Raw genomic sequence first — 56,044 nt, 5'->3', positions numbered from 1 at the left:
GGCATCGCCGTCATTCGGCCGCCTCCCGGCTCGGCAGGGACAGCTCCGCCTCGTAGGTGCGGGTCGGCTCCGGGAAGCCGCAGGACGTGCCGTCGGTGACCTGGACTTCGTGCTCCCAGGGCAGCCTGTACCGGCCCGCCGCCAGGTCGTGCATGTAGGTGTAGGGGCAATCCCCTGCGCCGCCCTTCACGGCCGTGTAGCCGCGATGGCCGAGCTGGTAGATGTTGTTCTCGACGCCCCAGTGGCGCCGCGCTTCGCGCACGAGGTCGGGGCGGACCTCGGCGGTGATGATCTCGTCCGGGCGCCCGGTGGTGCCGTGGGCGATGACCGCGCCGTCGAAGTTGACGATCATGCCTTCGCCCATGGAGTCGAAGGTGCCGTCGGAGCCGCACATGCAGACGTTGGCGGTCACCATCAGGTTGCAGAAGGCGTTGGACTGGTTGGTGAATCGCCAGGAATCCCGGATCGGAGCGGTGTAGCCGGCCGTGCGGATCATGATCTCGGCGCCCTTGTAGGCGCACTCCCGCGCCATCTCGGGGAACATGCCGTCGTGGCAGATGATGAGCGCGATCTTCGCGCCCTTCGGCCCCTCGATGACCGGGATGCCGAGGTTTCCCGGCTCCCAGGGCTCGACCGGCACCCAGGGATGCATCTTGCGATAGTAGAGCTTGAGGTCGCCCGCGTCGTCGATGATCAACCCGGAATTGTAGGGATTGCCGTGCGGGTTGAACTCCATGATCGAGAAACAACCCCAGATCTTGTTCTCGCGGCAGGCTGTCCGGAAGGCCGCGACCTCCTGTCCGTCGAGGCGGCAGAGGATGTCCGGGCTGGTGTCCATCGAGAGTCCGTGGAGCGCGTATTCGGGGAACACCACGAGATCCATGCCGGACAGGTTGGCGCGGGCCTTGGCGGTCATCGCCACGATGCGCGCGGTCTGGGCAGCCAAGTCGGCCGGGGTCTTCACGACCGGCAGCTGAAGCTGCACGAGGCCGATGACGACGCCGTTCGGCGCCTTGTTCAGTCCGCCCAGTCCGTTCATCGGCGGGGTACTCCTTAGCGCGAGAGGCCGAGCTCGCCCGGTGCGCCGGCCAGCGCCCGGTCGGGCGAGGAGGTGGCGACGAGGAGCGCGAGGGTGAGCACGTAGGGGGCGGCGTAGAACAGGTAGTAGCCCTGCGAGACACCGACCGACTGCAGGGCGGGCCCCAGCGCCCCGGCACCGCCGAACAGCAGGGCGGCGCCGAAGCAGGCGAGGGGGTTCCAGCGCGCGAAGATCACGAGCGCCACCGCCATCAGCCCCTGCCCGGAGGAGATGCCCTCGTTCCAGGAGCCCGGGTAGTAGAGCGACAGGTAGGCGCCGCCGATGCCGGCGAGCACGCCCCCCGCGGCAGTGGAGAGGATGCGCACGCGGTTCACGTCGTAGCCCATGGCGCGGGCGGCATCGGCGCTGTCGCCCGCAACCCGCACGATCAGGCCCGCCTTGGTGTTCCGGAACGCCCACCACAGGACGACGCTGAGGGCGGCGCCGGCGAGGAAGAGCACGTTCACCCGCAGGGCCGCCTGCACCTGCGGCAGGTCCGACCAGAAGCCGAAGGAGATCGCCGGCAGCGGCGGGGCGGAGGGCTGGATGAACGGCTTGCCGAAGAAGAAGGCGAGGCCGGTGCCGAACAGCATCAGGGCGATGCCGATGGCGATGTCGTTGACCCGCGGCAGCGAGCAGATCAGCCCGTGCAGGAGGCCGAACCCGCCGCCCGCGAGGGCCGCGGCGAGCACGCCCGCCCAGGGCGAGCCCGTCAGGACTGCCGTGGCGTAGGCCGACATCGCGCCGAACACCAACGTGCCCTCGAGCCCGAGGTTGATCCGCCCGGAGCGCTCGGTGATCGTCTCCCCGAGGCTCACGAACAGGAACGGGGTCGAGACCCGGATGGCGCCGCCGACCACGGCGAGGAGGACGCTCCAGAGGCCGAGGTCGCCGCTCATGCGCGGGCTCCCGCCGCCTGCTTGGCGGCCCAGAGGTGGGGGCTGAACACCTTGAAGCGGCCGTAGGCCGTCTCGCTCACCAGCACGCAGAGGAAGAGCAGGCCCTCCAGCACGAGCACGGTGGCGTCGGGCAGCTGCATCCGGCGCTGGATCAGCCCGCTCGATGCCTCGATCCCGCCGAGCAGGAGCGCGACCGGCGGGATGGCGAGCGGATTGTGGCGCGCCAGGAAGGCGATCAGGATGCCGGTGAAGCCGTAGCCGGCCGCGAGCGTCGCATTGGCGTTGCCCTGGACGGCCGCGACCTCGAAGAACCCGGCGAGCGCCGCGCAGGCGCCGCCGAGCGCCGTGAAGCCGACGATGAGGCGGCCGACCGCGAGACCCTGGATCTGCGCCGCGCGCACGTTGCCGCCGGCGATCCGCGCCGCGAAGCCGAGGGTGGTGCGGTCCATCAGCAGGTAGGCCGCGAGGCAGGCCAGCACGCCGGCCCCCAGCCCCCAATGCACGCCGATCCCCGGCATGGGGCCGAGCATGTTGGCCTCGCCCACCGGGAGGGTGGACGGCTTGTTGAGGCTCGCCGGATCGCGGAAGGCCCCCTCGATCAGGTGGTTCGCCACCGCGATGGCGATGTAGGAGAGGAGGAGGCTCGAAATGGTGGCGTTGACGCCCCGGTAGGCCTGCAGGAACCCGACCGCGCCGATCCAGGCCGCGCCGACGAGAGCGGCCGCCAGCGCCATGGCGACGAGGACGACGGCGGGCGGCAACCCGGCGAGCGGCGGTGCCACCACGGCCGCCGCGAGGCCGCCGAGCACGATGGCGCCCTCGCCGCCGATCACGATCAGCCCCAGCCGCGCGGGCAGGGCCACGCACAGAGCGGCGAACAGGAGCGGCGCGGCGCGCTGCAGGCTGTTCTGAAGCGCGAAGGACGATCCGAAGCCGCCCCGCCAGACGAGATCGACCAGGGAGGCCGGCGATTTGCCGAGCGCCAGCAGGAACAGGCTGAACAGGCCGAAGCCCATCAGCGCCGCGCAGATCGGGATCACCAGGCTCTCGGCCCGGCGGGCGAGCCAGGCGAGGACCTGCAGGAGGACGGAGGGCCGTGCGGCCGGGACCGTCAGGGTCGATGGGGCGGCATCCGCAACCATGGCGGGTCCTCCGGCGTCGGGGAGTTGTGCCGGCGCGGCAGAAACCGTGCCAGCCGGCTCTGAGGCGCCGCGCCGGAGCGGGCGCGGCCGTCCCGGATCAGACGGAGCCCCTGACGCCCGCGACGAGGTAGTTGGTGCTCTCGAGCTCGGCCGCCTTCTCGGGCAGGCCCTTGCCGGCGGCCATGATCTCCTTGCCGGTGTTGTCCTTGAGCGGGCCCTTGATGATCTCGTAGCCGCCCTTCAGCATCTCGGCCTTGACCGCATCGGCGTTGCGCCGGGCGGCCTCGCTCACGGCGGGTCCGTAGGGGCTCATCTTGACGAAGCCGTCCGCGAGGCCGCCGCGCAGGAAGTTCGGCGGGCTGCGGCCGGCCTGCACGTCTTCCACGAAGCCCTTGTAGATCGGCAGCCAGTTCCATTCGGCGCCGGTCAGGTACTTCTGCGGCGCGAGGGGCGACTGGTCGACGTGGTAGCCGCACACGAAGGCGCCGCGGCGGGCGGCGGTCTCCACCGTCACCTTCGGGCTGTCGACGTGGCAGGTGATGACGTCGGCCCCGCCGTCGATCAGCGCGTTGGTGGCCTCCGCCTCCTTGACGGCCAGCGACCACTCGCCGGTGAAGATCACCTGGCAGGTGATCGAGGGGTCGACGCTCTGCGCGCCGAGCAGGAACGCGTTGATGTTGTTGAGGACCTGCGGGATGGGCTTGGCCGCCACGAAGCCGAGCTTCTTCGACTTGCTGGTGTGGCCGGCGACGACGCCGTTCAGGTACTGACCCTGCGCGATGTAGCCGAAGTAGGAGCCTGCGTTCTTCGGGTCCTTCTCGGTCCAGAGGCCGCCGCAATGGCGGAACTGCACCTTCGGGTTCTTCTTCGCCTCGGCGACGAGGTAGGGCGTGAAGTAGCCGAACGAGGTCGGGAAGAGCAGGGTCGCCCCGTCGAGGTTGATCATGCTCTCCATGGTCTTCTCGACGGCGTTCGTCTCGGGGACGCGCTCCTCTTCGGTGACTTCGAGGCCCGGCATCGCCTTCAGGGCCTTCGCGGCGACGGCGTGGGCCTGGTTGTAGCCGTAATCGTCCTTGGGGCCGACGTAGATGAACCCGATCGTGAGCGGGCCGGCGGCCCGGGCAGGACCGGCGAGGCCCGCCAGGCCGAGAGCCGCGGCGCCGCCGAGGAGGTGTCTGCGCGTCAGGTCAGGGGGTGCCACCGGTCCGTGCTCCGCCGAAATGAAATCTCGTCACGGGCAGGAATTTTAGGCGCTCTGCCGGAACCGGCGAAGCAACGAATTGCGGCAACTCCGGAGAGGCGGCCGCGCTCTGCGCAGTCGGTGATTGAGGTTCGGGCGCCTAAAAGCGCGTCCGTGTATGCACGCTCACGCGGCAGGATTGTCGAGGGAATTCAGGCGCTCGCGAGCCAGGGCCGGGGAGCGATTCGCAGAGTTCGGGCGGCGTCCGTGTATGCACGGACGCCGGCTCTTTGGCGGCTTTCTCAGCGCTGCGGGTAGCCGCGCAGCGTGCGGGTGTGCCCGAGCGATCCTGTGGCGAGATCATCGCTCAGGCGCGGGTCGGCGTAGCGCGCCGGGGCATCGCGCGCGTCGAGGAAGTTCGCGATCGCGGCGCGCCCCTCCAGGCCGCCGGGTGCCAGGGCGGGGGGGATGCCCGCGGGGGCATTGTAGCTCTGCGCGAGGGCGGCGCTGCCGGAGAACGCCAGGAGGAGGGCTGCGGCGGTGAGGCGTGCGGACATGGCGGAATCCAGTTCTTTCGGCGAGCCGGATTGATCGGTGGCTCGCCCACTGGGAGCGATATGTTGTGCAGCGCTGGCGCATCAATCGCCACCCACTGCACAGAATGCGCGCACGAACCTAGGTTTCCTGTCTCCGGCAAGGCGAGAACTTCGGAAGCGCTTTCCGAAAATCCAGGGTAATCATCGGGTTAGCGGGCGATGCCCGAGATTTGGCCATTTTCGACGAGGCGATCGCTACGGGTGCGCTTTGTCACGCGGCCAGCCGACGGGGGCACAGAACAGCGCCCGCGCGGGGGATTTCGCAGGTGCCGGCTGATGCGGGGCCCTGTCAGGAACGCCCGATCGTCGCCTCGATCTGCCCGTGCGGCTCGTCGGTGGGCAGGAAGACCTGGCCCACATTCTCCAAGTCGAAGGGCGTCAGGTTGATCGGGATGTAGTGCTTGTTCGGCATCGCGAAGCTGATCTCCGCGATCTCCGGGATCGCTGCGAGCACCGCCTCGCCCATCCGGTACATGCTGTCCTGCACGCCCCGGCTGTAGGTGGTGCCGAACACGGCGATCAGCGTGTCGAGGACCTGCGCATTCGTGGCGGCGTAGTCGTCCGGCACGCCCTGCCAGGTCCAGGTGGCGTCCATGCTGGTCGCGGCGATGCGGTCCGTGGTGTCGGAGAGCGTCCGGTAGCCGTCATCCACGAAGTCCGACCAGCCCGACTGCGTGGTCTTCATGAAGGTGTAGCCGCGCAGGCCCGAGCGCAGGACCGTCCCGTCCCGCCCGGCGTCCAGCTCGACGAAGCCGCGGCCGTTCCCGTCCAGCGTGAAGGTGTGGCCGTGGGGGGCGCCCGCGATGGCGTGGCGACGCCAGCGCGTCTCCAGCGCCCGGATGGTCACGGCCTCGACCTGCGGATAGCTGTCGAGGAACACGGCGGCCACCGCCTGCACGAACGCCTCCGTGTCGGCCGAGACGTGGCGCGCCGCCGTGACGTTGACGATGTTCTTGACGCTGTCGGTCGCCACGCAGGCGCGGTTGTCGCCCTCGGTCCAGGCCGCGTCGAAGCTGCCGCGCATCAGCACCGTGAGATCGAGTTCCCGCGGGGTATGATGGTCGCCGTCGCGGGTCAGGCGCATGATCCGCACACGGGCCTTCCCGTACTGGGCCGCCTTCAGCATCGCCGCGAACTCCCGATCAATGGGCCTCGGCCGCCCGGGCCTGCCGGAGGGCGGCATCGCGCGCCTCCGCGTCGCCGCCGAGCCCGTTGAAGAACAGGTTGAGCAGGACCGCCGCGATCGCGGCGAGGAGAATGCCGGATTCGAGCAGCGGGTGCAGCGCGTGCGGCATCTGCTTGAAGAAGTTCGGCGCGACGAGGGGGATCATGCCGAAGCCGACCGAGATCGCCACCACGAAGAGGTTATCGCGGTTGCCGGCGAAGTCGACCGCCCCGAGGATCCGCGCGCCCGTGGCCGCCACCATGCCGAACATCACGAGGCCGGCGCCGCCGAGCACGCACTGGGGCACGGCCTCGACGAGGGCGGCGAGCTTCGGGATGAGGCCCAGCACCAGCATGATCGCGCCGCCCGCCACGGTGACGTAGCGCGAGCGGATGCCGGTGACGCCGACGAGCCCGACGTTCTGCGAGAACGACGTGTACGGGAAGGTGTTGAACACGCCGCCGATCAATGTGCCGAGCCCGTCGGCCCGCAGGCCCCGCGACAGGCGCTCCTCCGTCACCGGATCCTCGGTGATCTCCGAGAGCGCCAGGAACATGCCGGTCGACTCGATCATCACCACGATCATCACGATGCAGAGGGTGACGATCGAGACGGGGTCGAAGGTCGGCAGACCGAACGCGAAGGGGCGGACCACGTCGAGCCAGGGCGCGCGGGCGACGTTCGCGAAATCGACGAGGCCGAGGGGCAGGGCGATCAGCGTCCCGGCCACGATCCCGATGAGCACCGCCGCCGAGGCGACGAAGCCCGAGGCGAAGCGCGTGATGGCGAGGATGATCATCAGAACGACGGCCGCGATGGCGAGGTAGGTCGGGGCCCCGTAATTCGGGTTGCCGACGCCCCCGGCCGCCCAGTTGACGCCGACGCGCATGAGCGAGACGCCGATGACTAGGATGATGGTGCCGGTGACGACGGGCGGGAACAGCGGCAGCAGCCGGCCGACGAGCGGCGCGACGAGCATGCCGAACAGGCCCGCCGCGATGACGGCGCCGTAGATCCCCGTGAGCCCGATCGCCGGGTTCGTGCCCATCGCGATCATCGGCGTCACGGAGGCGAAGGTGACGCCCATCATCACCGGCATGCGGATGCCGATGCCGGGCACGCCCCAGCTCTGCACGAGCGTCGCGAGCCCGCAGGCGAACAGATCGGCGCTGACGAGGAGGGCGATCTGCTCGGGCGGCAGCTTCAGCGCGCGCCCGACGATGAGCGGCACCGCCACGGCGCCCGCGTACATCACCAGCACGTGCTGCAGGCCGAGGAGGCCGAGCATCGGCGGGGACACCCGCGCGGGCGGCGCCGGCCGGCCGGGTGCGGGCTCGGGTACTTGGGAGGCGGCAGGCCGGTCATCCATCGCTCAACCGTCGCTCCCGATCCCGCGGTCCATCCGGACGCATTCGCGCAAGCGACATGCCAGAGCGCCTCGGCCCCTGGAACCGGCTGCGGGCCGGCGCGCTTGTCCCGCGGCATTCACGAGGGGAAGGGATCTCGATGGCTTCGACGTCATGGTGGCTGCGGGCCGCCCCGCTCGCCCTGGTCCTTCTCTGCGCGGGTGCGCCCGTTCCTGCGGGGGCCGCGCCGGCCACCGCCTGGAGCCAGGGGACCCTGACCCCGCCCGCCGGGCAGCCGCGGGTGACGGCGCCGGGCGGCGCGCGCCGAGGCCTGCGGCGCGGCCATCGGGGCGGTCGCGGGCTCCTCCTCCGGAAGCCGCGCCACCGGCGCTGAGCCGGACTTCGGGTGATTGGACCGGGGATGTGCCGACGCCCTCGGCAGATTGCACAGAGTTCGGGCGGGACGGCGCCGGGCGGGCCGGAACCTTCGGGGCACCCTCCGTTTTGGCACGTCGATCGACCCGGGCGTCGCTGCCCCACGGGTCCGTGCCGGAGCCTGTCATGAGCCTGAAAGCCGTCCCCGCCCTCGCGGCCCTCGCCCTCATCGCCCCCTTCTGCGGCCCGGCGGCGGCGCAGTCGGTCGGCGCCCCGGCCGGGCGCGAACCCGCCACCGCCCCCGGCGGCACGGAGGGGCTCGCCGGCCCCCGCAACGAGTCCGAGGCCATCCGGGCCGGCGACGCCGTCCCGGTGACGCCGGGCCGCGGCATCCCCGTCGAGGCGCCGCCGGCCGAGCCCGTCGCGCCGCCCCCGCCGCGCAACTGAGGCGCTACTGCGGGAGCTTGTCGTCGATCCCCTTCACGTACCAGTTCATGCCGAGGATCATCGGATCGGGGGCGGTCTCGCCCTCCTTCACGGCGAGGCTGCCGTCCTGCTTCACCACGGGCCCCGCGAAGGGGTGGATCTTGCCCGAGACGATGCCGGCCTTGGTCTCCTCGGCGAGCGCCTTCACGTCGTCGGGCATGTTGGCGAAGGGCGCGAGCACGACCATGCCGTCCTTGATCCCGCCCCAGGTGTCGTGGCTCGTCCAGGTGCCGTCGAGGGCGGCGCGCGCCTCGGCGATGACGTAGCCCGACCAGTCGTCCACGATGGAGGTGAGCTGCGCCTTCGGGGCGAAGCGGGACTGGTCGGAGGACTGGCCGAAGGCGAGCTTGCCCTGCTTCTCGGCCTCCTGCAGCGGGGCCGCCGAGTCGGTGTGCTGCGAGAGGATGTCGGCGCCCTGGGCGAGCAGCGCCTTGGCGGCCTCCGCCTCCTTGCCGGGGTCGAACCAGGAGTTCACCCAGACGATCTTCACCTTGACGTTCGGGTTCACGGACTGCGCGCCGAGCATGAAGGCGTTGATGCCGCTCACCACCTCTGGGATCGGGAAGGAGGCGATGTAGCCGAGCGTGCCGGACTTCGTGAGCTTGCCGGCAATCTTCCCGCAGACGTAGCGGCCCTCGTAGAACCGCGCCGAGTAGGTCGCGACGTTGGCGCTGCGCTTGTAGCCCGTGGCGTGCTCGAAGCGGATCTTGGGGAATTTCTTGGCGACCTTCAGGGTCGGCTCCATGAAGCCGAACGAGGTCGTGAAGATCAGCCCCATGCCCGAGCGGGCGAGCTTCTCGATGGCGCGCTCGCTGTCGGCCTCGGGCACGTTCTCGATGAACGTGGTCTCGACCTTGTCGGGAAGCGCGGCGGCGAGCGCCTTGCGGCTCTCGTCGTGCTGGAACGAGTAGCCGTAATCCGCCACGGGCCCGACGTAGACGAAGCCGACCTTGAGCTTGTCCTCGGCGCGTGCCGGGGACAGACCGATGAGCGCGACCATCAGCGCGCCGACCATCATACGCATCGTGGAACGATCCCCTTGTTCGTTGCGGCGCGCCCGCCCGTCAGCGGTGCGGGGTGAAGTCCCGCCCGAGGGCGGCGGGGGCGGGTGAGCCGCCCCGGCGCCGGCCGAGCGAGAGCAAGACCAGGGCCAGGATGGTGGCGAGGTAGGGCAGCGCGGAGAGCGCCTGGCCCGGCAGGCCGAGGCCGGCGGCCTGCGCGTGCAATTGCAGCACGGTCGTGCCGCCGAACAGGAGCGCCCCCGCGGCGACCCGGAGGGGCTGCCAGGACGCGAAGACCACGAGGGCGAGGGCGATCCAGCCCCGGCCCGCCGTCATGGCGGGCGCCCAGAACGGCGTGTAGGCGAGCGACAGGTAGGCGCCCGCGAGCCCCGCGCAGCCGCCCCCGAACAGCACCGCCAGGAACCGCGTCCGGCGCACCGGCAGGCCGAGCGCGTGGGTCGCCGCATGGTCGTCGCCGATCGCCCGCAGGGTCAGCCCGGCGCGCGTGCGCCACAGGAACCAGGAGACTCCGCCGACCAGGGCGAGGGCGACGTACACGAAGGCGTCCTGGCCGAACAGCAGCGTCCCGACGCCCGGCAGCTCCGTGAGGCCGGGGACGTGCAGGTGCGGCGCCGGCTCGCGCTTGAGACCCACGTAGGAGGCACCGACGAGACCCGAGAGGCCGAGGCCGAGGATGGTCAGCGCGAGGCCGGCGGCGACCTGGTTCGCCGCGAGGCCGACGGTCAGCAGCCCGAACAGGGCGGCGAGCGCGAGGCCGGCCGCGATGCCGCCGAGCGCCCCGAGGGTGGTCGAGCCGGTTTCGATCGCCACCGCGAAGCCCGCGGCCGCCCCCAGCACCATCATCCCCTCGACGCCGAGGTTGAGGACGCCGGCGCGCTCGGCCACCAGCTCGCCGATGGCCGCGAGGATCAGCGGCGTCGCGGCGGTGAGCACCGTGACGAGGACCATCTGCACGAGGTCGAGGCTCATCGCGCGCCCCCGGCCACGAGGCGGACGCGGTAGCGGGCGAGCACGTCGGCGCCGAGCACCAGCGCGAGGAGCAGGCCCTGGAAGGCCCGCGTGAGGTCGAGGGGGAGCTTCAGGTCGATCTGCGCGGCCTCCCCGCCGATGCTCGTCAGCGCGATGACCGCGGAGGCGGCCAGGATCCCTGGCGGGGAGAGCCGTCCCAGGAAGGCGACGATGATCGCCGTGAACCCGTAGCCCGGCGAGATCGTCGGCTGCAGCTGCCCGATCCGGCCCGCCACCTCGGCGATGCCCGCGAGCCCCGCCGCGCCGCCCGAGATCGCGAAGGCCGCAAGGGTCAGGCGGGCGTCGCTGAAGCCGGCGAACCGCGCGGCCCGGGGGCTCGCCCCGACGACGCGCACCTCGAACCCGAACAGGGTGCGGGCGAGGACGAAGGTCGCGAGGACCACCGCCGCGAGCCCGATCAGGGTGCCGGCATGCAGGGTGTCGCCCTCCATCAGGTAGGGAAGCCGGGCGGCCTCGTCGAACGTGACGCTCTGCGGGAAGTTGTAGCCGGCGGGGTCCCGCAGCGGTCCGCGGGCCATGTAATCGAGCAGAAGCTCGGCCACGTAGACCAGCATGAGGCTCGTCAGGATCTCGGAGACGCCGAGGCGCACGCGCAGCAAGGCGGGGATCATCGCGTAGGCGAGGCCCGCGAGCGTTCCCGTCGCGAGCATGAGGGGCAGGACCCAGAACGTCGCCCCGGTGGCGCCGTGGGTCGCGACGCCGATCCAGCCGCCCGCGAGGCCGCCGACCACGAACTGGCCCTCGGCCCCGATGTTCCAGAGCCCCGCCCGGTAGCAGAAGGCGAGCCCGGTCGCGATCAGCGCCAGGGGCGCGGCCTTCTGCGCGATGTCGGCGAGCGACCACGCCTCGCTGAGGGGCGTCAGGAAATAGGTCGCGAAGGCGGCGGCCGGCGAGACCCCGTAGGCCGCCACCGCGACACCGCCCACCAGCACCGCCGCCCCGAAGGCGAGGAGCGGCGAGAGGGCTTCCATCACGGCCGAGCGCCGCGGCCGGGGCGTCAGGTCGAGGCGCATGTGATGGCGCCGATCGTCGAGGAAACGTCCGGATGGGCCTCGGCCCGCGGCTTGCGCTCAGCCATGGGCCGCCATCCGCGCGTCTGAGGCCGGCTCGGCCGTCCCGCCGCCCATCAGCAGCCCGATCGCCCCGCGATCGGTCTCGGCCGCGGGTACGGGCTCGGACAACCTGCCGTCATTCAGGACGGCGATGCGGTCTGCGATCTCGAAGAGCTCGTCGAGGTCCTGGCTGATCGCGACGATCGCGGCCCCGCGTCCGGCGAGGTCGATCAGGGCCTGACGGATGTGGGCGGCGGCGGCCGCGTCGACGCCCCAGGTCGGCTGGTTGACCACGAGGAGCGAGGGATCGGACAGGATCTCGCGCCCGACGACGAACTTCTGCAGGTTGCCGCCCGAGAGTGTGCCGGCGGCCGGGTCGGGCCCCGCCTTGCGCACGTCGAAGGCCTCGATCACGCGCCGGGACAGGGCGCGGGCCGCGCCGAGCCGCAGGACGCCGAGGCGTGTGAGCGACGCCGTGGCGTGGCGGGACAGAAGGGCGTTCTCGGACAGGCTCATGGCTGGCGCCGCGGCGTGGCCGTTGCGCTCCTCCGGGATGAAGGCCGCGCCGAGGCGTCGGCGCGCGTTGATGGGAAGCGCGCCCGCCGGGCGCCCATCGATGCGGATCGCCGCAGGGTCCGCGCGCACCTCGCCCGAGAGCGCCGCGAACAGCTCGGCCTGCCCGTTGCCGGCGATGCCGGCGATGCCCAGGATTTCGCCGCCCCGGACGGAAAGCCCGATGCCGCGCAGGCGCGTGCCGTGAAGGCCCGGCGCCGGCACGTCGAGATCGGCGAGGCGCAGCCGCTCCGGTCCGGGCGTCCGGGACTGCGGCGGCGTCAGCGCACGGACCTCCTGGCCGACCATGAGGGCCGCGAGCGATCGGGCGGATTCCAGGCGGGGGTCGCAGGTGCCGACGACCCGGCCCGCGCGCAGGACCGTGGCCCGGGCGCAGAGGCGGCGCACCTCCTCCAGCCGGTGCGAGATATAGAGGAGGGCGCGTCCCTCGTCGCGCAGGCGCTCCAGCACCCCGAACAGGGTCTCGGCCTCGCCCGGCGTCAGCACCGAGGTCGGCTCGTCGAGGATGAGCAGGCGGGGCTCCTGGAGGAGGCACCGGACGATCTCGATGCGCTGGCGCTCGCCCGCCGAGAGCGACCAGACCGGGCGGTCCGGTTCGAGGTGAAGGCCGTAGGCGTCGGCGAGCGCTGCGATCCGCCGCGCGAGGGCCCGGCCCTTCAGGCCGCGGGGCATGACGAGGGCGATGTTCTCCGCGACCGTCAGGTTCTCGCAGAGCGAGAAGTGCTGGAACACCATGCCGATGCCGATGCGCCGCGCGGCCTCGGGGCTCGCCAGCCGCACCCGCTCGCCGCGATGCGTGAGGGTGCCCTCGGTCGGCTGCAGCAGGCCGTAGAGCATCTTCATCAGGGTCGACTTGCCGGCGCCGTTCTCGCCCAGGAGGGCGTGGATCTCGCCGCCGCGGATCTCGAGGTCGATGCGGTCGTTCGCGGTGAAGTCGCCGAAGCGCTTGACGATGCCGTAGGCTCCGTAGAGCGGCATCGGGCCGGCCTGCCCGCCGGCTGGCGCCCGCATCTCCACCTCAGGCGCCGAACAGGTCGAGCGCGAGACGGGTGTGCGCCTCGCGCAGCGCCCGGGTGTCGACGCCGAGGGGCTCCCCGTCGATCACCCGCCAGCGGCCCGCCACCATCACCCGGTCGGCCCGGTGGGCGCCGCACAGCACCAGGGCCGCGAGCGGATCGTGGGCGCCCGAGAAGCGCAGCTCGTCCAGGGTAAACAGGGCGAGATCGGCCTCGCGGCCCGGCGCGATCCGGCCGATATCGGTGCGGCCGAGGCAGGCGGCCGAGCCTTCGGTGGCCCAGCGCAGGGCGTCGAGGTGGGTGACGCGCTCCGCCCCGTAGGTCAGCCGGTTGATCATCAGGGCGTGGCGCACGCCCTCCATCAGGTTCGAGCTGTCGTTCGAGGCGGAGCCGTCGACGCCGAGGCCGACCGGCGCGCCCGCCGCCTCGAGGTCGCAGGTGCGGCAGCAGCCCGAAGCCAGGGTCATGTTGGAGGTCGGGCAGTGGCAGACCCCGACGCCGGCCCGGCCGAGGCGGGCGACCTCGCCGTCGTCGAAGTGGATGCCGTGCGCGAGCCAGGTGCGCGGGCCCATCCAGCCGACTTCCTCCAGGTAGTCGACGGGGCGCTGGCCGAACATGTCCAGGCAGAAGGCGTTCTCGTCGAGCGTCTCGCCGAGGTGGGTGTGCAGCCGGCAATCGTGCGCCTCGGCAAGTTGCGCGCTCTCGCGCATCAGCCGCTTCGTGACGTTGAAGGGCGAGCAGGGCGCGAGCCCGATCTGCACCATCGCGCCGGGCGCCGGGTCGTGGAACAGGCGCAGCACGCGCTCGCTGTCGGCGAGCACCGTGTCGTCGTCCTGCACGAGGCTGTCCGGCGGCAGGCCGCCCTCGCGCTCCGACAGGCTCATCGAGCCGCGGGTGACGAAGGCGCGGATGCCGAGGGACCGGGCCTCCTCGACCTGCACGTCGACCGAATCCTCCAGGCCCTTCGGGAACAGGTAGTGGTGGTCCCCGGCCGTGGTGCAGCCGGAGAGGAGAAGCTCCGTGTAGGCGAGGCGGGTCGCGAGGCGGAATGCCTCCGGCGTGATCCGCGGCCAGACGGTGTACAGCGCCTTGAGCCAGGGGAAGAGCGGTTTGTTGATGGCGAGCGGATGCGCCCGGGTCAGCGACTGGAAGACGTGGTGGTGCGTGTTGATGAGCCCCGGAATGACGACGTGGCGGCGCGCGTCGAAGGTCTCGTCCACGGGCTCGGCGGGCGCGCCGCCCGCCGGCACGCATTCCACGATCCGGCTGCCTGCCACCACGACGCCGCCCGCCGCATCCTCGGCGAGGATGCCGAGCGGCTCGCGGATCCAGAGGCGGCGCGGTCCTGGGCTGTCGGTCATCCGAGCTCCGTGTGTCGGCCCCCGGACGGGTCCGGGGGCAGCCTCAGTCCGATCGGACGCCGCGGGATCAGAAGACGTGGAAGGCCACGCCGGCCAGGAAGCTCTTCTCTTCGGTGCCCTTGAAGGTCGCCGTCTCGACGTTGCCGAACTTGTTCAGCCAGTACTGGAAGCCGATGAACACGTCGACCCGGTTGGGCGAGTCGTAGACAAGCTTGCCGAGGTCGAGCACGAGGTTCGTGCGCGAGAGGAATTCCAGCCCGCGGGGCGGGTTGAAGGCGTAGGCGGCGAGGCTGCTGACGCCCCGGCCCTTCGGCAGGACGATGTTGTTGAACCCCGCGATGCTCAGCGGCAGGCCCGTGAAGGCGAGCGGGAAGTTGTAGACGAGCTCGAATTCCGGGACGGTGTTGAAGCTCTGATCCCGGTCGGGCTGGACGTTGAAGCCGTTGCGGTTCCACTCCTTGTAGGCGTGAACGCCGAGGTTCAGGAAGCCCGCCGGAACGTCGAAGGCGAAGTTGAGGCCGCCGACGATGTCGCGCTTCTTCGACCCGAACGCGTCGTTCTGCGAGTTCGCGTCGAAGCCGAAGGCGAGGGACACGTCCTTGATCAGTCCGGGGATCGTGAAGGCCTTGGTGTTGCTGAGCGCGTTCAGGCTCAGCGTCCCACGGTAGAGGCCGTAAGCTTCCGTGTTGCCGTAATCGGCGAAGAACGGGTTGCCGATGGTGCCGGGCGGGTTCGTGGTGCCGGCCGGGAACTGGGAGCCGGACTTCAGGATGTCGAGGGAGAAGAAGTTCGTGCCGTAGGCCCAGGCATCGGCGTGCGAGATGTTGAGGATGTGCTTGGGCGCCTCCCGGCTGCGGAAGGTCCCGTCCGCCTGAAGGACCTGCACGCCCGGCGACACAGTCGGGAACTGCCAGCGGTAGCTGACCTGCGTGTCGGCGAAGAGGAAGAAGGATGCCTCCTTCGCGGGCGCCTCGACGGGCGCCTTCTTGTCCTTCTCGCTGAGGTCGGCTGCAACGACCTGGCCCATGGTCGCGAGGCCGAGAGCGACCGCGGTGAGGGTCTTCGCGAGCATCGTGGTTCTCCTGTCACAAACTCCGTCGGCAGGGCAGCAACCGATATGCCAGCGCGACCGTAGCGACGCGGCCGCAGGTCCGAAGTCACAAATCCGCAACAGATGCCGCGTGTAGCAGCAGATTCACGGCGATTTGCACAGTCGTTCGCCAGGATTCCCGAAGACATCCCCGGCGATGAGCGTCGAACAGGGGTCTAAACCGGGCGCGAGTCGTGATCGCGCCAAATGCAGTGCCCAACCCGCGTGCGTCGCTGCCGCCCTTCGCAGCGGTCGCGGGTTGCTGGAAGGATGCATTGCGCCCGCCCGGCCCCGGTCGCATCCTGCGGCGCCCGGGCCGCGACCGCGCGCCATTCGCACTCTCCCCGATGAAAGACGATCGCCCCGTGCCAGCGTCCCAGACCCGCGCCGAGACCCTCTCCGAGCAGATCGCCAACGAGATCCTGTCGGGGGCCCTCCTGCCCGGGCAGCACCTCGACGAGCAGGTGCTCGCGCGCCGCTACGGGGTCTCGCGCACGCCGGTCCGGGACGCCCTGCGCCTCCTCAACGGGACGGGCCTCATCGACCTGCGTCCGCGCCTCGGCGCCACGGTCCGGGCGGTGACGGCCGACGAGCTCGACATGCTGTTCATCGCCATGGGCGAGGTGGAGGCGAGCTGCGCGCGGCTTGCCACGCTCAGCATGACCTCCGCCGAGCGCGGGCGCCTGCGCGCCCTGCACGACGACATGGGGCGCCTCGCCGCCGCGGACGACCGCGACGGCTACGTGGCCGCGAACCTCGACTTCCACAGCCTCCTCTACGCGGGCGCGCAGAACCGGGCCCTCGAGGAGATCGCGCGCGGCCTGCGCCGGCGCCTGCTGCCCTATCGCCGGGCGCAGTTCGGGGCCCCCGGCCGCCTCGCGCGCTCGCATGCGGAGCACGACGTCGTGGTGCGCGCGGTGCTCGCGCGGGACGCGGCCGGCGCGAACGCGGCCATGCTCGTTCACATGAGCGTGGTGGAGGACGCCTTCGAGAGCATCGATGCCGCGGGCGCGGCCACCCGGGCGGCCGAGCGCCTGCGCACGCCCCGACCGGCGCCCCGCAAGGCGGCTGCCGACGGCACCACGGGGGGCTGAGGCCTATCCTGCATGCGCAGGACGCGGCTTGCCCGGAGTTCGTGCATGTTCGTGCATGGAATAGGCAGGCGTTTGGCCTTCCATGCATACATGATGGCCCGGACCTCACCCCGGAGGGCCGCATGTCCAGCCACCGAACCATCGCCGCGGAACCCGGCGTCCTGCCGCTCGACCTCCGCAGCACCGCCCTCGTGATCATCGACATGCAGCGCGACTTCCTGGAGCCGGGCGGCTTCGGCGAGAGCCTCGGCAACGACGTCTCCCGGCTCGCCGCGGCGGTGCCGGCGTGCCGGGCGCTGCTGGCGGCGGCCCGCGCGGCCGGGCTCCTCGTCGTGCACACCCGCGAGGGCCATGCGCCGGACCTCTCGGACGCGCCGCCGGCCAAGGTCGAACGCGGGGCGCCCAGCGCCCGGATCGGCCAGCCGGGGCCGATGGGCCGCATCCTGATCCGCGGCGAGGCTGGGCACGACATCGTTCCGGATCTCGCGCCGGAACCGGGCGAGATCGTCATCGACAAGCCCGGCAAGGGCGCGTTCTACGCCACCGGCCTCGGCGGTCTCCTCGAAGAGCGCGGCATCGCCACGCTGATCGTCTGCGGCGTGACCACGGAGGTCTGCGTGCACACGACGGTGCGGGAAGCGAATGACCGCGGCTACCGCTGCCTCGTGGTCTCGGACGCCTGCGCCTCGTACATCCCGGCCTTCCACGACGCCGGCCTCGCGATGATCACGGCCCAGGGCGGCATCTTCGGCTGGGTCGCGCCGAGCGGCGCCGTCCTCGCCGCCCTCGGCAGCAGCGCGTGACCTTGCGCGGCGCACCGACCCTGGCGCAGCCTTTGCTGGTTGGCGCCGGTGCCGCTACCCTTCGCCGGCCCTCACCCGGAGCCTTTTCCCGTGCTCAGAACCGCCCTGACACTCCTTCTCCTCGCCGGACCGGCGGGCGCGGCCCTCGCGCAGTCCTACACCGCGCCGGCGCCGACCGCCGTGCCGAGCACCGGCACCAGGTTTTTGAACAAGGCCGACCGCAAGGCCGCCTGCACGGGCGTCGCCGACCGGCGCGGCATGCGGGGCCTGTCCCGGCAGCAATTCCGCGCCGCCTGCCGCGGCCGCCCGATCCCGCGCTCCGTCAACTGACCGCCGCCCGATCCCACCCAGTAGGACCCCCGATGAGCAGCACGCCCGCCGTCGCCTCCGAGCCCGACCTTTCGGCCTACGCGCAGGAGGCGGCCGGGCTCCTCGACCTGCCGCTCGATCCGGCCTGGCTCGAGAGCGTGGTCGCGAACCTCCGGGTGCTGCGCGCCGCCGGAATCCTCGTCGGCGGGTTCCCGCTGCCCGACGAGGCCGAGGCGGCTCCGGTCTTCACGGCCTGACGCGATGACCGACTTCAGCCGCGCCTCGGCCGCGGAGATCGCCGCGGCGGTCTCGGACGGGCGGACGACCGCGCGGGCGGTCGTCGAGGGCGCGCTGGCGCGAATCGCGGCCGTCGATCCCGCCGTCAACGCCTTCACGGACGTCACCGCCCGGCGCGCGCTGGAGCGCGCCGCGGCGATCGATGCGGGCACGGTGCCGAGGGGGCCGCTCGCCGGCGTGCCCTTCGCGGTCAAGAACCTCATCGACGTCGTGGGCCTGCCGACGCGGGCGGGCGCGCGCATCAACCGCGAGAGGCCCGCGGCTACCCGCGACGCGACGCTCGTCGAGCGCTTGGAGGCGGCCGGCGCGATCCTCGTCGGCGCGCTGAACATGGGCGAATACGCCTACGACTTCACCGGCGAGAATGTCCACGACGGCAATACCCGCAACCCCCACGCCACGGGACACATGTCCGGCGGCTCGTCCGGCGGGTCCGGCGGCGCGGTCGCGGCCGGCCTCGTGCCGCTGGCGCTCGGCTCGGACACCAACGGGTCAATCCGGGTGCCGAGCGCCTTCTGCGGCTGCTTCGGGCTGAAGCCCACCTACGGGCGCCTCAGCCGGGCCCGAAGCTTCCCGTTCGTCGCCAGCCTCGACCATCTCGGGCCGATGGCCCGCAGCGTCACGGACCTCGCCCTCGCCTACGACGCCGCGCAGGGGCCCGACGCCGACGATCCCGTCGCGAGCGACCGGGCGCCCGAGCCGGTGGGGCCCCTGCTCGAAGCCGGCATCGGCGACCTGCGCATCGCGGTGGCCGGGGGCTACTTCGCGCGCGGCGGCGACCCGGAGGCGTTCGCCGCCGTGGCGGACGTCGCGGCGAGCCTCGGGGCGAGCCGCATCGTCGAGATCCCGGAGGCCGCGCGGGCGCGGGCGGCCGCCTACCTGATCACCGCCGCGGAGGGCGCCGCGCTCCACCTCGACCGCTTGCGGACCCGCGCGGTGGAGTTCGACCCCGCCGTCCGCGACCGCCTGATCGCCGGCGCGATGATCCCGGCGCCGCTCGTTGAGCGCGCGCAACGCTTCCGCCGCTGGTACCGGGAGGCCGTGGGAGCACTGTTCCACGAGGTCGACGTGATTCTCGCCCCGACGACGCCCTGCCGGGCGCCACGCAGCGGGCAGACGACCTTCGTGCTCGACGGCGTGACCCTGCCGGTGCGGGCCAATATCGGCGTGTTCACGCAGCCGATCTCGTTCATCGGCCTGCCCGTGGTGAACGTCCCCGTCTGGCCCGATGCCGGCCTGCCGCTCGGCGTGCAGATCATCGCGGCACCCTGGCGCGAGGATGCGGCCTTCCGCGTCGCCCGCTACCTGGAGCGGGTCGGCACCGTGCGGGCGCCGTTCGCGGACCTCCTGTGAGCGCGCGAGGCGAAGCCATGATCATCGACGACCCCGACGCCAGGGCCGAGGTGGAGGCCGCCTTCGCGCGCTACGAGGCGGCGCTCGTCGGCAATGACGTGGCGACCCTCGAAGCCCTGTTCCACGACGATCCGCGGACGATCCGCTACGGCGGCGGCGAGAACCTCTACGGCATGGACGCGATCCGCGCCTTCCGCCGGGCCCGGTCGCCGGCCGGGCTCGCGCGCCGCCTGGAGGAGACCGTCATCACCACCTACGGCCGGGATTTCGCGGTGGCCATGACGCTGTTCGCCCGGGAGAACGCACCCGGCCGGATCGGGCGGCAGAGCCAGACCTGGGTGCGCTTCCCGGATGGATGGAAGGTCGTGGCGGCCCATGTCAGCGTCATCGACGTTCCCGAGCCCGTGAGATCCCCTGCCTGATCGGATCCGCCCGCCCGGTTCCGCGATTCTCCGTTGCGGCCCTTCGCCCGCCCGGCTGACGCAGGCCTTACGACGTCCGCGAGCCTGTGCGCCGGCAGCGCTCCGTCCGACGCCGAGGCATGAACGTGCCCGTACAAGCGCGGCCGTCCTTGCGGGCGAAGACCATTGAGAGCTGTGCGAGCGCCGGGACCGAACGATCAGCGTCCTGGCAGAATGTCGGGTGCATACAGGATCCTTGATTTGAATGGATTGAGTTTGTGCACGCACGCACAAACTTTGGTCTGGGTCCGCGACCTGGGCCATGCATCCTGTGGTGGGAGACCGCGCGGGACGACCGCGTCCGGGAGGACCCATGGCGCTCGACACCCGCACGCGCACCGACAGGCTCGTCCGCGACGTGTCCGAGGACATCCTCCGCGGCGCGTTTCCGCCCGGGTCCCGCCTCGATGAGCAATCCCTCGCCGAGCGGTACGGCGTGTCGCGCACTCCGGTCCGCGAGGCATTGCGCCAGCTTGCCGCCACGGGCCTCGTCGAGGCCCGCCCGCGCCGCGGGGCCGTGGTGGCCAGCGTCACGCCCGAGCAACTCGCGGAGCTGTTCGGCGCGATGGCCGAGCTCGAGGCGACCTGCGCCCGGCTCTGCGCCCTCCGGATGACGCCCCTGGAGCGGCGTCGCCTGCAGGACCACCACGCGGAAATGGCGCCCCTCGCGGAGGGGGAAGACCTCGACGGCTTCGCGGGCGCCAACCTGAGCTTTCATTCCCTCGTCTACGCGGGCGCCCACAACGGGCCGCTCGCCGAGATCGCGACCCAGATGCGGGCGCGCCTGCTGCCCTTCCGTCGCGTCCAGTTCCGCACGCCCGGACGCCTGATCCGCTCCCACGCCGAGCACGGGGCCGTGGTCGCGGCGATCCTCGCGGCGGACGCGGCCGAGGCCCATGCCCAGATGCTCCACCACGTGAGCCTCGTGGAGGACTCGTTCGAGCGCCTCGCCGCAGCCTGGCCCGCCGCCGCAGCGACGCTGCCGGACCCCATCATCAACCCAAGCGCTGCCTGAGAGCCCGGGACAACCACGATGACGGTCGACCTGCCACCGATCCTCAGCCTCGGCGCCTTGCGGGAGCGCTACACCGCCGGCGCCCTCACGCCGTCCGCCGTCGCGCAAGTGGTCGCCGAACGCATGGCGGCTTATTCCGACCCTGCGGTGTTCATCACGCCCGTGGCGCGCGAAAACCTCGTCGAGGCCGCCGAGAAGCTGATGCGCCGCCATCCGGAGCCGGGCAGCCTCCCGCTCTGGGGCGTCCCGTTCGCCGTGAAGGACAACATCGACGTGGCGGGCCTGCCCACCACGGCGGCCTGCCCGGCTTATGCCTATACGCCGGACCGGGATGCCGCGGTGGTCGCCCGCCTGCGGGCGGCCGGCGCCCTCGTCACGGGCAAGGTCAACCTCGACCAGTTCGCCACCGGGCTCAACGGGACGCGCTCGCCCTACGGCGCGCCGCGGAGCGTGTTCAGCAGCGCGCACATCTCCGGCGGATCGAGCTCCGGCTCGGCCGTGGCGGTGGCGGCGGGCCTTGCGAGCTTCGCCCTCGGCACCGACACGGCGGGGTCGGGGCGCGTTCCGGCCGCCCTGAACAACCTCGTCGGGATCAAGCCGACGCCCGGTCTCCTGTCCAACACCGGCCTCGTGCCCGCATGCCGGAGCCTCGACTGCATCACGGTCTTCGCCGGCTGCGTCGCGGACGGGCTCGCGGTGCGCCGGATCGCCGAGGGGTTCGACGCCGCCGATGCCTTTTCGCGATCGATCGCGCCCCATCCTCTGCCGGACAGGCCCCGCGTCGGCGTGCTGGCGGAGGCGGACCGGAGCTTCTTCGGAGATGCCGGGACCGCCGCGCTCTACGATGCGGCGGTGGCGCGCCTCGCCGCCAGTGGGGCGAGCGCGGTGCCGTTCGATTTCGGACCGTTCCGCGAGGTCGCGGCGCTGCTCTACGACGGACCCTGGGTGGCCGAGCGCCTGGCGGCGCTGGAGCCCTTCTACCCCGCGAATGCCGATGCCCTCGACCCGAGCGTGCGGGCGATCGTCGCCTCGGCCGGCCGCTACGCCGCGACCGACGCCTTCCGGGGCCGCTACGCGCTCGAAGCGCTCCGGCGCCGGACGGACGCGACGTGGCGGGACGTCGACCTGCTCCTCCTGCCGACCGCACCGACCACCTACACGGTGGCGGAGATGGAGGCCGAGCCCATCACGCTCAACGCGCGGCTCGGCACCTACACCAACTTCACAAACCTCCTCGGGCTCGCGGCGATCGCCGTGCCGGCTGGCTTCCGGACGGACGGGCTCCCGGCGGGCGTGACCCTGATCGGCCCCGGCGGCTCCGACGACGCGCTGGCGCCCCTGGCGGACGCGCTCCACCGCGTTGCGGCCTGCGGCATGGGTCGCGACCGGGACGCCGTGCCGCCGGCCCTCGCGCCCGCGCCGGACGAGCCCACGACGATCGCCGTCGCCGTGGTGGGGGCCCACCTCTCGGGCCTTCCGCTCAACGGGCAGCTCACCGAGGCCGGCGGGCGCCTGCTGCGCGCGGCGCGAACCGCGGGCGATTACCGACTCTACGCCCTGTCGGGCAGCCCACCGGCCCGCCCCGGCCTCGTGCGCGATCCGGGGTTCTCCGGTGCCGGCCTCGACGTCGAGGTGTGGAGCCTGCCTGCCGCCGCCTTCGGGCGCTTCGTCGCCGCGATCCCGGCGCCCCTGGGCATCGGCCGCGTCGTTCTGGCGGACGGGAGCGACGTCGCGGGCTTCCTGTGCGAGGCGCACGCGGTCGCGGAGGCGGTGGAAATTACCGAGTTCGGCGGCTGGCGACGATTTCTCGATGCCGGCGCGGCGTGAATCCTCCCGTGGGACCACAATCCATCCGAACTGTCAGTGGCGATAATTGCGTTGGCAACGAAATCACGCCGAGGTGAGATTCGGGGCGCCGAAGGTTTTCCGATCGTGCGCCAAACTACGCGGAGCGACTATTTTCCCGGCCGATCGGAACCGTCGATGCAACCGTGGATTTTTTCGGTGTACCAAATGCCTGCGCACGTCAGCGTCTACCAACCAATAGCTAAGCCCCTGTCGGATTAGGACTTGCCACCTGGGCGCGGGTCGCGGCGTCGCACACGGATTAAACACAGAAAGGGGGATGTACTAGCGGCCCGTCTCGTGTCTAGAAGGATGCAATGTCGGCCGTGCGGGGCTTCCAGGGAGCGCACGGACCCACGGAGGGGGCTCGCTCGGCCATGCGCTTTTTTTTCGATCTCGTCAGCCGGCACGAGACCTTGCGGGACGACACGGGCTCGGAGGCTCGCAGCCTCGACGATGCGATGGCGCAGGCCCGGTCCGTCATCGAGGAGATGGCCGAGGCCGGTGAACTGTCGGACATCGCCGAGGATTGGCGGCTGGTGATTCGTGACACGACCGGCGCGGTGCGCGCGTCCCTGCCGGTCGAAGAGGCCGTGCCGGACCTGCAGAGCTTCCGGCGCGCCAACGGCTGAGGCCGAACTGGGGACCCTCCATCCGAAGCGCTCTGCCGCCGCGCCTTCTCCGCACCGCCGTTCGCCGCTTACCGGCCCGGTGCGGCCGTGTCAGCCGTTCGCCTCGACGATCTCCTGCGCCGCCACGAGCATATCCTTCATCGCCGTGGTGGCCGCCCGATAGGCCGGGGTGCCGGCGTTCCAGTCCTGCGCGCTGATTGCCGCCACCATGCGCTCCGCCTCCGCGTGCGCGAGGGCTTCGGCCTCCAGGAAGCGGGCGACAGCCGGGTGGCCCGCGAGGGGACCCGTCCTCAGGCCCTCGGCGGCGTCGCGCGCGGCGCGGTCCCTCAGGATGGCGGCCTGCCGGTCGGCCGGCGCGGCACCGACGAGGATCGTCGCGAGGTTGCGCTTCCAGACCCCGACATCGGCAGCGAGGCGCACCAGCTCGTAGGTCGCGGCGGCGTCGTCGGGCGTTGCCAGCGCCATCTGGGCGAGGCCCTCGGCCTTCACGAGCCGCTTGGTGATGCTCTCGATCTCCGTGCGCGTCTTGCCGGCCTTCTCGGCGATGCCCTGCACATTGCTGGCGATCTCGTTGGTGGCGGTGCGCTGCTGGTCGAGCGTCGCGGCGAGCGCCTGGTTCATCTCGCTCGTCTGCGCGATGAGGGCGTTCGCCTCCTCGACGCGGCTGCCGAGCGCCTGCACGATGCTGCCACCGGCGGTCACCGCGCCGCGGCTCTCCTCGACGGCCTGGGCGATCTGGCCCATCTCGGTCTGCAGGGTGCTGAGCCAGGCGCGGATCTGCTCGGTGGACTTCGCGGTCTGCCCCGACAGGGACTTCACCTCTGCGGCGACGACCGAGAAGCCGCGCCCCGCTTCCCCCGCGCGCGCCGCCTCGATGGTGGCGTTGAGCGCCAGCAGATTCGTCTGGCTGGAGATCGTCGCGATGCTGCCGGCCATCGTGCCGATCTCGGCGATGGCGCTCTGCAGGACGCGCAGGCGCTCGTCGATCTGGTGGGTGCGAGACTCGATGGCCTGCATCGCGTCGCGGGCCTGGGCCACGTCGGCCGTGCAGGCTCGCATGGCCGTGCGGGCCGCATCCGCGCTGACCCCGGCGGCCTGGGACGTATGGCTGACCTCGGCGTTCGAGGCCACCATCTGCTCGATCGCGCTCGCGATGGTTTGGGTGGACTGGGCGACCTCGCCGACGTCGTAGGTGGTCCAGCCGATGTTGATCGCGGCCTCCGACGCCTCCTTGGAGATCGCGGCGATGTTCGCGCGCTCCCCGCGGAGATCCTGGCCACGGCGGGACTGCAGGTCGGCCAGCGCGCGGCCGAGGGGGCCGTCCGGAAGATCGCCCGGACTCATGCCCTGGCTGCGCGCCAGCCGCTCGACTGCCTGAAGCAGGCGCGCCTCTTCGAACGCGGCCGGGCCGGTCGGAGCCACGGTCTCGGCGGGGGCAGGCGTGCGGTTGGCGAACAGGTTGAACATGCAGAACACCGACGATCATTCGATGCCGCATGGTGTATCGAAATCCTTAAACATTCCCTTTCGCGGGACTGTTTTGCAGAGCAGCAAAAGCTCACCCCGGCCAATCCCGAGAGCGCGGCAAGGCCCTGGCGTGCAATAATGAGCGGATATCGTCCGCGGGCGAAGTCCTGGCCAGATCAATAGAAGCCGGAGCTTCGGCGCGCCACGACTTGGAACCGAGACCGGTCGCGGTTGCCGCGTGTCACGTGCCGCGCGCCGGGCCGACAAGGTCGCGGTGGGCGGCGGAGCGGCGGAGCCAGGCGGCGGCGTACCCGCACAGGGGCTCGATGCGGAGGCCATCGCCGCGCGCAAGCTCGGCCACGGCCTCCATCAGGCGGTCCGCCGCGCCCGTGCCGCGCAGGGCGGGCGGCGCATAGACGTAGGTGATCACCAGGGTGTCGGTGCGCCGCCGGTAGTTCGCGAACACCGTCATTCCGCCAACGTCGAGTTCGAAGCGGCTGCTCGCAGGATTGTCGCGCATGGCGTCGGGTCGTCCTCCCGTCGGCCGCTGCGGGTGTCCCGTCGGGTCGGCCGGGTCCACGTCCCAACGCTCGCGGCTCGACTTCCTTTCCAATCTCGAACAGGTCGGGATCGCCGGGGTCGCGACAGGCGAGGCCAGCCTGCGAGACAGCGCGCTGGGCCGTGAGAATCGTGAACGGGCCGCGTTGCGTTTTAATCCGGATTGCAGCCTGGGGATGTCAAAAACATTCCCGTTGCAATGAAAATGAAGATTTCGAATATTTAATACTGTCGTGGACAGCCCTGGCGAGCGCTTCTTGCGTCTTCGCCAGCCGCGACGCGCCACAACAGCGACCGGGCCGCCACGTGCACGACCCGGCGGAGGAAGAGCTCATGACGACCTACGCGGCGACCCGCGCGGAGGCGAAGCCCGCCGTCAACCGTTGGTTCCAGCTGGCCTTCGGCGTGGCCTGCATGGTGGCCGCCGCCAACATCCAGTACGCCTGGACCCTCTTCGTCCCCGAGATCCAGAAGACCTTCGGGTGGGACCGTGCGGCCATCCAGGTCGCCTTCACGATCTTCGTGGTGGTGCAGACCTGGCTGACGCCGGTGGAGGGCCACTTCATCGACCGGTACGGCCCGAGCCGGGTGGTGATGTTCGGCGGCCTGATGACCGGCCTCGCCTGGGTGATCAACTCCTACGCGGGCAGCCTCACGGGCTTCTATCTCGGCGCGGTGGTCGGCGGCATCGGCGTCGGCTGCGTCTACGCCACCTGCATCAACAACGCCCTGAAGTGGTTCCCCGACAAGCGCGGCCTCGCGGTGGGCCTCACGGCGGGCGGCTACGGCGCCGGCTCCGCGCTCACCATCCTGCCCATCGCCTCCATGATCGCGGACGGCAACTACGCGCAGGCGTTCTTCGTGTTCGGGCTGATCCAGGGTGCGGTGATCATCTTCGCGGCGGCCTTCATGCGCGCCCCGGCCCGCGACGAGGTGCGCTTCTCCAGCACCGTGCTGCAGAGCCGGCGCGACTTCACCCTCGGGGAGGCGCTGCGCACGCCGGTCTTCTGGGTGATGCTCCTGATGTTCACCTGCACGGTGACGGGCGGCCTGATGGCCGTGGCGCAGCTCGGCGTCATCGCCCAGGACCTCGGCGTCAAGAACTTCCAGGTGAACCTGTACTTCTTCGCGATGGCCGCGCTCCCGTTCGCGCTGATGCTCGACCGGATCATGAACGGCATCTCCCGCCCGCTGTTCGGCTTCATCTCGGACCGGATCGGGCGCGAGAAGACCATGTTCATCGCCTTCAGCCTGGAGGGCATCGGCATCGTCGCGCTCGGCACCTTCGGCTCGAACCCCTGGGCCTTCGTGCTGCTGAGCGGCGTCGTCTTCCTCGCCTGGGGCGAGGTCTACTCGCTCTTCAGCGCGACGGCGGCCGACGCCTTCGGCTCGAAGCACATCGGCAAGATCTACGGCGTGCTCTACTGCGCCAAGGGCCTCGCCGCCCTGCTCGTGCCGGTGGGGAATCTCATCATGCAGGCGACGGGCGGCTGGACGGCCGTGCTCTACACGGTGGCGATCATGGACCTGATCGCGGCGGCACTGGCGATCGCGGTGCTGCGGCCGATGCTGGTCCGCCACCACGCGGCCTCCGGCGCTGCGGTGCCGGCACCGAGCCACGCCTGAGGAAACCGCAGAAGCTCGCGGCCGCCGGAGGCAGCCGCGGGCCACGCAGGGCCTGCCCGCCGGTTTCCCGACCGGCGAGCAGGCCCTGACTTTTTTTGATGCGTGCCGGCCCAGACGGAGCACCGGTCGCCGCGTCTCCTGTACGGGCCCTAGGCGGCGCTCACGGCCGGGGCGGCGGCGTCGCGGATGCGCCAGGCGTAGCGGGCGAGGATCGACCGATAGGGCGCGAAGGCTTCGGCCACCGCGCGGGTATCGGTGCGGCCGGTGAGCCGCCGCAGGCTGCCCACCGCCGCCACGTCGCCCTCCGGCCAGATGTCCGGATCGAGATAGTGGAAGATGCCGACCATGTCGGCGGTCCAGGGGCCGACCCCCCGGATCCCGCAGAGGATCACCGCCCGCTCGGCGTGGGGCAGCGCCGCGAGGTGGGGGCCGAGGACGCCGGATGCCTCCGCGGCGCGGATTGCCTGCAGGGCGCGGATCTTGTTGCCCGAGACGCCGCAGGCGCGCAGGGCGGCCTCGTGCTCAGGCACGAACAGGTCGCGGGGCGTCTTCGCAAGGGCGCCGGCCGCCGCCTCCACGCGCGCCCAGATCGCCGCGGCCGCGCGGGTGGACAGCTGCTGGCTCACCACCTCCACGCACAGCCGGTCCGCCACGCTCGCATGCGGGCAGGGGTCGATCCGGATCGGGCCGACGCGCGCAATCGCGGCTTCGAGGGGGGGCGCGACCTGCGCGGCCGCCCGCAGGAGGTGGGCGTAGACGTCTTCGTGCAGCACGCCCCTAACCTAGGGGGCCGGGCGGCGGCTGTGTAGCCGCCGGCGCGCCGCAGCCGATCGGCGCGAATCCGTGCCGGGCGAGGACGGCCTGCCCCGCGGCCCCGCACAGGATGTCGGCGAGGGTCGCGGCGGCCGGCGGGGCGCCCCGCAGCAGCGCCAGCCCGTAGGTCGCGGCGACCGCGAGCGCCTCCGGCAGCGCGACGATCCGGGCGCCGGGCACCTCGCGGAGGGCGGCGGCGGCGTTCGTCGCGTAGGTGAGGAACAGGTCCGTGGCGCCCCGCTCGATGGCGAGCCCGTAGGCCGTGCGGCCGGCGGGCAGGCTCGGCGCCTCGCTCGCGCCCGTCAGGCGCAGGGCCTTGGCGGAGAGGGCCGCGAACGCGCCGGGACGGACGTCCTCCGCGCGGCGGAAGACCGCGAGGGCATAATCGCCGGACGGATCGGCCCCCGGCGTCGACGTGGCGAGCCGCAGCCCCGGGTCCAGCATGGCGTCGAGGGCGGTCCCGGATGCGACGTCGAGACCGGGCCGGACCAGCAGGCACAGCCGGTTACGCGCGAGTGGGCGCACGGGCCCGTCGCGGGCGAGCCCCTCGGGCTGCTCCATGTCGGCGGAGACGAACAGGTGTGCGGGGGCGCCGTCCGCGATCGCCTGCCGCAGGAGGCCCGACGGCCCGAACCGCGGGAGCACGCACCCGCCGCCGGCCTCGGTGAAGCCCGCGCACACCTCCGTCAGCGCGGCGCGCAGGCTGCCGGCCGCGAAGAGCAGGATGGGAACACCGGTCGCCATGGCCCGGGAGGGTGCCCCCGGATCACGGTGCCGTCCAGCGCCGGGATGATGGACGGCGACCCGTCGCCGGCCGCGGCAGCGGCCTCGCCGCACTCAGCGCAGGATCCCGGCCGCCGCCAGCCTCTCCCGCTCCGCGGCCGACAGGCCGAGGCGCTCGCCGGCGATCTCGGCGCTCGACCCACCGAGGGCCGGCGGCATGCGGCGCACCGGCAGCCGCGCGCCGTCCAGGCGATAGGGCGGCGCGAGGACGTGGGCGCCCGGCTCGGCGCCCTCGCCCTGCGGGACGACGAGGTCGGCCGAGCGGGCGCGCGGGGAGGTCAGGGCCTCGTGCAGGCCCAGCACCTCGCCGCAGGGGATGCCCGCCGCCGCGAGACTGGCGAGGAGGTCGGCCCGGGACCACCGGGCGAGCTCGGCCTCCATCAGGGGCACGAAGGCGCCCCGGTTGCGGGACCGGTCGAGGTTCGTCGCGAAGCGCGGGTCGCTGCAGAGGTCCGGCCGGCCGAGCACCTGCTCGCAGAAGCGCCGGTACTGCGCGTTGTTGCCGACCGTCAGGACGATCGGTCCGTCGCCGGCCTCGAACACGCCGTAGGGGACGATGGATGGATGGGCGTTGCCGTAGCGCAGGGGGTCGCGCCCCTGCACCATGGCCTCCAGGCCGTAATACGAGGTGAGGGCGACGCCGCAATCGAACAGCGCGAGCTCGACGTGGCGGCCGCGCCCGGTGCGCTCGCGCTGGAACAGGGCCGCGAGCACGGCCTGAGCGGCGTATTGCCCGGTGAACAGGTCGACGGCCGCGAGACCGAACTTCAGCGGCGGCCGCTCGGCCTCGCCGTTCAGCGCCATCAGCCCGGCTTCCCCCTGCACCACGAGGTCGTAGCCCGGACGCGTCGCCTCGGGGCCGTCCGAGGCGTAACCGGAGACCGAGCAGTAGATCAGCCGGGGGTTCTCGGCGGAGAGGTCCGCGTAGCCGAGGCCGAGCCGGTCGGCCCCACCGGTCTTGAAGTTCTGCACGACGATGTCGCTCTCGCGGGCGAGGTCGCGCACGAGGGCGCGCCCCTCCGGCGCGGCGAGATCGACCCCGATCGAGCGCTTGTTGCGGTTCACGCTGTCGAAGTACGAGGTGTTGCTCGGTCCCGTGCGAAGGCCCCAGTCGCGGGTGTCGTCGCCGCGCTCCGGGTGCTCGACCTTGATCACGTCGGCCCCGAGGTCCCCGAGGCACATCGCGCACCACGGCCCGGCCAGCACCCGCGACAGATCGAGCACGCGGATGCCGGCGAGCGGCAGGTCGGACTGGTCGTCTGCCAAGGCTGATCCTCCTCAGGCGCCCATCACGCCCTCGAGGCCGCGCACGGCCTCGATGAGCTTCGGGCGGGCCACCTCCATCAGGAAGCGGCCGTCGGTGATGACGGTCGGGGCCCCGCAGTTGACCGACATCGGCGGCAGGCCCCCGCCGGGGTGGAACCCGACCGCGATGGCCGAAACGGTCTCCTGCCACTCGCCGAAGGAGGTGCAGCAGCCGATCTCCCTGTGCTGGGCGACCGCGCGGTCGAGGCCGTCGCGCAGGGGCGGCCAGGCGAGCGGGTCGAGGGCGTGGAGCTCGTCGTAGATCGCGGCCCGCTCGCGCTCGGAGCAGACCGCGATGTAGGCGCGGCCCATGGCGGAGCGGGCGAGCGAGATGCGCGAGCCGGTGTCGAGGTTCAGCGAGATCGCGACGGGGCCGCGCTGGCAGTCGATGTAGCGCATGCTCAGCCGGTCGCGCACCCCGAGGCCCACCGAGGCGTTGGCGGCCTGGGCCACCGCGCGGAGCGTCGGGCGGGCGATCTGGCGCACGTCGAGGCCGCCGAGGGTCATCGAGCTGAGGGCGATGAGGGCGGTCCCGAGGCGATAACGCCCGGTCTCCTCGACGAAGTGCAGGTAGCCGAGCTTCGTCAGCGTGTAGGTCAGGCGCGAGACCGTGGAGCGGGGCAGGCCGCAGGCCTCCGCGATCTCGTGGTTGGCGAGCATCCGGCGGTCGCGCCCGAAGCAGGCGAGCACGCCGAGGCCGCGGGCGAGCGCCGTGACGAAGTGGCGATCCTCCTTCGGCCCGCCCTCGTCCGGCTCGAGGTCGTCCACGCGCTCGCTCATCGGGCGAAGAAGGCCGCGAAGGCCGCCTGCGCGGCGGGGCCGCGCCGCAGGGCGTGGAAGGTCTCGGCCTCGGTCTCCAGGGTGCTGGCGATCGCGGCCGCGTGGCCGGCGCGGAGCATCCGCTTCGTGGCGGCGACCGATTCCGGCGCCAGCGCGGCGAGCACCCGCGCCTTCTCCAGGGCGGCTTCGAGCGCCGCGCCCTCGTCCACCACGGCGTTGACGAGCCCCGCCTCCAGCGCGGCCTCCGGCCCGAAGACCTCGCCGAGCATCAGCAGGGCGGCGGCCCGCTTCGGACCGCCCGCGAGGGGCAGCAGGTAGCTCGACGCGCCCTCCGGACTGAGGCCGAGGTTGACGAAGGGCAGCCGGAACCGCGCCCCGCGTCCCGCGAAGGCGAGGTCGCAGTGGAGGAGGAGCGTCGTGCCGATGCCGACCGCGTGGCCCTCCACCGCGGCCAGGACCGGCTTCGGACAGGCGATGAGCGCCTTGAGGAACGACAGGCCGGCGCTCTCCTCGCCGGTCTCCGCCGTGTCGCGGAAATCCGAGAGGTCGTTGCCGGCGGTGAAGCACCCGCCTGCGCCGGTCAGCACGACGGCGCGCACGGCGGCCTCGTCCCCCGCCGCGCGCAGCGCCCGGCCAAGCGCCGCGTAGGTCGCCCGGTCGAGGGCGTTGCGCCGGGCCGGTCGGTCGAGGGTCAGGAGCCGCACGCCGTCCGCGGGTTCGGTGACGCGAAGGGTCTCGGTCATGTCGGGCAACTCCCTCACGCGGCGTCCGCGAGGCGCCTGCGCGCCGCCGCGTAGTCCCGGGCGAGCTCCGCCACGAGGTCGGCGGTGCGGGGCACGTCGCGGATCGTGCCGACGCCCTGGCCGGCGCCCCAGACGTCGCGCCACGGCTTCACCCGGTCGCTCGCGAAGCTCATCGCGCTCTTGTCGGCCACCGGCAGGGCATCGGGGTCGAGGCCCGCCGCGCGGATGCTCGGGGTCAGGTAGTTGCCCGGTACGCCCGTGAAGAACGGGGTGTAGAGGATATCGGCGGCGGCGCTCGCCGAGATCATGTCCTTGTAGGCCGGGGCGGCGTTCGCCTCCTCGGTCGCGATGAAGCGCGTGCCCATGTAGGCGAGGTCGGCGCCCATGGCCTGGGCGGCGAGGATCGAGGCGCCGGTGGTGATCGCCCCCGACAGGATCAGCGGCCCGTCGTAGAAGCGCCGCACCTCGCCCACGAGGGCGAAGGGGCTCAGCGTCCCGGCATGGCCCCCGGCGCCCGCGCAGACCAGGATCAGCCCGTCGACGCCCGCCTCCAGGGCCTTCTCGGCATGGCGGACGTTGGTGACGTCGTGGAACACCAGGCCCCGGTAGGCGTGGACCGGCCGCACCACGGCATCGGGCGCCCGGAGCGAGGTGATGACGATCGGCACGGCGTGCCGGACGCAGGCCTCCACGTCCTCCGCCAGCCGGTCGTTCGAGGCATGGACGATCTGGTTCACCGCGAAGGGCGCCACCGCCCTCGCCGGGTCCGCGGCGCGGGCCTCGGCGAGGGCGGCGGTGATGCGCGTCAGCCAGGTGTCGAGCATCCCCGCCGGCCGGGCGTTCAGGGCCGGGAACGAGCCGACGATGCCGGACAGGCATTGGGCGATCACGAGGTCCGGGCCGGACACGATGAACATCGGCGCGGCGACCACCGGAAGCTTGAGGTTGTCGCGAAGGATGGGGGGCAGACGGCTCACGCGCTCAGCGCCTCCCGCGCGAAGTAGAGATCGTGGAGGTGGTCGAGGTCGACGCCGGCCGCCGGCGCGCTGAGGCGCACCTGCCCGCCGCGCAGGAGATGCACGTCGTCCGCCACCGCGAGGGCGACCCGGGTGTTCTGCTCGACGAGCAGGATCGTGGTCCCGGCCTCCTTGAGGCGCGCGATGATGTCGAACACCTCGCTGACGATCACCGGCGCGAGGCCGAGGGACGGCTCGTCGATGAGGAGGATCCGGGGCTCCGACATCAGGCCCCGGCCCATCGCGAGCATCTGCGCCTCGCCCCCCGAGAGGGACCCGGCCGCCTGCCCGCGCCGCTCGCGCAGCCGCGGGAACAGGCCGTAGACGCGGTCGAGCCCCGCCGAGAGGTTGCCGCGGCAGCGCTTCGGATAGGCGCCGAGGCAGAGATTCTCCTCGACGCTCATGTCGCGGAACACGAGGCGGCCTTCCGGCACCATCACGAGGCCGCGGGCGGCGAGGTCCCAGGTGCGGCCGGCCAGGCGCTCGCCGCCGAGGCGGATCTCGCCGCCGTGCGGCACGAGGCCGGTCAGCGCGCGCAGGAGCGTGGTCTTGCCCGCCCCGTTCGGGCCGACGATGGCGGTGAGCGCGCCCTCGCGGAACTGCAGCGAGAGGTCCCACAGGACGGTGATGTGGCCGTAGCCGGCCCGCAGGTTTCGCGTCTCAAGCATGGACGGTCCCCGTGTAGCTCTCGACGACCCGCGGATCGCGGAACACCGCGGCGGGCGTGCCGTCGGCGATGACCTCGCCGAAGTTGAGGACGACGGCCCGGGAGCAGAGGCCCGAGATCGTCTCGATGTCGTGTTCCACGATCACGATGGTCAGCCCGAACCGGGCGTGCAGCTCCTTGAGCTTGGCGCCGAACTGGCGCTTCGCCTGGCTCTCCAGCCCCGCCAGCACCTCATCGAGGAGGAGGAGCTTCGGCTCGGTGGCGAGCGCCTTGGCGATCTCCAGCCGCTTCAGCTCCTGCAGGGCCAGGGCGCCCTCGGCGGGGCGATCGCCCTGCGCCGAGAGGTCCATCACCTCCAGGATCTCCTCGATCCGCTCCGGGTCGTGCCGGCCGGCGCCGAAGACCTGTGCGACGGCGAGGTTCTCGCGCACGCTCAGGTGCTTCATCGGCTGCGGGATCTGGAAGGTGCGGCCGATGCCGAGGCGCGCCCGCCGGTGCAGGGGGAGGCGCGTGACGTCGCGCCCCTCGAACAGCACGCGCCCCCGCAGCCGCGTGAGCCCCGAGATGCCGTTGAACAGCGTGGTCTTGCCCGCGCCGTTGGGGCCGACGAGACCGAGGATCTCCCCCTTCTCCACCGTGAAGGAGACGTCGCGCAACGCGACGAGCCCGCCGAAGCGGACGGTGACGGCCTCAAGCGCCAGCATCGCGCGCCTCCCTGGAGCGGACGAGGCCGAGCAGGCCGTTCGGCGCGGCGAGTACCATGACGACGAGCACCACGCCGAGGATGATCTGGTGGCCCACCGCGATCAGCCCCTTCGCGACGACCTGATCGAACAGGTAGATCACCACCGCTCCGCCGATCGGTCCGAGGACGGTGCGGTAGCCGCCGAAGATCGCGGCAATGATCGGCATCAGGCTCCAGAGGCCGGAGAACGCGTAGTCGGGCTCGAGGAAGCCGATGATGTGGGCGTTGAGCGCCCCGAACAGCCCGGTCATGAAGGCCGAGAGCAGCAGCATCAGCGACTTCAGGAGGACGCTGTTGACGCCGACCACCCGGGTCGCGTCCTCGCTCTCGGCGATCGCCCGGAGCGCGAGGCCGACATGGCTGCGGCGCACCGCGACGTAGGCGAGGGCGCAGAGCGCGACGACGGCGACGAGGAGGAGGTAGCTCCCGGTGCGCCCGCCGAGATCGACGCCGAGGACGGTCGGAAGGCCCGGGTAGCGCTGCAGGCCGGCGCCGCCGCCGGTGAGCCAGCTGGCCTCGGTGGCGAGGATCCGGAAGATCTGCGCGTAGGCCAGGATCGCGAGGGCGAAGTAGGCGCCGGAGAGGCGCAGCGCCGGCAGCATCGCCAGGGAGGCGAGCGCAGCGCAGAGCCCGGCCAGCGGCACGCTGAGCAGCACCGGCAGGCCGAGGCGCGCCGACAGCAGGGCCGAGGCGTAGGCGCCTACCCCGAAGAACGCGGCGTGCCCGAAGGACACCATGCCGCCGAGGTTGCCGAGCAGCGCCCAGGCGAGCGACACGCCCGCGAGGATCAGCGCGGAGATGAGCAGGCCGAGGAGGTAGTTGCTGGCCCCGAGGAGCACCGGCAGCAGCGCCAGGGCGAAGAGGCCGGCGCCGAGGACGGCACCGCGGGGCAGCCGCCCGGCGGTAGCGGCCTTCACGGGGAGGGCGGTCGAAGAGTCTGCGGATCTCATGGCGCGCTCCTCAGCCGCGCCGGGCGCGGGCGCCGAACAGGCCGTTCGGCAGGAGGAAGAGGACGAGGAGGAACAGCACCATCCCGGCGAGCTCCTGCAGGGCCGAGCTCGCCAGGGTGACGGTGAGCGCCTCGGTGATCCCGAGGAGGATCGCGGCGAGGAACACGCCGGGAATCGAGCCGACGCCTGCCAGAACGGTGACGATGAAGGCCTTCACGGTCAGCGCGTGGCCCAGCGCCGGCTGCACGACGCTCATCGTGTAGAGGGCAACGCCCGCGCAGGCCGCCAGTGCCCCCGAGACCAGGAAGGCGACGATCTCGGTGCGGCGGGGGCTGATGCCCATCAGCATCGCCGCCGAGCGGTTGGAGGAGACGGCCCGCACCGCCCGGCCGTACCAGCTCCGCCTCAGCCACCACCACAGGGCGACCATCAGGACGAGGCTGAGCGCGAAGGCGACGAGTTCGCCGTTCATCGCGTAGACGCTGCCGATCGAGGTCGCGTCCTGCAGCCGCGGCGAGTTGGTGGTGCGGACGTCGCTCGCGAAGGCGAGGAGCGTCGCGTTGGTGAGGATGATGCCGACCCCGAAGGTCAGGATCAGCGAGTTCAGCTCCCGGTGGTCCCATAGGCGGTCGATCATCAGGTACAGGGCCGCGCAGACCGGAAGCACCACGGCCAGCGCCAGGGGGATCGCCAGGTAGGGGTCGAGACCGGCACGGGCCTCGACCACGTAGGCGGCGTAGGCCGCGAGCAGCACCAGCTCGCCGTGGGCGAGGTTGATGATGCGCATCGCGCCGAAGGAGAGGGCGAGGCCGAGCGCGACGAGGGCGTAGACGCTGCCGACGAGGAGCCCGGAGAACAGCGCCTGCAGGACGAGATCCAGCACGTGCGTCACCAGGGCAGCGCGGGGAACACGATCTCGCCCGTCGCGGCCGAGGCCGGGGAGACGAGGACGATCCGGCCCGACCGGTGCTGGCCCATCGCCACGGAGAAGCGCGGGTTGTCGCCGGTGGCGTCGAACTGCACGGGCCCGAGCAGCGTCTCGCGCTGCGTCGCGCGCATCGCCTCGGGAAGGCCACCGCTCTTCAGCGTGCCGGCCTCGGCCGCGCGGGCGATGGCCTCGGCGAGGATCGTGGTCTCGACGAAGCTCAGGGTCGAGAGGTACTCGACATCCTTGCCGTAGGTCTTGCGGTAGGCCTCGGCGAAGCGCTTGCCCTCCTCGTCCTTCATCTCCACCGGGAAGGGCAGGAAGGAGGTTCCGACCACGTTGTTCATCAGGTCGGGGAATTCCTGGTACATCTTCGGGGTGGCGAGCGACCAGGCACCGACGACGAGCTTGACCGGCGGCTTCAGCACTTTGGCGGCCCGGATGATGCCGACGTAGTCGTTCTCGTAGGCCGACATCACGAGGATGTCGGAGCGGTCCTGAAGCTTCACCTTGTTGATGATCGGCTTGAAGTCGGTAATCGCGGGGTCGAACTCGTGCACCGTGACCTTCACGCCCTTGGCCGAGAGGTCCTTCTGCAGGCCCTTGGCGAGCAGCATCGGGGCCTCCTTGGTGGAGGCGAGGATCGACACAGAGGCCGGCTTAAGGGTGTCCAGCAGCGTGCCCATGCCGCGCTGGTAGCCGGCATTGTTGTTGATGCGGAAGAAGGTCTTCAGGCCCCGCGCGGTCAGCTCGTCGCTCACGGCCCCGGCGGTAATGTAGACCGTGTTGAGCTTGTTCGAGGCGTCGGAAGCCGGCCCGATGATGTTCGAACCGTAGCCGCCGATCACCGCTACGGCGCCGTCGGAGACGAGCTTCTCCACCGCCGACACCGCCTTGGCGGGCGCGCTCTCGTCATCGATCACTTGCAGGCGGATGCGGTGCTTCGGCGAGCGCTCGTTGAACATCTGCACGGCCACCCGCATGCCCTCGTCGAAGGCTTGGCCCGAGCGCGCCAGCGAGCCGGTGAGCGGCATGTGGGCGCCGACCAGGATCTCGTCGGCCCGGGCCGGGCCGAGGGCACTCCCGCACAGGCTGACCAGCGCCAACGACGCAACCGCGACGGCTCTGCGAAGCATGGATTCTCCTCCCGCGCACCCGGCATCCGTCGGCCGGCGCGACCACATGATTCTCGGCCCCCGCGGATCTTGTCGTCCGCATCGGATTTGACGGCGCGAGGCCGCTTCCGGGGCGGCGCCTGATCGCATGCAGCCCCGCAGCCTGTCAATTTGTTGCAGAACGCGATGCTGCACAGCAGAATGAATTTGTCATTTGGGCAGGATTGTTCCTACTGGATGTTGACGAGATCGGCATTTTTGGTGAAACCGCAGTCAGAAATCAGAACACAATTCTGCATTGCAGAATTTATGGGAGTCAGCGCTCGCGTGGTTCGGCACGAGATCAGCGACGGCATCGCCGTCCTCACCATCGACAACCCGCCGGTGAACGCGCTCGGCGGAGATCTGCGCGAGGCGCTCGACGGCGCCGTCGCGGGCGCCCTCGGGGATACGACGGTCCGCGCCCTCGTGATCGCCGCCGCGGGCCGCGTCTTCGTCGGCGGCGCGGACATCTCGGAATTCGGGAAGCCGCCGCGGTCGCCGATCCTCCCGGACCTGCTCGAACGCCTCGACGCGAGCCCGAAGCCTGTTGTGGCGGCGATCCACGGCGCTGCCCTCGGGGGCGGGCTGGAGCTCGCGCTGGCCTGCCACGGCCGCGTCGTCGGACCCGCGGCGAAGCTCGGCCTGCCGGAGATCCGCCTCGGCCTGATTCCCGGCGCGGGCGGCACGCAGCGACTGCCCCGGCTCATCGGTGCCGACACGGCCTTCCCGATGATGCTCGACGGCGACCCCGTGGATGCGGAGGCGGCCCTGCGCCTCGGCATCGCGGACGTCCTGGAGCCCGACGACGTGGTGGGTGCCGCGCGGGTCCTGGCGCTGCGCCTCGCCGAGGCCGGCGCGCTGCCCCGCGCGCGGGACCGCGCCGACCGCATGGATGCGGCGGACCGCTCAGCCTTCGAGGCGCGGGCGGCCGAGGCGCTGAAGCGGGCCGGCGGCATGCCGAACGTCGCGGCCCTGATCGATTCCGTCCGGGCGGGCTTCGAGCGGCCGTTCGCGGAGGCGCTCGCGGTCGAGCGCGCGCGATTCCTCGCCCTCGTGGACGATCCACGCTCCCGGGCGCTGCGTTACGCGTTCTTCGCGGAGCGGGAGACGGCGCGGGTCCCCGGGCTCGCCAAGGACACGCCCCGCCGCACAATTCGTACGGCGGCCGTCATCGGGGCCGGCACGATGGGCGGCGGCATCGCGCTGTGCTTCGCCAATGCGGGCATCCCGGTCACGGTGATCGAGACCGAGGCGGCGGCGCTCGACCGCGGGCTCGACCGGATGCGCGCGACCTATGCGGCCTCCGTCAAGCGCGGCTCGCTCACGCAGAGCGCCATGGACGAGCGCCTCGGCCGCATCGCGGGCGTGGTCGGTCTGGAGAATGCCGGCGCGGCCGACATCGTGGTGGAGGCGGTGTTCGAGGAGATGGACGTCAAGACGGCGATCTTCCGCGACCTCGACCGGATCGCGAAGCCCGGCGCGATCCTCGCCACCAACACCTCCTACCTCGACGTGAACCGGATCGCCGCGGCGACGACCCGCCCGCAGGACGTGCTCGGCCTGCACTTCTTCAGCCCCGCGAACGTGATGCGCCTCGTCGAGGTGGTGCGCGGCGAGGCAACGGCGCCGGACGCCCTCGCCACCGCGAACGACCTCGCCCGGCGGCTGGGAAAGCTGCCCGTGACGGTGGGCGTCTGCTTCGGCTTCGTCGGCAACCGCATGCTCGCGCGCCGCAGCGCGGCCGCCGAGCGGCTTCTGCTGGAGGGCGCGCTGCCCCACGAGATCGACTCTGCCGTGACGGCGTTCGGGTTCCGCATGGGCCCGTTCGCGATGTCGGACCTCGCCGGGCTCGACATCGGATGGCGCACCCGCAAGGCGACCGGCGGCTCGGCGCCCGTGGCAGACGCCCTGTGCGAGCAGGGCCGCTTCGGCCAGAAGAGCGGCCGCGGATTCTACCTGTACCCGGAGGGTGCCCGCACCGGCACCCGCGACCCGGAGGTGGAGGCCCTGATCGCCCGGGAGGCCGAGCGTCGCGGCATCGCCCGGCGCAGCTTCAGCTCCGACGAAATCGTCGCCCGCCTCATGCTGCCGATGGTCAACGAGGGTGCGCGCATCCTCGAAGAGGGGATCGCGGCCCGACCCGGCGACGTCGATACGATCTGGATCAACGGCTACAACTGGCCGGCCTGGCGCGGCGGCCCGATGCACTGGGCGGACGGGCTCGGCCTCGCCCACGTGGCGGGCGAGCTCGAAGCCTTCGCAGAGGCGACGGGCGACGCGACGCTGAGGCCTGCGCCGCTGCTCGCCCGCCTCGCCGGCGAGGACGGCCGCTTCGCCGACCTCGCTGCCCGATGAGACTCCGATTCCCGACCTCCGTCCGTTCCGAGAGCGCCCGATGACCGAAGCCGTGATCGTCGCCACCGCCCGCACCCCGATCGGCCGCGCGCACCGCGGAGCGCTGAACCTGACCCGCGGCGCGGACCTCGCCGCGCATGCGATCCGCCACGCGGTGGACCGGGCCGGCATCGAGCCGGCGGAGGTCGAGGAGGTGGTGCTCGGCTGCGGCTATCCGGAGGCCGCCACGGGCGGCAACGTGGCCCGGCACGCGAGCCTCGTCGCCGGCATCCCGGTGCAGGCCTCCGGCGCCACGGTGAGCCGCTTCTGCGCCTCCGGCCTTGAGGCGATCGCCGCAGCGGCCCGGCGCGTCATCCTCGACGGGGTGCCGGTGGCCGTCGCGGGCGGCGTCGAGTCGATCTCCCTCGTCCAGCCGCAGGTGCGGCGGGAGCTGACGCAGAACGACTGGCTGCTGGCCCACAAGCCCGCGATCTACATGCCGATGATCGAGACCGCCGACATCGTGGCGGAGCGCTACGGCGTCAGCCGCGAGGCGCAGGACCGGTTCGCCCTGGAGAGCCAGCGCCGCACCGCCGCCGCGCAGGCGGCCGGCCTGTTCGACGCGGAGATCGTCCCGATCACGGCCATGCAGGCGGTGACCGACAAGGCGAGCGGCGAGACCCGCACGGTCGAGACGCGCTTGGCGAAGGACGAGGGCAACCGCCCGGAGACCACGCTCGACGCGCTCGCGGCCCTGAAGCCCGTGCGGGGGCCGGACGCCTACATCACCGCCGGCAATGCCAGCCAGCTCTCGGACGGCGCCTCGGCCTGCGTCGTGATGTCGGCCGCGGAGGCCGCGCGACGCGGGCTGTCGCCGCTCGGGACCTTCCGGGGCTTCGCGGCGGCCGGCTGCGAGCCGGAGGAGATGGGCATCGGCCCGGTCTTCGCGGTGCCGCGGCTCCTCGAACGCAATGGGCTCACGGTCGCCGACATCGGCCTCTGGGAGCTGAACGAGGCCTTCGCCTCGCAGTCCGTCTACTGCCGCGATCGCCTCGGGATCGACCCCGCGATCGTGAACGTCAACGGCGGCGCCATCAGCGTCGGCCATCCGTTCGGCATGTCGGGCGCGCGCCTCGTGGGCCATGCCCTGCTGGAGGGCCGCCGGCGGGGCGTGCGATACGCCGTCGTCACGATGTGCGTTGCCGGCGGCCAGGGCTGCGCCGGCCTGTTCGAGATCGGGGGTTAGCATGGACCTGCGTTTCACGCCCGAGGAGACGGCCTTCCGCGCCGAGGTGCGGAGCTTCTTCCGCAGCGAGATCCCGGCGGAGATCCGCCAGAAGGTCTCCGAGGGCCGCTCGCTCGCGCGCGCCGACATCGTGACCTCGCAGCGCATCCTCAACGCCCGCGGCTGGGCGGTGCCGCACTGGCCGCGCGAATGGGGCGGGCAGGACTGGGACCCGATCCACCGCTACATCTTCATGGAGGAGCTGATGCAGGCGGCGGTGCCGCTGCCGCTGCAGTTCAACTGCTTCATGGTCGGCCCGGTGATCGCCGCCTTCGGCAGCGAGGCGCAGAAGCGGCGCTTCCTGCCGCGCATCGCCAACCTCGACGACTGGTGGTGCCAGGGCTTCTCCGAGCCCGGCGCGGGCTCGGACCTCGCCTCGCTGAAGACGAAGGCCGTCCGGCACGGCGACCACTACGTCGTGGACGGACAGAAGACCTGGACGACGCTCGGACAATACGCGGACTGGATCTTCTGCCTCGTCCGCACCGACCCGGCGGCCAAGAAGCAGGCCGGCATCTCGTTCCTGCTCATCGACATGCGCAGCCCGGGCATCACCCTGCGGCCGATCGTGACGATCGACGGGCGCCACGAGGTGAACGAGGTGTTCTTCGACGCGGTGCGCGTGCCCGTCGAGAACCTCGTCGGCGAGGAGAACCGGGGCTGGGACTACGCCAAGTTCCTGCTCGCCAACGAGCGCACCGGCATCGCCCGCATCGGCCTCACCAAGGAGCGCATCGCCCGGGTCAAGCGCCTCGCGCGGGAAGCGCCGGCCGGAGACGGCAGCATGTGGGACGATGCCGAGTTCCGCGGCCGTGTGGCGAGCCTCGAGATCGAGGTGAAGGCCCTGGAGATCACCCAGATGCGGGTGGTGGCCGCGCAGGCGCGGCGCGACGCCAACACGCCGGACCCGGCCTCCTCGATCCTCAAGATCAAGGGCTCGGAGCTGCAGCAGGCCGCGACCGAGCTCCTGCTCGAACTCGCCGGCCCCCTCGGGCTGCCGGCCCCCCAGAACGCGCTGCCGAACGACCCCGAGGCCCTGAGCTGGGAGTCTTTCGCGGCGCCGGCCTACCTCAACGCCCGCAAGGTCACGATCTACGGCGGCTCGAACGAGATCCAGCGCAACGTCATCGCCAAGGCGATCCTGGGGCTCTGAGGAGAACACGCGATGGATTTCGACCTCTCCGAGGAGCAGAGCCTCCTGAAGGACAGCGTGAGCCGCTGGGCCGCCGACCGCTACGGCGCCCTGGAGCGGGTGGAGGCCGCCCGCCGGCAGCCCCTCGGATTCGATCCGGACGCCTGGGCGCAGCTCGCCGAGCTCGGCCTCCTCGGCCTGCCCTTCGCGGAGGAGGACGGTGGCTTCGGCGGCGGCGCGGTCGAGACCATGGTGGCGGCCGAGGCGCTCGGCCGCCACCTCGCGCCGGAGCCCTACCTCGGCGCCATCGTGCTGGGCGGCGGCGCCCTGCGGCTGGCCGGTAGCGCCGCGCAGCGCGCCGAGCTCGTCCCGGCCATCGCGGAGGGCCGCCATCGCCTCGCCTTCGCGCACGGCGAACGGCAGGCCCGCTACGACCGCGCGGACGTCGCCGCGACCGCCCGCCGCGAGGGCGGCGGCTACCGGCTCGACGGGGAGAAGTGCGTCGTCCTCAACGCCGACGCCGCGCAGACCCTGGTGGTCAGCGCCCGCACGGGCGGCAGCCGGCGGGAGCGCGAGGGCATCAGCCTTTTCCTGGTGCCGGCGGATGCCCCCGGGGTGAGCGTGCGCGCCTACCCCACCCACGACGGCGGCCGGGCCGCGGACGTCGTGCTCGCCAACATCGCCGTGCCCGCCGATGCGGTGCTCGGGCCGGCCGACGCGGCGCTGCCGGTGATCGAGCGGGTGCTCGATGCGGGTATCGCGGCGCTGGCCTCCGAGGCGGTCGGGCTGATGGATGCGCTCCACGGGCTCACCCTCGACTACCTGAAGACCCGCCGGCAGTTCGGCACCGCCATCGGCGCGTTCCAGGTGCTGCAGCACCGGGCCGTCGACATGCTGATGGCCCTGGAGCAGGCCCGCTCGATGGCCCTCTACGCCACCATGATGGCGGAGAGCGCGGATCCGGCGGAGCGCGGGCCGGCGGTCTCGGCCGCGAAGGTGCAGATCAACCGCTCCGCCCGCTACGTGGGCCAGGAGGCGGTGCAGCTGCACGGCGGCATCGGCATGACCCTCGAATACCTCGGCGCCCACCAGTTCCGGCGCCTCACCGCCATCGAGCACATGCTCGGCGACACGCCCTACCATCTGCGTCGCGTGAGCGCCGCCGGCGGCCTGCCGGACGCGGCCTGAGGCCGTACCCGTGAGCGAGACCGCGCAGATTCCGAACCCGGAGGATCCGACCATGAACGCTCCGCAGCGCCCGCCCGGCTCGGCCGCGCCGACCGCCCCCGCCTCGGCGTCCTTCGCCTGGGACGACCCCTTCCTGCTGGACGATCAGCTCAGCGAGGACGAGCGGGCGATCCGCGACACCGCGCAGGCCTTCGCCCGCGAGCGCCTCCTGCCCGGCGTCGTCGAGGCCTACGCCCAGGAGCGCACCCACCCCGAGCTGTTCCGGGCCATGGGCGAGCTCGGCCTCCTCGGCGTGACGCTGCCCGAGGAGTACGGCTGCGCGGGCGCGTCCTACGTCGCCTACGGCCTCGTGGCCCGGGAGGTCGAGCGCATCGATTCGGGCTACCGCTCGATGATGAGCGTGCAATCCTCCCTCGTGATGTACCCGATCCACGCCTACGGGTCCGAGGCGCAGCGCCGGAAGTTCCTGCCGAAGCTCGCGTCGGGCGAGTGGATCGGCTGCTTCGGCCTGACCGAGCCGGATGCCGGCTCCGACCCGGCCGGCATGAAGACCAAGGCCGTGCCGATCGACGGCGGCTACCGACTCAGCGGCGCCAAGACCTGGATCTCGAACGCGCCGATCGCCGACGTCTTCGTGGTCTGGGCGAAATCGGCGGCCCACGACGGCGCGATCCGCGGCTTCGTGCTGGAGAAGGGCATGAAGGGCCTGTCGGCCCCGAAGATCGAGGGCAAGCTCTCCCTGCGCGCCTCGGTGACCGGCGAGATCGTCATGGAGGATGTGGAGGTGCCCGAGGACGCCCTCCTGCCGAACGTCTCGGGGCTGAAGGGTCCGTTCGGCTGCCTCAACCGGGCGCGCTACGGCATCTCCTGGGGCGCGATGGGCGCGGCCGAGGATTGCTGGCACCGGGCGCGGGCCTACACCCTCGACCGCACGCAGTTCGGGCGGCCCCTGGCCCAGACGCAGCTCGTCCAGAAGAAGCTCGCCGACATGCAGACCGAGATCGCCCTCGGCCTGCAGGCGTCCCTGCGCGTCGGACGGCTCCTCGAAGCCGGCCGGATGGCGCCGGAGATGATCAGCCTGGTCAAGCGCAACAATTGCGGCAAGGCGCTGGACATCGCCCGGACAGCCCGGGACATGCACGGCGGCAACGGCATCATGGGCGAGTACCATGTGATGCGCCACGCCCAGAACCTCGAGACGGTGAACACCTACGAGGGCACCCACGACGTCCACGCCCTCATCCTCGGGCGCGCCCAGACGGGGTTGCAGGCGTTCTTCTGACCCTGCGGGGGCCGCGACGGGGCGCATTTCGGGAAGGACGACACGTTCCCGTGGTGCTCGTGATGCGGGATGGCGCGGAAGGATGATCCGCGCGGCGTTCCGGTTGCGCCGGGCGCCGTTTCGGCTGGGCCGGCCCCGGCGCCTGCTTCCACAGACCGCACAGGTTTTTCCCCGAAGCCAGCGAACATCTTCGAATGGAAGGGGTTTCCACCAAACCCAGCCGGATTTGGCCGGCAAGGAACTCCCCCATGAAGATTCTGACCGCAGGCGCCGCCCTGGCGCTGCTCACGGCCGGCTCGGCCCTTGCCCAGGGCCTGCCGCCCGGACGCGGCCCCGCCGCGACGGGCACCGTCATCCAGCGCGAACCCAACACCACCGGTAACGACCGCAACATCGTGATCGCCCCCGGCGCCACGGGCGCCGAGACCGCCACGACCGACTCGGCCGCCGGCGGCAATGCCGGCCAACCCGCGCGCGCCGTCCCGCAGGGCAGCGCAAGCGGCAGCGGCACGGGCGGCGGCGGCTGATCCACGCCGCGCGCCCGGCCTCCGGCAGGCCGGCCCGCACCGGATTTTTCCATCAACCAGGGATTGCCAACCGGCGGTGATGCGTCTGCCTCAAGCGGGCTCAGCTTCACCCCCGACAGCTGCGGGCGCGTGTCAGGCCCGCCGCGGTGCTTACGCCCGCGGCGGGTCTTTCCTCAGGTCGGCGCGCGATGCGGCTTCTTGGGCATGTAGAGATCGGTGATCGTGCCCTCGAAGGCTTCGGCCGCCATGCCGACCGTCTCCGACAGGGTCGGGTGCGGGTGGATGGTGAGGCCGATATCCTCGGCGTCGGCCCCCATCTCGATGGCGAGCGCGGCCTCAGCGATCAGGTCGCCGGCCGAGGGACCGACGATGCCGCAGCCGACGATGCGGTCGGTGGCCTCGTCGAACAGCACCTTGGTCAGGCCCTCGTCGCGGCCGAGCGACAGCGAACGCCCCGAGGCTGCCCAGGGAAAGACCCCCTTGCCGACCTTGATGCCCTTGCCCTTGGCCTCGTTCTCGGTGAGTCCGACCCAGGCCACCTCCGGATCGGTGTAGGCCACAGACGGGATCACCTTCGCGTCGAAAAAGCTGTTCTTGCCCGATGCGGTCTCGGCCGCGACCTTGCCCTCGTGCACCGCCTTGTGGGCGAGCATCGGCTGACCCACCACGTCGCCGATGGCGAAGATGTGCGGCACGTTGGTGCGCATCTGCTTGTCCACCGGGACGAAGCCGCGTTCGTCGACGATGACGCCGGCCTTGTCGGCGCCGATCAGCTTGCCGTTCGGCCGCCGGCCCACCGCCACGAGGATCTTGTCGAACGTGTCGGTGGCGGGTGCCGAGCCGCCTTCGAAGGTGACCTTCAGCCCCTCGGTCGTCGCCTCGACGTTCGTCACCTTGGTCTTGAGGTGGATCGCCTCGTACTGCTTGCCGATGCGCTTGGCGAGCGGCGTGACGATGTCCTTATCGGCGCCCGGGATGATCTGATCCATCAGCTCCACGATCGTCACCTTCGACCCGAGGGCGTGATACACGGTCGCCATCTCGAGGCCGATGATGCCGCCGCCGATGACGAGCAGGCGCTTGGGCACCCCGTCGAGCTCGAGGGCGCCGGTGGAATCGATCACCCGCGGATCGTCGTGCGGGATGAACGGCATTCGGACCGGCTCGGAGCCCGCGGCGATGATCGCCTGCTCGAAGCCGATCACCTGCCGCTTGCCCTCGTGCTCCACCGCCACCTGGTTCGGGCTCACGAACGCCGCGACGCCGGTCACCACCGTGACCTTGCGCTGCTTGGCGAGGCCGCCCAGGCCTCCGGTCAGACGCTTGACCACCCCGTCCTTCCAGTCGCGCAGCTTGTCGATGTCGATCTGCGGTGCCGTGAAGCTGATGCCGTGGGCCGCCATGGCGTGGGTCTCGTCGATCACCTTGGCGGCGTGCAGCAGCGCCTTCGAGGGGATGCAGCCGACGTTGAGGCAGACGCCGCCGAGCTGGGGCCAGCGCTCGATGAGCACGACCTTCTTGCCGAGGTCGGCCGCCCGGAAGGCGGCCGTGTAACCGCCAGGACCCGCGCCGAGCACCAGCACCTCGGCGCGCATGTCCTCGCCGGAGACCGGGGCCGAGGCTTGCGGGGCTGCCTTGGTCGGCGAGCCGTCTAGGGTCGCCCCGGCCGCGGACGAGCCGTAACCGGCCTGGCCCTCGCCCGGCTTGTGCGCGCCGTTGCTGAGCCCTGGGGCCGCCTGCACCGCCTTGCCGACCTTGTCCGTGGTCGAGGGCTTCGGGTTGCCGGTCTCGGCAGCCGCCTCCATGACGAGGAGCAGGTCGCCCTGCGTGACCCTGTCGCCGACCTTCACCTTCACCTCGCCGACCTTGCCGGCGACCGGCGAGGGGATGTCCATCGTGGCCTTGTCGGATTCGAGCACGATCAGCACGTCGTCGACCGAGATCTGGTCGCCCGCGCTGACGCTCACCTCGATCACCGGCACATCCTTGAAGTCGCCGATATCGGGCAGTTTGACGTCGTTGCTCATCGCTTCGCTCCTGCTGGTCCCTGGCCTGCCGGCCCCTCGGATCGGACGGCCCGCCGCGTCAGACGACGAGGCGGCGGACGTCCTCCAGGGTGTGGGCGAGATGCCGGGTGAAGCGCGCGGCGAGCGCGCCGTCGATGACGCGGTGGTCGTAGGAGACGCAGAGCGGCAGCATCATCCGGGGCTTGAACTCGGTGCCGTTCCAGACCGGCGCCATCCGCGAGCGCACGACCCCGAGGATCGCCACCTCCGGGGCGTTCACGAGCGGCGTGAAGTGCGTGCCGCCGATGCCCCCGAGCGACGAGATCGTGAAGGTCGAGCCCTGCATGTCGGCGCCGCTCAGCTTGCCGTCGCGGGCCTTCTTGGAGACCGAGCCGAGATCCTGGCTGATCTCGACGAGGCCCTTCCGGTCGGCGTCCTTGATGACGGGCACGACGAGCCCGTCCGGCGTGTCCACCGCGACGCCGACGTTGTAATACTTCTTGAGGATCAGGGCGTCCTTCTCGGGTGAGAGCGAGGCGTTGAACTCGGGGTGGGCGCGCAGGGCCGACACCGCCGCCTTGATCAGGAAGGCGAGGAGCGTGACGCGGTAGCCCTTCTCCTTGCCCGCCGCGTCGAGCTCCTTGCGGTACTGGTCGGTCTCGGTGATGTCCGCCTCGTCGGTGTGCGTGACGAGGGGAACGTTGAGCCAGGCCCGGTGCAGGTGCGGGCCGGAGATCTTCTTGATCCGCGGCAGCGGCCGGTTCTCGACGGGGCCGAACTTCGAGAAGTCGACTGCCGGGATCTCCGGGATGCCCATGCCGCCGGACGCCATCACGGCCCCCCCGGCCGCCGCGGCGGGTGCCGCCGAACGGGTGAGGTGACCCCTCACGTCCTCCTTGGTGATGCGGCCCTTGTCGCCGGTGCCCTTGACCGCATTGAGATCGACGCCGAGCTCGCGGGCGATGCGGCGCACGGCCGGGCTCGCATGCACGTTCGAGAAGTCGGGAAGGTTCGCGGCCGGCGCCGTGGGTGCGGCCTTCGGCGGCGCGGCCGCCGTCGTCGTCGTCGCTGCGGGCTCCGGCTCCTGCTTGGCGGCGACCGCCACGGCGTCGGCGGGCGCCGCCGCGTCGCCGGTCCGCGCGTCGCTCTCGCCCTTCAGGACCAGGATCGGCGAGCCCTCGCTGACCCGGTCGCCGATCTTGATCAGCAGCTTCTCGACGACGCCCGCGCTCGGCGACGGCACGTCCATCGTCGCCTTGTCGGATTCGAGGGACAGGAGCGGGTCCTCCGGCCCGATCGTGTCGCCTTCCTTCACGAAGACCTCGATGATCGGAATATCCGTGAAATCGCCGATGTCGGGGACCTTGACCTCGATGCCCATGGGGGACCTCCCTTGCGTTTGTCACGGGCCGCTGGCGGGCCCTGCCGTCGTGATGGTGTCTTGGCTCGGTGAGCCCGCCGGCCGCCCCGGGGCGGCCGACGGCGGGCGTGGCGTCACAGCGTCCAGGGCGCGGCCCTGTCGGGGTCGATGCCGTACCGGGCGATGGCGTCCGAGACCTTGGTCATCGGCACCGCCCCGTCCTCCGCGAGGCTGTGCAGCGCCGCGAGCACGACCCAGTGACGGTCGACCTCGAAGAAGTCGCGCAGTCGCCGCCGGTAGTCCGAGCGCCCGAATCCGTCGGTGCCGAGGACGCGGTAGCGGCCCGGCACCCAGGTCCGGATCTGGTCGGCGAACAGGCGCATGTAGTCGGTCGCCGCGATGACCGGGCCGCCGCGACCCGCAAGGCAGGTCTCGACGTAGGAGGTGCGCTTCTGCTCCCCCGGATGCAGCAGGTTCCAGCGCTCGGTCGCCATGGCCTCGCGGCGCAGCTCCGTGAAGCTCGGGCAGCTCCAGATGTCGGCGGCGATGCCGTGCTCCGCCTCCAGCATCTCTGCGCCCGCGATCACCTCCCGCAGGATGGTGCCGCTGCCGAGGAGCTGCACCCGGGGGGCGCCGGCCTTCCCCTTGCCCTCGCGGAACAGGTACATGCCCTTGATGATGCCCGCCTCGGCACCCTCGGGCATGCCGGGGTGCTCGTAGTTCTCGTTCATCACCGTCAGGTAGTAGAACACGTCCTCCTGCTCGGCATACATCCGGCGCAGGCCGTCCTGCACGATCACCGCCACCTCGTAGGAGAAGGTCGGATCGTAGGAGACGCAGTTCGGGATCGTGGACGACAGGATGTGGCTGTGCCCGTCCTCGTGCTGGAGGCCCTCGCCGTTGAGCGTCGTGCGCCCGGCCGTGCCGCCGATCAGGAAGCCGCGGGCGCGCATGTCGCCCGCCGCCCAGGCGAGGTCGCCCGTGCGCTGGAAGCCGAACATCGAGTAGTAGATGTAGAACGGGATCGTCGGCGCGTTCGAGTGTGAGTAGGAGGTCGCCGCCGCGATCCAGGACGACATCGCGCCGGGCTCGTTGATGCCCTCCTGGAGCATCTGACCCTTCTCGTCCTCCTTGTAGTACATCAGCTGGTTGGCATCCTCCGGCCGGTAGAGCTGGCCGACCTGGCTGAAGATGCCGAACTGGCGGAACATGCCCTCCATGCCGAAGGTGCGGCTCTCGTCGGGCACGATCGGCACGATGCGCGAGCCGAGGTTCTTGTCGCGCAGGAGCGTGTTCAAGATGCGCACGAAGGCCATGGTGGTGGAGATCTCGCGCCCCGCGGTCTCCTTCAGCTGCGCGCCGAAGGCCGAGAGCGGGGGCACCGTGAGGGCCTCCGACTTGCGCCGCCGGGCCGGCAGCGAGCCGCCGAGCGCCTGGCGCCGGGCCATCAGGTAGCGGTGCTCTGGGCTGCCCTCGGGGAAGCGGATGAACGGGATCTCCTTCACCTGCTCGTCGGAGAGCTCGATGCCGAAGCGGTCGCGGAACTGGCGCAGAACCGCCTCGCCCATCTTCTTCTGCTGGTGGGTGATGTTCTGGGCCTCGCCCGCCTCACCCATGCCGTAGCCCTTGACGGTCTTGGCGAGGATCAGCGTCGGCTGCCCCTTGTGCTTCACCGCCGCCGAGTAGGCTGCGTAGACCTTCGAGGGGTCGTGGCCGCCGCGGGTGAGGCGGAAGATGTCCTCGTCGGACCAGTCCGCCACGAGCGCCGCGGTCTCGGGGTACTTCCCGAAGAAGTGCTCGCGGATGTAGGCGCCGTTCTTCGACTTGAAGTCCTGGTACTCGCCGTCGACGCACTCCTCCATGAGGCGGATGAGCATGCCGGTGGTGTCGCGCGCGAGCAGGGCGTCCCAGCCGGTGCCCCAGAGGCACTTGATGACGTTCCAGCCGGCACCGCGGAAGTCCGCCTCCAGCTCCTGGACGATCTTGCCGTTGCCGCGCACCGGGCCGTCGAGGCGCTGCAGGTTGCAGTTGATCACGAAGATCAGGTTGTCGAGCTTCTCCCGGGCGGCCATCGAGATGGCGCCGAGGGATTCCGGCTCGTCCATCTCGCCGTCGCCCATGAAGGCCCAAACTTTGCGGCCGTCTGTGTTGGCGTGGCCCCGGTGATGCAGGTAGCGCAGGTAGCGCGCCTGATAGATCGCCATCAGCGGCCCGAGGCCCATCGAGACCGTGGGGAACTGCCAGAAGTCCGGCATCAGCCAGGGATGGGGGTAGGAGGACAGGCCCTTGCCGCCGACCTCCTGCCGGAAGCCGAGCAGCTGCTCCTCGGTGAGCCGTCCCTCCAGGAAGGCGCGGGCGTAGACGCCGGGGGCCGAGTGGCCCTGGACGTAGATCAGGTCGCCGCCGCGCCCGTCCTGGTCGCCCTTCCAGAAGTGCATGAAGCCGGTGTCGTAGAGCGTCGCGGAGGACTGGAAGCTCGCGATGTGGCCGCCGAGCTCGGACGAGTCCCTGTTGGCCCGCAGGATGATCGCGATGGCGTTCCAGCGGATCGCCGACCGGATGCGGTGCTCGATCTGCCGGTCGCCCGGGTGCGGGTCCTGCTTGTCCACCGGGACGGTGTTCAGGTAGGCGGTGTTCGCCGAGAACGGCACCGGCGCGCCGCGCTTGCGCGCCTCCTCGATCACCTGGTTGATCAGGTAGTGCGCCCGGTCGGGCCCCTCGACCTCCAGGACACCGTCGAGCGAATCGAGCCACTCCTGCGTCTCGACCGGATCGAGATCGTGCGTGCGTTCCATCGTGTCCTCCCGTCTGGCTCGCCCGACCTCCGGTGGAATCGCGGGCGCTTCGGCGTTTCGGTTCGCCTGTTTAAACGGGATCTAGGACCGATCCGCCCCGCGGCATCGGCGATCCGTGACAATAGTCTCCCTCTTGAGACCTCATTTCGGAATGATGCGGCGCACTGGAGCTGCGGGCCCGGCCAACGCGGGCGAGGTCACGAGGGCGGGCGTCTCAAGGCGCGCCGCTCGGTTCCGGGCCTTGAGGCAGCACGGGGAGGCGGAGTGGTGCTGCGCGCCGACAGCAGCGTCCGGCCCTCCGCGAGCCAGCCGACCGTCAGCTGCAGGACGCCCGCCTGCTCACACAGGGCCAAGCCGCGGTCGATCGCCGGGGCGGGCCCGCTGACAGGCCGGCCGCGTCGGCGGCCTGGTTCACGTCGACCGGGCTCACGATCCCGTCTGCCGCCAAGCCCGCCATCAGGGTCTCGACGGAGAGCTCGAAGGCGCGCCCGTCGCTGGTCTCGACGCGGCCGAGCCGCGGGAACACCGTCATCCACTCGGGGGCGCTGGCCTCCTCGGGCCGCGGCACGGCGGTAGCCAACAGCGTGACGCCGGCGGCGTCGGCCTGCGCGATCAGGCTGGGGCGGCATCCATGCGGTGCACGGTGACGACGAGCAGGAAGCCAGACGCGATCTTCGCGATGGCCGCGTGCCACCAGCCGTTCGCCCCCTCCGTCACCACCGAGCAGCGGTTCGCCTGGCCGCGCTCGGGCTGATGCCGTAGCGCTCGGCCGCCGTTCTCACGCATTCCTGACGTCGCTGTATCGGGCGACGGACGGCCTTTCTCGTCCGGCCGCCGCCGTGAAGAGCTTGGCCCTAAGGCATCCCTCGCTGGATGATGGTCAAACGTACCCCCACCCCGCGGGATCGAACGCGTAGCGCTAGCATCGTCGTCACATCTGACATCGGTGCCAAGCTCGACGCGGCCCGTGCCAATCCCTCAACCTGTGTGCCGCCGCGACCGACGCAGGATGCGGAAGACTGACAGCGCCGATGCATCCGCCCTCCTGTGCCCGTCGTCGCGGTGTCAACGATGGCCTCCGCTTCCCAGCGACCACGTCGTGATGAGGCGGCTCGGGTTGAACGGGTCGGCTATGCGTCTGTCGAAGATCCACCGAGCTTGCTTCCGCGATGCCCGTTCGATCTGCGGTATCGCCGAGAGCGCCAGGTTTTTCGTTCGAAGAAACTAGAAAGTTGCGGGAGTGTTGATCCAGAGCACGACGGTCGTGACATCTAAGTCGTTGCGCCATGAATGGGGCCGGCTACTCTCGAAATATATACTGTCGCCTGGATCAAGGCTGTAGGTTTGATCTCCGTCGAGGGTAATCTGAAATCGACCGGCGAGGACGTGGACAAATTCCTCGCCGGCATGCTTGTACGAACCTTCGCTCGATGCTCCTGGCGCAAGCTCGAACCGATGGCATTCCATTTGTCGGTCGCCTTCCGACAGCACACCGATCGTGATGCCGTCGGACGTCTCTGGCCACATTCTCCACTGTCTGTTCCTGACCAGTGAAATCGCCTCGTCGCCAGTCGATTCGTGGCTGAGCTGCGCGACCGTCGTGTCGAGAAACTTGGCGACGCCGTGGAGCGTGGTGACCGAGATGCCCTTCGACGTTCGTTCGAAAGTGGAGAGGAGTGACGTAGCCACACCCGTCGCGTCGGCCATGTCCTTCAGCGTCGCGCCGACTTTGCGCCGCAGCGTCCTGACCCTGGCTCCAATCGAGCCGGCAGCAATTCCTGCAGTCGGTGGAAGTCCGGAGGCCGCGCCGCTGTCCGACCCGTATGTTGAACGGAATTCCTCCCGTATCGCAGGAAAATTCAACCCTCTCTCGTGGCGCATCGACAGAATTGTCCGAGCTTGGCTGATGAGCGCCTGATCGTAGATGCGTTGGCCGGTCGAGGTCCGTCTAGGCTCGATCAAGGATTGCTGCTCCCACATCCTTAATGTGGAAGGCGAAACACCAATGATGCGAGCCGCCTCAGCGATTCTGAGCGGTCGTTCCGTCACGAGATCTTGTTGGTCAATCATGATCGGCCAGAGTTATCGCCCGCCAAACGCCACTTTGCAACTCTACTGAAAAACTGTAGAGATGGTGCCGCCGGGAGAGAATCGGCTCGGCTCCGAAAGCTTTTGTTGCGTGGGGACGCTTGCGATGCACAACCATAAACTGTCTGCGCGTCGTGCCAGCGCAATATCAAGTGGTATAGGGACAGTAACGCAGGTCTACGTAGATCGCGCCCTCAACTCCGAAATCTGGGACGTCGAGGGCAGGCGCTACATCGATTTTGCCGCCGGCATTGCGGTGGTCAACACGGGCCATGGGCATCCGCGTATCATCCAGGCAGTCACGCAGCAGATCGAGCGCTTCACCCATACCTGTCATCAGGTCATCCCTTACGAGAGCTACGTCAGTTTAGCTGAACGTTTGAACGGGCTGGTGCCGGGATCGGCGGAGAACAAGACTGTCTTCGTGACTACTGGGGCCGAGGCAGTCGAGAACGCGATTAAAATCGCGCGCGCTGCGACCAAGCGTACTGCGGTCATCGCGTTTGGCGGCGGCTTTCATGGCCGGACGTTCATGGGAATGGCGTTGACCGGCAAGGTTCATCCCTACAAGGCCGGGTTCGGGACGATGATGCCCGATGTGTATCATGTTCCGTTTCCCAGTGAGATCCAGGGCGTTTCAGTACAACTGGCGTTGGAGATGCTGGACAGACTCTTCAAGGCGGACGTCGATCCAAGTCGGGTCGCCGCATTTCTGATCGAGCCGGTGCAGGGCGAGGGCGGGTTCCACGAGGCGCCGAAGAATTTCATGACGGCCTTGCGCGAATTGGCCGACAGGCATGGCATCCTCCTGATCGCCGATGAGGTTCAGACGGGTTTCGCGCGGACCGGGAAGATGTTCGCGATGGAGCATCACGATGTTCGCGCGGATCTGACGACCATGGCCAAGGGGCTCGGCGGCGGCTTCCCGATCGCCGCGGTGACGGGCCGGGCCGACCTGATGGACGCGCCGGCGACCGGAGGGTTGGGTGGCACCTACGGCGGAAGTCCAATCGGCGTGGCGGCCGGTCATGCGGTCCTCGACGTCATCGCCGACGAGCAGTTGTGCGATCGGGCGTTCGCCCTGGGCAGCCGCTTGAAGCAGCACCTGCAGAGCCTCCGGGAAGACGTTCCGCAGATCGCCGAGGTCCGCGGGCCGGGCTTTATGAACGCGGTCGAATTCCACAAGCCGGATAGCGGAACGCCTGATCCCGAGTTCACGGCCAAGATACGCTCGCGCGCTCTGGACCGCGGACTCATTCTGCTGTCCTGCGGCGTCTACGGTAACGTAATCAGGTTCCTGGCGCCCCTAACCATTCAAGACGAGGTGTTCGCCGAGGCGCTCGACATCCTCGGGGCAAGCGTGCGCGACTGCGCGGCCGAAGGCTGAGCCATGACCATTTCGCCGGATCTGATTGCCCGCCTCAAGGATCCCAGCTTGGCGGTCACGAGCGCGCCGATAGGGGCTGAATGGCATGCGACGAGTGCCACGGGCCGCACCTTCGAGGTCGTGAACCCGTCCACGGGCGACCGTGTGGCGACCCTGCCGGATATGGGGGGTGAGGAGGCAACGCGAGCCATTGCGGCGGCGCATGCCGCTCAGAAGCTTTGGGCTAGGCGGACCGCGAAGGAGCGTTCCGTCATCCTCCGAAGATTTCACGATTTGCTCTTGGCCAATGTTGATGATCTAGCAGCCATCCTCACCTCGGAAATGGGCAAGCCTGTAAACGCGGCGCGTGGCGAGATCTTGTACGGCGCATCGTACGTTGAGTGGTTCGGCGAAGAGGCCAAGCGCCTGTACGGGGATACCATACCCGGCCATCAAGCGGACAAGCGGATCCTCGTGATCAAGCAGCCGGTGGGCGTCGTGGCGGCCATCACGCCATGGAACTTCCCGAACGCGATGCTCGCCCGAAAGGTCGCGCCGGCCCTCGCAGCAGGATGCGCGATCGTATCCAAACCGGCCGCGGAAACCCCGCTTTCGGCCCTCTCCTTCGCTCTGCTCGCAGAGCGGGCGGGGGTACCGGCAGGTCTTTTCGGGGTGGTGCCATCGACGGATGCCGAAACCATCGGACGAATATTCTGCAACGACGACAGGGTCCGCAAGCTGACCTTCACTGGGTCGACGAGCGTCGGCAAGGCCTTGATGCGGCAGGGCGCCGATCGGGCAATGAAGCTCGGCCTCGAACTCGGGGGCAACGCCCCGTTCATCGTTTTCAGCGATGCCGATCTGGACGCCGCCGTCGAGGGCGCGATCGTATCCAAGTATCGCAACAACGGTCAAACCTGCGTTTGCGCCAATCGCATTTATGCGCACGATGACATCTACGACGAATTTGCGGAGAAGCTTGCGGCACGTGTCGCCCGGCTGAAGGTCGGCGACGGCTTCGAGCGAGACGTCGATGCCGGCCCGCTCATCTCCGACAAGGCTCTCGCCAAGGTTCGGGATCATATCAGCGACGCGCTCGCGAAAGGGGCGGCCATCCGTCTTGGGGGTGCGCCGGCCGTCAGAGGCGGCCTCTTCTTCCAGCCGACCATCCTGACCGAAGTCACCCCTGGGATGAAGATCTCACGGGAGGAGACCTTTGGTCCGGTTGCGCCGTTGATGCGCTTCAAGACCGAAGAGCAACTCGTGGAAATGGCGAACAACACCGAGTTCGGACTGGCCTCGTACTTCTATTCGCGAGATATTTCGCGGGTCTTCCGGGTTGCCGAGGCTTTAGAATATGGAATGGTGGGAATAAACACTGGCCTGATCTCGACGGAGGTAGCGCCCTTCGGCGGGATAAAGCAGTCGGGTCAGGGCCGCGAAGGATCGAAGTACGGCTTGGACGAGTACGTCGAGCTCAAGTATCTATGCATCAGTGTGTGAGCTGAACGCATAATTCGCGAGGGCAAACGAGGTTTTTCTTAATAAAACAAACGCGTTCGAAGACTGGGAGGAACTGCAATCATGGTTGACAAGACAACAAACTTGCATCAGCCACTAAGATCGTCTATCGCTGCGTTCGTCGGGACGATGGTCGAATGGTATGATTTCTATATCTTCGGGACCGCTGCCGCGCTCCTGTTCGGTCGGTTGTTCTTTCCGCAGATCGATAGTTTCTATGGCACCCTGGCAGCCTTCGGAACCTTCGCCGTAGGGTTCCTGGCCCGTCCGCTCGGCGGGGCGGTCTTCGGCCACCTGGGCGATCGCGTCGGACGCAAGAAGTCGTTGATCCTGACCCTCGTACTCATGGGGTTCTCTACAGTTCTGATCGGTCTATTGCCCACGCACGCCACCGCCGGAGCCTGGG

Annotated in this window: 54 protein-coding genes (2 of these 54 cut by a window edge); 21 read left to right on the top strand and 33 right to left on the bottom strand. The window is 70.8% G+C overall.

The genetic code is table 11. The features are described from left to right. The 8 genes from biuH to ACLBXP_RS05485 form a co-directional block, all read right to left on the bottom strand. On the bottom strand, positions 1-5 hold the 5' end (the start) of the coding sequence (gene biuH, locus ACLBXP_RS05520; RefSeq protein WP_447666570.1) for a biuret amidohydrolase. 706 nt of this gene lie to the left of the window's left edge; 5 of the gene's 711 nt are visible here — the first part of the coding sequence; it begins with the start codon at positions 3-5; the stop codon falls past the left edge of the window. Positions 6-10: 5 nt separating this feature from the next. Further along, positions 11-1,039: a formamidase gene (locus ACLBXP_RS05515; protein ID WP_447666569.1), complete on the bottom strand. Its 1,029-nt coding sequence runs from the start codon at positions 1,037-1,039 to the stop codon at positions 11-13. 14 nt (positions 1,040-1,053) lie between these two features. Further along, the gene (locus ACLBXP_RS05510) at positions 1,054-1,977 is read right to left on the bottom strand and encodes an ABC transporter permease (protein WP_447666568.1); all 924 of its coding nucleotides are present in this window, start codon (positions 1,975-1,977) and stop codon (positions 1,054-1,056) included. Then, positions 1,974-3,119, bottom strand: coding sequence for an ABC transporter permease (locus tag ACLBXP_RS05505; protein WP_447666567.1), 1,146 nt, complete (start codon positions 3,117-3,119; stop codon positions 1,974-1,976). Before ACLBXP_RS05505 ends, ACLBXP_RS05510 begins: the two co-directional genes overlap by 4 nt. A gap of 97 nt (positions 3,120-3,216) precedes the next feature. Then, positions 3,217-4,320, bottom strand: a complete 1,104-nt coding sequence (locus ACLBXP_RS05500) for a BMP family ABC transporter substrate-binding protein (RefSeq protein ID WP_447666566.1) — start codon at positions 4,318-4,320, stop codon at positions 3,217-3,219. A gap of 281 nt (positions 4,321-4,601) precedes the next feature. Then, on the bottom strand, positions 4,602-4,856 hold the full coding sequence (locus tag ACLBXP_RS05495) for a hypothetical protein (RefSeq protein WP_447666565.1): 255 nt from the start codon (positions 4,854-4,856) through the stop codon (positions 4,602-4,604). 328 nt (positions 4,857-5,184) lie between these two features. After that, positions 5,185-6,021 carry a factor-independent urate hydroxylase gene (gene pucL, locus ACLBXP_RS05490; RefSeq protein ID WP_447666564.1) on the bottom strand — a complete coding sequence of 279 codons (837 nt, stop codon included), beginning with the start codon at positions 6,019-6,021 and terminating at the stop codon, positions 5,185-5,187. A 16-nt stretch (positions 6,022-6,037) separates the two neighbouring features. After that, on the bottom strand, positions 6,038-7,348 hold the full coding sequence (locus ACLBXP_RS05485) for a nucleobase:cation symporter-2 family protein (RefSeq protein WP_447666563.1): 1,311 nt from the start codon (positions 7,346-7,348) through the stop codon (positions 6,038-6,040). A gap of 218 nt (positions 7,349-7,566) precedes the next feature. Between ACLBXP_RS05485 and ACLBXP_RS05480 the strand changes: the two genes are divergently transcribed. Together ACLBXP_RS05480 and ACLBXP_RS05475 are read left to right on the top strand one after the other, a co-directional pair. Next, positions 7,567-7,800 (top strand): hypothetical protein, encoded by a 234-nt coding sequence (locus ACLBXP_RS05480; protein ID WP_447666562.1) that lies wholly within the window; start codon positions 7,567-7,569, stop codon positions 7,798-7,800. 167 nt (positions 7,801-7,967) lie between these two features. Beyond that, positions 7,968-8,228, top strand: coding sequence for a hypothetical protein (locus ACLBXP_RS05475; RefSeq protein ID WP_447666561.1), 261 nt, complete (start codon positions 7,968-7,970; stop codon positions 8,226-8,228). A gap of 4 nt (positions 8,229-8,232) precedes the next feature. Here the strand turns inward: ACLBXP_RS05475 and ACLBXP_RS05470 are convergent, their stop codons facing one another. The 6 genes from ACLBXP_RS05470 to ACLBXP_RS05445 all read right to left on the bottom strand — a co-directional run bounded on the left by ACLBXP_RS05470 (position 8,233) and on the right by ACLBXP_RS05445 (position 15,392). Further along, positions 8,233-9,285 (bottom strand): BMP family ABC transporter substrate-binding protein, encoded by a 1,053-nt coding sequence (locus ACLBXP_RS05470; RefSeq protein ID WP_447666730.1) that lies wholly within the window; start codon positions 9,283-9,285, stop codon positions 8,233-8,235. Between the two features lie 46 nt (positions 9,286-9,331). Further along, a complete protein-coding gene (locus ACLBXP_RS05465) occupies positions 9,332-10,258 on the bottom strand; it encodes an ABC transporter permease (RefSeq protein WP_447666560.1) in 927 nt (308 codons plus the stop codon). Then, on the bottom strand, positions 10,255-11,331 hold the full coding sequence (locus ACLBXP_RS05460) for an ABC transporter permease (protein WP_447666559.1): 1,077 nt from the start codon (positions 11,329-11,331) through the stop codon (positions 10,255-10,257). The genes ACLBXP_RS05465 and ACLBXP_RS05460 overlap by 4 nt, the downstream gene beginning before the upstream one ends. Before the next feature lie 57 nt (positions 11,332-11,388). Then, positions 11,389-12,954 carry an ABC transporter ATP-binding protein gene (locus ACLBXP_RS05455; RefSeq protein WP_447666558.1) on the bottom strand — a complete coding sequence of 522 codons (1,566 nt, stop codon included), beginning with the start codon at positions 12,952-12,954 and terminating at the stop codon, positions 11,389-11,391. A 7-nt stretch (positions 12,955-12,961) separates the two neighbouring features. Then, positions 12,962-14,320, bottom strand: a complete 1,359-nt coding sequence (locus tag ACLBXP_RS05450; RefSeq protein WP_447666557.1) for an 8-oxoguanine deaminase — start codon at positions 14,318-14,320, stop codon at positions 12,962-12,964. Positions 14,321-14,387: 67 nt separating this feature from the next. Further along, a complete protein-coding gene (locus ACLBXP_RS05445) occupies positions 14,388-15,392 on the bottom strand; it encodes a hypothetical protein (protein ID WP_447666556.1) in 1,005 nt (334 codons plus the stop codon). Between the two features lie 383 nt (positions 15,393-15,775). On the opposite strand from ACLBXP_RS05445, the gene ACLBXP_RS05440 reads away from it, so the two are divergent. The 9 genes from ACLBXP_RS05440 (at position 15,776) to ACLBXP_RS05400 (ending at position 23,219) form a co-directional block, all read left to right on the top strand. Beyond that, on the top strand, positions 15,776-16,504 hold the full coding sequence (locus ACLBXP_RS05440; protein WP_447666555.1) for a GntR family transcriptional regulator: 729 nt from the start codon (positions 15,776-15,778) through the stop codon (positions 16,502-16,504). A 122-nt stretch (positions 16,505-16,626) separates the two neighbouring features. Further along, positions 16,627-17,307: a cysteine hydrolase family protein gene (locus ACLBXP_RS05435; protein ID WP_447666554.1), complete on the top strand. Its 681-nt coding sequence runs from the start codon at positions 16,627-16,629 to the stop codon at positions 17,305-17,307. Between the two features lie 90 nt (positions 17,308-17,397). Then, the gene (locus ACLBXP_RS05430; protein ID WP_447666553.1) at positions 17,398-17,637 is read left to right on the top strand and encodes a hypothetical protein; all 240 of its coding nucleotides are present in this window, start codon (positions 17,398-17,400) and stop codon (positions 17,635-17,637) included. A gap of 32 nt (positions 17,638-17,669) precedes the next feature. Further along, positions 17,670-17,873, top strand: a complete 204-nt coding sequence (locus ACLBXP_RS05425) for a DUF4089 domain-containing protein (protein ID WP_447666552.1) — start codon at positions 17,670-17,672, stop codon at positions 17,871-17,873. A gap of 4 nt (positions 17,874-17,877) precedes the next feature. After that, entirely contained in the window at positions 17,878-19,266 is a 1,389-nt protein-coding gene (locus tag ACLBXP_RS05420) for an AtzE family amidohydrolase (RefSeq protein WP_447666551.1), read from the top strand. 17 nt (positions 19,267-19,283) lie between these two features. Next, positions 19,284-19,688, top strand: a complete 405-nt coding sequence (gene hpxZ, locus ACLBXP_RS05415) for an oxalurate catabolism protein HpxZ (protein ID WP_447666550.1) — start codon at positions 19,284-19,286, stop codon at positions 19,686-19,688. A gap of 352 nt (positions 19,689-20,040) precedes the next feature. Continuing rightward, positions 20,041-20,742 (top strand): GntR family transcriptional regulator, encoded by a 702-nt coding sequence (locus ACLBXP_RS05410; RefSeq protein ID WP_447666549.1) that lies wholly within the window; start codon positions 20,041-20,043, stop codon positions 20,740-20,742. Between the two features lie 18 nt (positions 20,743-20,760). Next, the gene (gene atzF, locus ACLBXP_RS05405) at positions 20,761-22,569 is read left to right on the top strand and encodes an allophanate hydrolase (protein ID WP_447666548.1); all 1,809 of its coding nucleotides are present in this window, start codon (positions 20,761-20,763) and stop codon (positions 22,567-22,569) included. A 344-nt stretch (positions 22,570-22,913) separates the two neighbouring features. Then, on the top strand, positions 22,914-23,219 hold the full coding sequence (locus ACLBXP_RS05400; protein ID WP_447666547.1) for a DUF6894 family protein: 306 nt from the start codon (positions 22,914-22,916) through the stop codon (positions 23,217-23,219). Positions 23,220-23,309: 90 nt separating this feature from the next. On the opposite strand, the gene ACLBXP_RS05395 is transcribed toward ACLBXP_RS05400, so the two are convergent. Both ACLBXP_RS05395 and ACLBXP_RS05390 read right to left on the bottom strand, forming a co-directional pair. After that, positions 23,310-24,686, bottom strand: coding sequence for a methyl-accepting chemotaxis protein (locus tag ACLBXP_RS05395; RefSeq protein WP_447666546.1), 1,377 nt, complete (start codon positions 24,684-24,686; stop codon positions 23,310-23,312). Between the two features lie 241 nt (positions 24,687-24,927). Continuing rightward, complete coding sequence (locus ACLBXP_RS05390) at positions 24,928-25,206, bottom strand: GNAT family N-acetyltransferase (protein WP_447666545.1); 279 nt, start codon at positions 25,204-25,206, stop codon at positions 24,928-24,930. 371 nt (positions 25,207-25,577) lie between these two features. Between ACLBXP_RS05390 and oxlT the strand changes: the two genes are divergently transcribed. Then, entirely contained in the window at positions 25,578-26,870 is a 1,293-nt protein-coding gene (gene oxlT / locus ACLBXP_RS05385) for an oxalate/formate MFS antiporter (RefSeq protein WP_447666544.1), read from the top strand. A 149-nt stretch (positions 26,871-27,019) separates the two neighbouring features. Here oxlT and ACLBXP_RS05380 read toward each other — a convergent pair whose 3' ends face one another. The 11 genes from ACLBXP_RS05380 to ACLBXP_RS05330 form a co-directional block, all read right to left on the bottom strand. After that, on the bottom strand, positions 27,020-27,643 hold the full coding sequence (locus ACLBXP_RS05380; protein ID WP_447666543.1) for a DNA-3-methyladenine glycosylase family protein: 624 nt from the start codon (positions 27,641-27,643) through the stop codon (positions 27,020-27,022). A 4-nt stretch (positions 27,644-27,647) separates the two neighbouring features. Next, a complete protein-coding gene (locus ACLBXP_RS05375) occupies positions 27,648-28,427 on the bottom strand; it encodes a substrate-binding domain-containing protein (protein WP_447666542.1) in 780 nt (259 codons plus the stop codon). A 93-nt stretch (positions 28,428-28,520) separates the two neighbouring features. Further along, on the bottom strand, positions 28,521-29,732 hold the full coding sequence (locus ACLBXP_RS05370) for a CaiB/BaiF CoA transferase family protein (protein ID WP_447666540.1): 1,212 nt from the start codon (positions 29,730-29,732) through the stop codon (positions 28,521-28,523). Between the two features lie 12 nt (positions 29,733-29,744). Continuing rightward, positions 29,745-30,539: an IclR family transcriptional regulator gene (locus tag ACLBXP_RS05365; RefSeq protein WP_447666539.1), complete on the bottom strand. Its 795-nt coding sequence runs from the start codon at positions 30,537-30,539 to the stop codon at positions 29,745-29,747. An 8-nt stretch (positions 30,540-30,547) separates the two neighbouring features. After that, positions 30,548-31,294, bottom strand: coding sequence for an enoyl-CoA hydratase-related protein (locus ACLBXP_RS05360; protein WP_447666538.1), 747 nt, complete (start codon positions 31,292-31,294; stop codon positions 30,548-30,550). A gap of 14 nt (positions 31,295-31,308) precedes the next feature. Beyond that, positions 31,309-32,211, bottom strand: a complete 903-nt coding sequence (locus ACLBXP_RS05355; RefSeq protein ID WP_447666729.1) for an NAD(P)H-dependent flavin oxidoreductase — start codon at positions 32,209-32,211, stop codon at positions 31,309-31,311. A gap of 56 nt (positions 32,212-32,267) precedes the next feature. Then, positions 32,268-32,978 carry an ABC transporter ATP-binding protein gene (locus tag ACLBXP_RS05350; RefSeq protein ID WP_447666536.1) on the bottom strand — a complete coding sequence of 237 codons (711 nt, stop codon included), beginning with the start codon at positions 32,976-32,978 and terminating at the stop codon, positions 32,268-32,270. Beyond that, on the bottom strand, positions 32,971-33,681 hold the full coding sequence (locus tag ACLBXP_RS05345; protein WP_447666534.1) for an ABC transporter ATP-binding protein: 711 nt from the start codon (positions 33,679-33,681) through the stop codon (positions 32,971-32,973). Before ACLBXP_RS05345 ends, ACLBXP_RS05350 begins: the two co-directional genes overlap by 8 nt. Continuing rightward, entirely contained in the window at positions 33,668-34,672 is a 1,005-nt protein-coding gene (locus ACLBXP_RS05340; RefSeq protein WP_447666533.1) for a branched-chain amino acid ABC transporter permease, read from the bottom strand. The genes ACLBXP_RS05345 and ACLBXP_RS05340 overlap by 14 nt, the downstream gene beginning before the upstream one ends. Positions 34,673-34,682: 10 nt before the next feature. Then, positions 34,683-35,555 (bottom strand): branched-chain amino acid ABC transporter permease, encoded by an 873-nt coding sequence (locus ACLBXP_RS05335; protein WP_447666531.1) that lies wholly within the window; start codon positions 35,553-35,555, stop codon positions 34,683-34,685. 5 nt (positions 35,556-35,560) lie between these two features. Continuing rightward, positions 35,561-36,733 carry an ABC transporter substrate-binding protein gene (locus ACLBXP_RS05330; protein ID WP_447666530.1) on the bottom strand — a complete coding sequence of 391 codons (1,173 nt, stop codon included), beginning with the start codon at positions 36,731-36,733 and terminating at the stop codon, positions 35,561-35,563. Positions 36,734-37,021: 288 nt separating this feature from the next. Here ACLBXP_RS05330 and ACLBXP_RS05325 point away from each other — a divergent pair, with 288 nt between their 5' ends. The 6 genes from ACLBXP_RS05325 (at position 37,022) to ACLBXP_RS05300 (ending at position 44,502) form a co-directional block, all read left to right on the top strand. After that, positions 37,022-39,109 (top strand): 3-hydroxyacyl-CoA dehydrogenase NAD-binding domain-containing protein, encoded by a 2,088-nt coding sequence (locus ACLBXP_RS05325; protein WP_447666529.1) that lies wholly within the window; start codon positions 37,022-37,024, stop codon positions 39,107-39,109. Positions 39,110-39,149: 40 nt separating this feature from the next. Next, complete coding sequence (locus ACLBXP_RS05320) at positions 39,150-40,334, top strand: acetyl-CoA C-acyltransferase (RefSeq protein ID WP_447666528.1); 1,185 nt, start codon at positions 39,150-39,152, stop codon at positions 40,332-40,334. A 1-nt stretch (position 40,335) separates the two neighbouring features. Beyond that, positions 40,336-41,526 (top strand): acyl-CoA dehydrogenase family protein, encoded by a 1,191-nt coding sequence (locus tag ACLBXP_RS05315; protein ID WP_447666526.1) that lies wholly within the window; start codon positions 40,336-40,338, stop codon positions 41,524-41,526. Positions 41,527-41,538: 12 nt separating this feature from the next. Beyond that, positions 41,539-42,693, top strand: a complete 1,155-nt coding sequence (locus tag ACLBXP_RS05310) for an acyl-CoA dehydrogenase family protein (RefSeq protein WP_447666525.1) — start codon at positions 41,539-41,541, stop codon at positions 42,691-42,693. Positions 42,694-42,745: 52 nt separating this feature from the next. Then, positions 42,746-43,975 carry an acyl-CoA dehydrogenase gene (locus ACLBXP_RS05305; RefSeq protein WP_447666728.1) on the top strand — a complete coding sequence of 410 codons (1,230 nt, stop codon included), beginning with the start codon at positions 42,746-42,748 and terminating at the stop codon, positions 43,973-43,975. A gap of 248 nt (positions 43,976-44,223) precedes the next feature. Then, positions 44,224-44,502, top strand: coding sequence for a hypothetical protein (locus tag ACLBXP_RS05300; RefSeq protein ID WP_447666524.1), 279 nt, complete (start codon positions 44,224-44,226; stop codon positions 44,500-44,502). Positions 44,503-44,675: 173 nt separating this feature from the next. Here ACLBXP_RS05300 and lpdA read toward each other — a convergent pair whose 3' ends face one another. The 6 genes from lpdA to ACLBXP_RS05270 all read right to left on the bottom strand — a co-directional run bounded on the left by lpdA (position 44,676) and on the right by ACLBXP_RS05270 (position 52,733). Then, on the bottom strand, positions 44,676-46,529 hold the full coding sequence (lpdA, locus tag ACLBXP_RS05295; protein WP_447666523.1) for a dihydrolipoyl dehydrogenase: 1,854 nt from the start codon (positions 46,527-46,529) through the stop codon (positions 44,676-44,678). A 58-nt stretch (positions 46,530-46,587) separates the two neighbouring features. Continuing rightward, positions 46,588-47,889, bottom strand: coding sequence for a dihydrolipoyllysine-residue acetyltransferase (aceF, locus tag ACLBXP_RS05290; RefSeq protein WP_447666522.1), 1,302 nt, complete (start codon positions 47,887-47,889; stop codon positions 46,588-46,590). A gap of 113 nt (positions 47,890-48,002) precedes the next feature. Then, a complete protein-coding gene (aceE, locus tag ACLBXP_RS05285; protein ID WP_447666520.1) occupies positions 48,003-50,663 on the bottom strand; it encodes a pyruvate dehydrogenase (acetyl-transferring), homodimeric type in 2,661 nt (886 codons plus the stop codon). Between the two features lie 316 nt (positions 50,664-50,979). After that, a complete protein-coding gene (locus ACLBXP_RS05280; RefSeq protein ID WP_447666519.1) occupies positions 50,980-51,243 on the bottom strand; it encodes a hypothetical protein in 264 nt (87 codons plus the stop codon). A gap of 32 nt (positions 51,244-51,275) precedes the next feature. Continuing rightward, the gene (locus ACLBXP_RS05275) at positions 51,276-51,449 is read right to left on the bottom strand and encodes a hypothetical protein (RefSeq protein WP_447666518.1); all 174 of its coding nucleotides are present in this window, start codon (positions 51,447-51,449) and stop codon (positions 51,276-51,278) included. A 438-nt stretch (positions 51,450-51,887) separates the two neighbouring features. After that, a complete protein-coding gene (locus ACLBXP_RS05270; protein ID WP_447666517.1) occupies positions 51,888-52,733 on the bottom strand; it encodes a MerR family transcriptional regulator in 846 nt (281 codons plus the stop codon). Between the two features lie 124 nt (positions 52,734-52,857). Here ACLBXP_RS05270 and ACLBXP_RS05265 point away from each other — a divergent pair, with 124 nt between their 5' ends. From ACLBXP_RS05265 to ACLBXP_RS05255, 3 genes are all read left to right on the top strand, one after another. After that, complete coding sequence (locus tag ACLBXP_RS05265) at positions 52,858-54,138, top strand: 4-aminobutyrate--2-oxoglutarate transaminase (RefSeq protein WP_447666516.1); 1,281 nt, start codon at positions 52,858-52,860, stop codon at positions 54,136-54,138. Positions 54,139-54,141: 3 nt separating this feature from the next. After that, positions 54,142-55,620 (top strand): NAD-dependent succinate-semialdehyde dehydrogenase, encoded by a 1,479-nt coding sequence (locus ACLBXP_RS05260; protein WP_447666515.1) that lies wholly within the window; start codon positions 54,142-54,144, stop codon positions 55,618-55,620. A gap of 81 nt (positions 55,621-55,701) precedes the next feature. Further along, positions 55,702-56,044, top strand: partial view of an MFS transporter gene (locus ACLBXP_RS05255; RefSeq protein ID WP_447666513.1) — the 5' portion only. The gene runs 974 nt beyond the window's last position; 343 of the gene's 1,317 nt are visible here — the first part of the coding sequence; the start codon lies at positions 55,702-55,704; its stop codon lies beyond the right edge, outside the window.

Source organism: Methylobacterium sp. A54F, from assembly GCF_053346035.1.
The sequence above is the reverse complement of the archived record's forward strand: the minus strand, read 5'-3'. Positions and strand labels throughout refer to the sequence as shown.

Coding starts and splice junctions, on each gene's coding strand:
- ACLBXP_RS05330 (WP_447666530.1), bottom strand. CDS start 36,733: ATGCTTCGCAGAGCCGTCGCGGTTGCGTCGTTGGCGCTGGTCAGCCTG.
- ACLBXP_RS05390 (WP_447666545.1), bottom strand. CDS start 25,206: ATGCGCGACAATCCTGCGAGCAGCCGCTTCGAACTCGACGTTGGCGGA.
- ACLBXP_RS05505 (WP_447666567.1), bottom strand. CDS start 3,119: ATGGTTGCGGATGCCGCCCCATCGACCCTGACGGTCCCGGCCGCACGG.
- ACLBXP_RS05345 (WP_447666534.1), bottom strand. CDS start 33,681: ATGCTGGCGCTTGAGGCCGTCACCGTCCGCTTCGGCGGGCTCGTCGCG.
- ACLBXP_RS05275 (WP_447666518.1), bottom strand. CDS start 51,449: ATGCGTGAGAACGGCGGCCGAGCGCTACGGCATCAGCCCGAGCGCGGC.
- ACLBXP_RS05465 (WP_447666560.1), bottom strand. CDS start 10,258: ATGAGCCTCGACCTCGTGCAGATGGTCCTCGTCACGGTGCTCACCGCC.
- ACLBXP_RS05485 (WP_447666563.1), bottom strand. CDS start 7,348: ATGCTCGGCCTCCTCGGCCTGCAGCACGTGCTGGTGATGTACGCGGGC.
- ACLBXP_RS05320 (WP_447666528.1), top strand. CDS start 39,150: ATGACCGAAGCCGTGATCGTCGCCACCGCCCGCACCCCGATCGGCCGC.
- ACLBXP_RS05515 (WP_447666569.1), bottom strand. CDS start 1,039: ATGAACGGACTGGGCGGACTGAACAAGGCGCCGAACGGCGTCGTCATC.
- ACLBXP_RS05435 (WP_447666554.1), top strand. CDS start 16,627: ATGTCCAGCCACCGAACCATCGCCGCGGAACCCGGCGTCCTGCCGCTC.
- ACLBXP_RS05355 (WP_447666729.1), bottom strand. CDS start 32,211: ATGTTCATCGTGTCCGGCCCGGACCTCGTGATCGCCCAATGCCTGTCC.
- ACLBXP_RS05410 (WP_447666549.1), top strand. CDS start 20,041: ATGGCGCTCGACACCCGCACGCGCACCGACAGGCTCGTCCGCGACGTG.
- ACLBXP_RS05315 (WP_447666526.1), top strand. CDS start 40,336: ATGGACCTGCGTTTCACGCCCGAGGAGACGGCCTTCCGCGCCGAGGTG.
- ACLBXP_RS05445 (WP_447666556.1), bottom strand. CDS start 15,392: ATGCTCGCGAAGACCCTCACCGCGGTCGCTCTCGGCCTCGCGACCATG.
- ACLBXP_RS05395 (WP_447666546.1), bottom strand. CDS start 24,686: ATGTTCAACCTGTTCGCCAACCGCACGCCTGCCCCCGCCGAGACCGTG.
- ACLBXP_RS05480 (WP_447666562.1), top strand. CDS start 7,567: ATGGCTTCGACGTCATGGTGGCTGCGGGCCGCCCCGCTCGCCCTGGTC.
- ACLBXP_RS05420 (WP_447666551.1), top strand. CDS start 17,878: ATGACCGACTTCAGCCGCGCCTCGGCCGCGGAGATCGCCGCGGCGGTC.
- aceE (WP_447666520.1), bottom strand. CDS start 50,663: ATGGAACGCACGCACGATCTCGATCCGGTCGAGACGCAGGAGTGGCTC.
- ACLBXP_RS05260 (WP_447666515.1), top strand. CDS start 54,142: ATGACCATTTCGCCGGATCTGATTGCCCGCCTCAAGGATCCCAGCTTG.
- pucL (WP_447666564.1), bottom strand. CDS start 6,021: ATGCTGAAGGCGGCCCAGTACGGGAAGGCCCGTGTGCGGATCATGCGC.
- ACLBXP_RS05450 (WP_447666557.1), bottom strand. CDS start 14,320: ATGACCGACAGCCCAGGACCGCGCCGCCTCTGGATCCGCGAGCCGCTC.
- ACLBXP_RS05305 (WP_447666728.1), top strand. CDS start 42,746: ATGAACGCTCCGCAGCGCCCGCCCGGCTCGGCCGCGCCGACCGCCCCC.
- atzF (WP_447666548.1), top strand. CDS start 20,761: ATGACGGTCGACCTGCCACCGATCCTCAGCCTCGGCGCCTTGCGGGAG.
- ACLBXP_RS05475 (WP_447666561.1), top strand. CDS start 7,968: ATGAGCCTGAAAGCCGTCCCCGCCCTCGCGGCCCTCGCCCTCATCGCC.
- ACLBXP_RS05350 (WP_447666536.1), bottom strand. CDS start 32,978: ATGCTTGAGACGCGAAACCTGCGGGCCGGCTACGGCCACATCACCGTC.
- ACLBXP_RS05510 (WP_447666568.1), bottom strand. CDS start 1,977: ATGAGCGGCGACCTCGGCCTCTGGAGCGTCCTCCTCGCCGTGGTCGGC.
- ACLBXP_RS05495 (WP_447666565.1), bottom strand. CDS start 4,856: ATGTCCGCACGCCTCACCGCCGCAGCCCTCCTCCTGGCGTTCTCCGGC.
- ACLBXP_RS05460 (WP_447666559.1), bottom strand. CDS start 11,331: ATGCGCCTCGACCTGACGCCCCGGCCGCGGCGCTCGGCCGTGATGGAA.
- ACLBXP_RS05325 (WP_447666529.1), top strand. CDS start 37,022: ATGGGAGTCAGCGCTCGCGTGGTTCGGCACGAGATCAGCGACGGCATC.
- hpxZ (WP_447666550.1), top strand. CDS start 19,284: ATGATCATCGACGACCCCGACGCCAGGGCCGAGGTGGAGGCCGCCTTC.
- ACLBXP_RS05375 (WP_447666542.1), bottom strand. CDS start 28,427: ATGGCGACCGGTGTTCCCATCCTGCTCTTCGCGGCCGGCAGCCTGCGC.
- ACLBXP_RS05455 (WP_447666558.1), bottom strand. CDS start 12,954: ATGCGGGCGCCAGCCGGCGGGCAGGCCGGCCCGATGCCGCTCTACGGA.
- oxlT (WP_447666544.1), top strand. CDS start 25,578: ATGACGACCTACGCGGCGACCCGCGCGGAGGCGAAGCCCGCCGTCAAC.
- aceF (WP_447666522.1), bottom strand. CDS start 47,889: ATGGGCATCGAGGTCAAGGTCCCCGACATCGGCGATTTCACGGATATT.
- ACLBXP_RS05310 (WP_447666525.1), top strand. CDS start 41,539: ATGGATTTCGACCTCTCCGAGGAGCAGAGCCTCCTGAAGGACAGCGTG.
- ACLBXP_RS05470 (WP_447666730.1), bottom strand. CDS start 9,285: ATGATGGTCGGCGCGCTGATGGTCGCGCTCATCGGTCTGTCCCCGGCA.
- ACLBXP_RS05340 (WP_447666533.1), bottom strand. CDS start 34,672: ATGAGATCCGCAGACTCTTCGACCGCCCTCCCCGTGAAGGCCGCTACC.
- ACLBXP_RS05425 (WP_447666552.1), top strand. CDS start 17,670: ATGAGCAGCACGCCCGCCGTCGCCTCCGAGCCCGACCTTTCGGCCTAC.
- ACLBXP_RS05360 (WP_447666538.1), bottom strand. CDS start 31,294: ATGACCGAGACCCTTCGCGTCACCGAACCCGCGGACGGCGTGCGGCTC.
- ACLBXP_RS05265 (WP_447666516.1), top strand. CDS start 52,858: ATGCACAACCATAAACTGTCTGCGCGTCGTGCCAGCGCAATATCAAGT.
- ACLBXP_RS05300 (WP_447666524.1), top strand. CDS start 44,224: ATGAAGATTCTGACCGCAGGCGCCGCCCTGGCGCTGCTCACGGCCGGC.
- ACLBXP_RS05270 (WP_447666517.1), bottom strand. CDS start 52,733: ATGATTGACCAACAAGATCTCGTGACGGAACGACCGCTCAGAATCGCT.
- lpdA (WP_447666523.1), bottom strand. CDS start 46,529: ATGAGCAACGACGTCAAACTGCCCGATATCGGCGACTTCAAGGATGTG.